42 protein-coding genes (2 of these 42 cut by a window edge) are annotated in these 57,671 nt (G+C 46.2%); 27 read left to right on the top strand and 15 right to left on the bottom strand.

The window, feature by feature from the left end; all coding sequences use genetic code 11:
• The 9 genes from glgC to SPL68_RS08755 all read left to right on the top strand — a co-directional run.
• Positions 1 to 985 carry the 3' portion of a glucose-1-phosphate adenylyltransferase gene (glgC, locus tag SPL68_RS08715; protein WP_323814702.1) on the top strand. Its footprint begins 281 nt before the window's first position, so only the last 985 of its 1,266 coding nucleotides appear in the window; the start codon falls outside the window, past its left edge; it ends in the stop codon at positions 983 to 985.
• Positions 978 to 2,708: a glycoside hydrolase family 57 protein gene (locus SPL68_RS08720; RefSeq protein WP_323814703.1), complete on the top strand. Its 1,731-nt coding sequence runs from the start codon at positions 978 to 980 to the stop codon at positions 2,706 to 2,708. The genes glgC and SPL68_RS08720 overlap by 8 nt, the downstream gene beginning before the upstream one ends.
• 66 nt (positions 2,709 to 2,774) lie before the next feature.
• A complete protein-coding gene (gene malQ / locus SPL68_RS08725) occupies positions 2,775 to 4,289 on the top strand; it encodes a 4-alpha-glucanotransferase (protein WP_323814704.1) in 1,515 nt (504 codons plus the stop codon).
• A 65-nt stretch (positions 4,290 to 4,354) separates the two neighbouring features.
• Entirely contained in the window at positions 4,355 to 4,717 is a 363-nt protein-coding gene (locus SPL68_RS08730) for a hypothetical protein (protein WP_323814705.1), read from the top strand.
• Between the two features lie 208 nt (positions 4,718 to 4,925).
• A complete protein-coding gene (locus SPL68_RS08735; protein ID WP_323814706.1) occupies positions 4,926 to 8,024 on the top strand; it encodes a glycoside hydrolase family 15 protein in 3,099 nt (1,032 codons plus the stop codon).
• Positions 8,025 to 8,167: 143 nt separating this feature from the next.
• Complete coding sequence (locus SPL68_RS08740; RefSeq protein WP_323814708.1) at positions 8,168 to 9,619, top strand: TrkH family potassium uptake protein; 1,452 nt, start codon at positions 8,168 to 8,170, stop codon at positions 9,617 to 9,619.
• A complete protein-coding gene (locus SPL68_RS08745; RefSeq protein ID WP_323814709.1) occupies positions 9,616 to 11,145 on the top strand; it encodes a sensor histidine kinase in 1,530 nt (509 codons plus the stop codon). The genes SPL68_RS08740 and SPL68_RS08745 overlap by 4 nt, the downstream gene beginning before the upstream one ends.
• A gap of 69 nt (positions 11,146 to 11,214) precedes the next feature.
• A complete protein-coding gene (locus SPL68_RS08750; protein ID WP_323814710.1) occupies positions 11,215 to 11,904 on the top strand; it encodes a response regulator in 690 nt (229 codons plus the stop codon).
• Positions 11,905 to 12,265: 361 nt separating this feature from the next.
• Entirely contained in the window at positions 12,266 to 13,852 is a 1,587-nt protein-coding gene (locus tag SPL68_RS08755; protein WP_323814711.1) for an arylsulfatase, read from the top strand.
• A 107-nt stretch (positions 13,853 to 13,959) separates the two neighbouring features.
• Here the strand turns inward: SPL68_RS08755 and SPL68_RS08760 are convergent, their stop codons facing one another.
• The 4 genes from SPL68_RS08760 to SPL68_RS08775 all read right to left on the bottom strand — a co-directional run bounded on the left by SPL68_RS08760 (position 13,960) and on the right by SPL68_RS08775 (position 17,499).
• Positions 13,960 to 14,964 (bottom strand): right-handed parallel beta-helix repeat-containing protein, encoded by a 1,005-nt coding sequence (locus SPL68_RS08760; protein ID WP_323814712.1) that lies wholly within the window; start codon positions 14,962 to 14,964, stop codon positions 13,960 to 13,962.
• A gap of 208 nt (positions 14,965 to 15,172) precedes the next feature.
• Positions 15,173 to 15,538 (bottom strand): hypothetical protein, encoded by a 366-nt coding sequence (locus SPL68_RS08765; protein ID WP_323814713.1) that lies wholly within the window; start codon positions 15,536 to 15,538, stop codon positions 15,173 to 15,175.
• A 24-nt stretch (positions 15,539 to 15,562) separates the two neighbouring features.
• The gene (locus tag SPL68_RS08770) at positions 15,563 to 16,372 is read right to left on the bottom strand and encodes a peptidylprolyl isomerase (protein ID WP_323814714.1); all 810 of its coding nucleotides are present in this window, start codon (positions 16,370 to 16,372) and stop codon (positions 15,563 to 15,565) included.
• 146 nt (positions 16,373 to 16,518) lie between these two features.
• A complete protein-coding gene (locus tag SPL68_RS08775) occupies positions 16,519 to 17,499 on the bottom strand; it encodes an HPP family protein (RefSeq protein WP_323814715.1) in 981 nt (326 codons plus the stop codon).
• Positions 17,500 to 17,641: 142 nt separating this feature from the next.
• Between SPL68_RS08775 and SPL68_RS08780 the strand changes: the two genes are divergently transcribed.
• The 4 genes from SPL68_RS08780 (at position 17,642) to SPL68_RS08795 (ending at position 23,171) form a co-directional block, all read left to right on the top strand.
• Positions 17,642 to 19,903 (top strand): heavy metal translocating P-type ATPase, encoded by a 2,262-nt coding sequence (locus tag SPL68_RS08780; RefSeq protein WP_323814716.1) that lies wholly within the window; start codon positions 17,642 to 17,644, stop codon positions 19,901 to 19,903.
• 18 nt (positions 19,904 to 19,921) lie between these two features.
• Positions 19,922 to 20,338: a hypothetical protein gene (locus SPL68_RS08785; protein ID WP_323814717.1), complete on the top strand. Its 417-nt coding sequence runs from the start codon at positions 19,922 to 19,924 to the stop codon at positions 20,336 to 20,338.
• 105 nt (positions 20,339 to 20,443) lie between these two features.
• On the top strand, positions 20,444 to 22,429 hold the full coding sequence (locus tag SPL68_RS08790) for a copper resistance system multicopper oxidase (RefSeq protein ID WP_323814718.1): 1,986 nt from the start codon (positions 20,444 to 20,446) through the stop codon (positions 22,427 to 22,429).
• 13 nt (positions 22,430 to 22,442) lie between these two features.
• The gene (locus tag SPL68_RS08795) at positions 22,443 to 23,171 is read left to right on the top strand and encodes a copper resistance protein B (RefSeq protein WP_323814719.1); all 729 of its coding nucleotides are present in this window, start codon (positions 22,443 to 22,445) and stop codon (positions 23,169 to 23,171) included.
• Between the two features lie 74 nt (positions 23,172 to 23,245).
• Here SPL68_RS08795 and SPL68_RS08800 read toward each other — a convergent pair whose 3' ends face one another.
• Positions 23,246 to 24,295 (bottom strand): hypothetical protein, encoded by a 1,050-nt coding sequence (locus tag SPL68_RS08800; RefSeq protein WP_323814720.1) that lies wholly within the window; start codon positions 24,293 to 24,295, stop codon positions 23,246 to 23,248.
• A gap of 2 nt (positions 24,296 to 24,297) precedes the next feature.
• Positions 24,298 to 24,600: a hypothetical protein gene (locus SPL68_RS08805; protein WP_323814722.1), complete on the bottom strand. Its 303-nt coding sequence runs from the start codon at positions 24,598 to 24,600 to the stop codon at positions 24,298 to 24,300.
• 395 nt (positions 24,601 to 24,995) lie between these two features.
• On the opposite strand from SPL68_RS08805, the gene SPL68_RS08810 reads away from it, so the two are divergent.
• The 9 genes from SPL68_RS08810 (at position 24,996) to SPL68_RS08850 (ending at position 41,144) form a co-directional block, all read left to right on the top strand.
• The gene (locus tag SPL68_RS08810; protein WP_323814723.1) at positions 24,996 to 25,478 is read left to right on the top strand and encodes a copper resistance protein B; all 483 of its coding nucleotides are present in this window, start codon (positions 24,996 to 24,998) and stop codon (positions 25,476 to 25,478) included.
• 624 nt (positions 25,479 to 26,102) lie between these two features.
• Positions 26,103 to 27,365, top strand: a complete 1,263-nt coding sequence (locus SPL68_RS08815) for an efflux RND transporter periplasmic adaptor subunit (RefSeq protein ID WP_323814724.1) — start codon at positions 26,103 to 26,105, stop codon at positions 27,363 to 27,365.
• Positions 27,358 to 30,471 (top strand): efflux RND transporter permease subunit, encoded by a 3,114-nt coding sequence (locus SPL68_RS08820; RefSeq protein WP_323814725.1) that lies wholly within the window; start codon positions 27,358 to 27,360, stop codon positions 30,469 to 30,471. The genes SPL68_RS08815 and SPL68_RS08820 overlap by 8 nt, the downstream gene beginning before the upstream one ends.
• Before the next feature lie 150 nt (positions 30,472 to 30,621).
• Complete coding sequence (locus SPL68_RS08825; RefSeq protein ID WP_323814726.1) at positions 30,622 to 34,143, top strand: HEAT repeat domain-containing protein; 3,522 nt, start codon at positions 30,622 to 30,624, stop codon at positions 34,141 to 34,143.
• Between the two features lie 133 nt (positions 34,144 to 34,276).
• Positions 34,277 to 35,440, top strand: coding sequence for a helix-turn-helix domain-containing protein (locus tag SPL68_RS08830; RefSeq protein WP_323814727.1), 1,164 nt, complete (start codon positions 34,277 to 34,279; stop codon positions 35,438 to 35,440).
• A 228-nt stretch (positions 35,441 to 35,668) separates the two neighbouring features.
• Positions 35,669 to 36,988 carry a glycoside hydrolase family 5 protein gene (locus SPL68_RS08835; protein WP_323814729.1) on the top strand — a complete coding sequence of 440 codons (1,320 nt, stop codon included), beginning with the start codon at positions 35,669 to 35,671 and terminating at the stop codon, positions 36,986 to 36,988.
• Positions 36,989 to 37,040: 52 nt separating this feature from the next.
• Positions 37,041 to 37,844, top strand: coding sequence for a pirin family protein (locus SPL68_RS08840; protein WP_323814730.1), 804 nt, complete (start codon positions 37,041 to 37,043; stop codon positions 37,842 to 37,844).
• Between the two features lie 41 nt (positions 37,845 to 37,885).
• Entirely contained in the window at positions 37,886 to 39,451 is a 1,566-nt protein-coding gene (locus SPL68_RS08845; RefSeq protein WP_323814731.1) for a GH39 family glycosyl hydrolase, read from the top strand.
• 22 nt (positions 39,452 to 39,473) lie between these two features.
• Entirely contained in the window at positions 39,474 to 41,144 is a 1,671-nt protein-coding gene (locus SPL68_RS08850) for a family 43 glycosylhydrolase (protein ID WP_323814732.1), read from the top strand.
• A 78-nt stretch (positions 41,145 to 41,222) separates the two neighbouring features.
• Here SPL68_RS08850 and SPL68_RS08855 read toward each other — a convergent pair whose 3' ends face one another.
• The 7 genes from SPL68_RS08855 to SPL68_RS08885 all read right to left on the bottom strand — a co-directional run bounded on the left by SPL68_RS08855 (position 41,223) and on the right by SPL68_RS08885 (position 49,194).
• Positions 41,223 to 41,519, bottom strand: a complete 297-nt coding sequence (locus tag SPL68_RS08855; protein WP_323814733.1) for a c-type cytochrome — start codon at positions 41,517 to 41,519, stop codon at positions 41,223 to 41,225.
• A gap of 95 nt (positions 41,520 to 41,614) precedes the next feature.
• Positions 41,615 to 42,439: a 3-keto-disaccharide hydrolase gene (locus SPL68_RS08860; protein ID WP_323814734.1), complete on the bottom strand. Its 825-nt coding sequence runs from the start codon at positions 42,437 to 42,439 to the stop codon at positions 41,615 to 41,617.
• 121 nt (positions 42,440 to 42,560) lie between these two features.
• On the bottom strand, positions 42,561 to 43,448 hold the full coding sequence (locus SPL68_RS08865) for a hypothetical protein (protein WP_323814735.1): 888 nt from the start codon (positions 43,446 to 43,448) through the stop codon (positions 42,561 to 42,563).
• An 18-nt stretch (positions 43,449 to 43,466) separates the two neighbouring features.
• On the bottom strand, positions 43,467 to 44,219 hold the full coding sequence (locus SPL68_RS08870) for a ribonuclease H family protein (protein WP_323814736.1): 753 nt from the start codon (positions 44,217 to 44,219) through the stop codon (positions 43,467 to 43,469).
• A gap of 29 nt (positions 44,220 to 44,248) precedes the next feature.
• A complete protein-coding gene (locus SPL68_RS08875) occupies positions 44,249 to 45,658 on the bottom strand; it encodes a DUF3999 family protein (RefSeq protein ID WP_323814737.1) in 1,410 nt (469 codons plus the stop codon).
• Entirely contained in the window at positions 45,655 to 48,531 is a 2,877-nt protein-coding gene (locus tag SPL68_RS08880; RefSeq protein ID WP_323814738.1) for a DUF2339 domain-containing protein, read from the bottom strand. Before SPL68_RS08880 ends, SPL68_RS08875 begins: the two co-directional genes overlap by 4 nt.
• A 30-nt stretch (positions 48,532 to 48,561) precedes the next feature.
• The gene (locus SPL68_RS08885) at positions 48,562 to 49,194 is read right to left on the bottom strand and encodes a DUF4230 domain-containing protein (RefSeq protein ID WP_323814740.1); all 633 of its coding nucleotides are present in this window, start codon (positions 49,192 to 49,194) and stop codon (positions 48,562 to 48,564) included.
• A 144-nt stretch (positions 49,195 to 49,338) separates the two neighbouring features.
• Between SPL68_RS08885 and pabB the strand changes: the two genes are divergently transcribed.
• The 3 genes from pabB to SPL68_RS08900 all read left to right on the top strand — a co-directional run bounded on the left by pabB (position 49,339) and on the right by SPL68_RS08900 (position 53,691).
• On the top strand, positions 49,339 to 50,775 hold the full coding sequence (pabB, locus tag SPL68_RS08890) for an aminodeoxychorismate synthase component I (RefSeq protein ID WP_323814741.1): 1,437 nt from the start codon (positions 49,339 to 49,341) through the stop codon (positions 50,773 to 50,775).
• 27 nt (positions 50,776 to 50,802) lie between these two features.
• Positions 50,803 to 51,555, top strand: a complete 753-nt coding sequence (locus SPL68_RS08895) for a dienelactone hydrolase family protein (protein ID WP_323814742.1) — start codon at positions 50,803 to 50,805, stop codon at positions 51,553 to 51,555.
• 72 nt (positions 51,556 to 51,627) lie between these two features.
• Positions 51,628 to 53,691: a M13 family metallopeptidase gene (locus SPL68_RS08900; protein ID WP_323814743.1), complete on the top strand. Its 2,064-nt coding sequence runs from the start codon at positions 51,628 to 51,630 to the stop codon at positions 53,689 to 53,691.
• 83 nt (positions 53,692 to 53,774) lie between these two features.
• Here the strand turns inward: SPL68_RS08900 and nagP are convergent, their stop codons facing one another.
• Both nagP and thrH read right to left on the bottom strand, forming a co-directional pair.
• Entirely contained in the window at positions 53,775 to 55,106 is a 1,332-nt protein-coding gene (gene nagP, locus SPL68_RS08905; protein ID WP_323814744.1) for an N-acetylglucosamine MFS transporter NagP, read from the bottom strand.
• Between the two features lie 244 nt (positions 55,107 to 55,350).
• Complete coding sequence (gene thrH, locus SPL68_RS08910; protein ID WP_323814745.1) at positions 55,351 to 55,968, bottom strand: bifunctional phosphoserine phosphatase/homoserine phosphotransferase ThrH; 618 nt, start codon at positions 55,966 to 55,968, stop codon at positions 55,351 to 55,353.
• A 170-nt stretch (positions 55,969 to 56,138) separates the two neighbouring features.
• Here thrH and SPL68_RS08915 point away from each other — a divergent pair, with 170 nt between their 5' ends.
• Together SPL68_RS08915 and SPL68_RS08920 are read left to right on the top strand one after the other, a co-directional pair.
• Positions 56,139 to 56,864: a phosphoadenylyl-sulfate reductase gene (locus tag SPL68_RS08915; RefSeq protein ID WP_323814746.1), complete on the top strand. Its 726-nt coding sequence runs from the start codon at positions 56,139 to 56,141 to the stop codon at positions 56,862 to 56,864.
• A 32-nt stretch (positions 56,865 to 56,896) separates the two neighbouring features.
• Positions 56,897 to 57,671, top strand: the 5' portion of a protein-coding gene (locus SPL68_RS08920; protein WP_323814747.1) for a LysR family transcriptional regulator. Its footprint extends 161 nt past the window's final position; the window shows 775 of its 936 coding nt (coding positions 1-775); the start codon lies at positions 56,897 to 56,899; the stop codon falls past the right edge of the window.

Consider the following 57,671-nt stretch of genomic DNA (forward strand, 5'->3'; position numbering starts at 1 on the left):
GTTCGTGGAGTTGTTGCCCGCACAACAGCGCTTGAGTGAATCCTGGTACGCAGGTACTGCCGATGCGGTGCTGCAAAACATCGACATTATTCGTCGACACAATCCTGAGTATGTATTAATTCTCGCAGGTGACCACGTTTATAAAATGGATTACGGCACCATGATTGCAGCGCACGTAGAACGTGGTGCAGACATCACTGTTGGCTGCATTGAAGTGCCGCTGGAAATTGCCAGTTCATTTGGCGTAATGGATATAGACACCGACTACAAAATCGTAAAATTCACTGAGAAGCCAGCAAATCCTGAGCCTACCCCCGGGAAGACGGATAAAGCACTCGCTTCTATGGGGATTTACGTTTTCAGCACTAAGGTATTGTTCCGCGAATTATTGAAAGATCGCGACAATCCGGATTCATCACACGACTTCGGAAAAGACATTATTCCATCAATGATTAAATCCCATCGTGTCACTGCATTTCCATTCCGCGATCCAGTGTCTGGTGGCGATGCTTACTGGCGCGATGTGGGCACTGTAGATTCGTTGTGGGAAGCCAATCTTGAATTAACCGGCATCACACCTGAATTGGATTTGTACGATGCAACCTGGCCAATCTGGACACACCAAGAGCAAGTTGCTCCCGCAAAGTTTGTTTTTAATGATGAAGGCCGCCGTGGTTATGCAGTCGATTCATTAATTGCTGGTGGTTGCATCATTTCCGGTTCAGCAATTAAACACTCGCTACTATTTCCCCGTGTGCGTGTGCACTCTTATTGTGAAATTGAAGATTCAGTTTTATTTCCAAGCGTAGAAGTAGGGCGTCGCTGCAAAATTCGCAAAGCATTAATTGATCGCCGCTGCAAAATCCCAGAGGGCACAGTCATTGGATATGATCTTGAAGCTGACAAAAAACGCTTCTTCGTTTCCCCCAAAGGCGTAGTGCTGGTTACTCCCGACATGCTAGGACAGGATGATATCAATGGCTAACAATGGCAAAACGAAGGTCGTATTTCTCTGGCATATGCATCAGCCCGATTATCGCGATATTGTAACGGGCGAATATTATTTTCCCTGGACCTACCTTCATGCCATTAAAGATTATGTTGATATGGCTGCGCATATTGAGGCGCAGCCAGCCGCCAAAGCGGTTGTAAATTTTGCACCAATTTTGTTAGAACAACTCGATGACTACGCCAAACAGATTTCAGCTCATTTAAAAGATCAGAGTAAAAAAATTAAAGATGTTGTACTTGCATCATTGGTTGATCCGGTCTTACCTGCGCCGGGCACAATGGCTTTTACTGATTTGGCAAAAAAATATTTACGCGCTAATCGCGAACGTATGATCGAGCGCTTTCCTGCTTACAACGAACTGGCAAATGTTGTTGGCACTTTCGATGAAAAACCGTTTATCAGCCGCTACTTGAATGAGCAGTTTTTGATTGATTTAGGTGTCTGGTATCACTTGAGCTGGTTAGCAGAAATTCCGCGCCGCGCAGATGAACGCATTCAACGCTTACAAAAAAAAGAGCGCCATTATTCGCTTGAGGATCGACGAGAGCTATTAGCCATTATCGGTGAGTTGATTGCTTCTATTGGCCCACGCTATCGCAAACTCGCCGAATCTGGGCAAATCGAATTGTGCATGAGTCCATATGCACACCCCATCATTCCGCTGATGATCGATTTAAACAGCGCCAAAGAAGCAATGCCTGATGTGAGTCTGCCCAATGCGGCGTTTTACCCCGACGGTCGTAATCGCGCGAAATGGCATTTGCATGAAGGCTTTAAAACTTTCGAGCAATATTTTGGCAAACGTCCACGCGGTTGTTGGGCGTCAGAAGGTTCCTTGAGTGATGAAACCTTGCGGCTTTTGGCTGAAGCAAAATTCGATTGGGCGGCCACCGGTGACTCAGTGTTGCACAATAGCCTTCGCGCGATAGAAAACCGAAGCGTTGCCGAGCAAATCCGCAATGATCATCAGTCACTGCATCGTGCTTACGAATTTGCCAATGTAAAACTCAACACGTTTTTCCGCGATGATGGGCTATCCGATTTGATCGGTTTTAAATATGCCACTTGGCATTCAGACGATGCCGTTGGCGACTTGTTGAATCATATGGTGAATATTGCCAATGCAAGTAACGATGAAAAAAATACCGTTATTTCCGTCATTATGGATGGTGAAAATGCGTGGGAATATTTCCCCGAAAATGCTTATCACTTCTTGCACACACTTTATGAAAGGTTGACTAATCATCCGCAGCTGGAGTTGGCAACCTACAGTGAAGTATTGGATCAGCAACAACCCACGCCAGTTGCTATGCCGCATTTGGTGGCAGGAAGTTGGGTCTATGGAACCTTCTCAACCTGGATTGGCGATAAAGACAAAAATCGCGGTTGGGATATGTTGTGCGATGCAAAACAGGCTGTCGATTTCGCACTCAGCAAGGGCGGTTTTTCTCCATCGCAAATAGCGCAAATCGAAAAACAATTGGCACTCTGTGAAGGCTCTGATTGGTTTTGGTGGTTTGGCGATTACAACCCGTCACAAAGTGTTAGCGACTTTGAGTATTTATACCGTCGTCACTTAATGAATTTATACGCACTCATCGAGCAGCCTGCACCTGCCTATATTAATCAGGTAATCAGTATTGGTGGAGGTGATCCAGCTACAGGCGGTGTGATGCGGCAAGGCCATGCAAATTAATTGCCCTGCAATATTATTGAAACATACTCATTAATATTTTTTCACGGATAAAAGGGAAGGGCATTAATGGCCGACCAATCGCCACTTTTTCAAAAGCGAACCGCAGGTGTTTTATTGCATCCTACATCGCTACCTTGTTCAGAAAGTTGTTGGGGTGAGCGTGCCGAAAAAGCCTATGGCACATTAGGAAAAGACGCCTATTATTTTATTGATCTCATTGCAAAAGCAGGCCTAAGTGTTTGGCAAATGCTGCCAACAGGCCCAACGCAGGCAGATATGTCTCCATATCAATCCATTTCTGCGCATGCGGGTAACCCTGATTTAATTAGTCTTGATTGGCTGGTTGAAAAAGGTTGGATAAGGGCAGGGGACTTAACTCTTGTAAAAGAATCTTCTTTAGCTGATGCCCGTAAAAAAGCGGCTGCCTCTTTTTATGAGTTTTTAGCGTCTCCCGCAGCAGAGGGTACACGTGAAAAATTTCAAATGTTTTGCTCGGACCAGCATTATTGGTTGGAAGATTTTGCGTTATTCAGTGTGTTACGCAATGAATTTAATAACGTCTCCTGGATTACTTGGCCGATGGAATTGCGCCAAAGAGATGAGCCTGAACTCGATAAATATCGAAACCAATTAAAAACTGAAATTGATGCAATTTTTTTTGAGCAATTTGCATTTTTCATGCAGTGGTTATCTTTAAAGGACTACGCCAACAAAAAGGGTATTAGTCTGTTTGGCGACATTCCAATTTTTGTCGGTCACGACAGCGCTGATGTATGGGCTCAGCAACATTATTTTCAGCTTGATGAATTGGGCAATCCATTAACTGTTGCCGGTGTTCCACCGGATTACTTTTCAGAAACCGGGCAGCATTGGGGCAATCCACATTATGCGTGGGATGTAATGGAGGCTGACGGTTTTCAATGGTGGTTATCGCGCTTACAAACACAATTGCAATTGTTTGATTTGATTCGTATTGATCACTTTCGTGGGTTGGAAGCCTATTGGGAAATTCCGGGAAAGAGTCATGATGCGCGCTTGGGTAAATGGGTTAAAGCACCCGGTGAGGCATTTCTGAAAGCATGCCGAGAAAAATATCCCGATCTACCTTTGGTAGCCGAAAATTTAGGAGTAATTACCGACGAAGTTGAAGCGTTACGCAACCAATTCAAATTGCCTGGCATGTTAGTGCTGCAGTTTGCCTTTGATGGCAATACGACCAATCCACATTTGCCGCACAATCACACACGCGATGATGTTATTTACACGGGGACGCATGACAACGACACGACAATTGGTTGGTATGAATCGCTAACTGAGGCGAATCGCAAACAATTAAAAGAATATTGTTTTAACTCGACTGATGAGATGCCGTGGCTGATGATTGAAGCAGCGCTGGCATCTGTAGGGCGCATGGCAATCATTCCCATGCAAGATTTTTTGGAGCTGGATGGAAGGCACAGGATGAATATGCCTGGTACAACGGATAAAAATTGGGTGTGGACATTTTCGTGGGATCAAGTTGACCCCGCACTTGCTGATCGTATTCGGCAACTACTAACAGCCTATCAACGCTTGAGCTAGCTGCGCTGTCAGCCAAGAGTTAATAGAGCCATAAAATCATCACTCAACCATCTATAGGTATCGCTATGGAACACAGATGCAGCGCACGCTATCCAGCCGACATTAAAATTTTAATCTATCAATACGATACTCCCGTAGCCATTGGTCGAATCAAAAACGGCACCCGTTATGGCTTGTATATCGAGTCAGACTTAGCCAACGTTAAGCCACTGCAGCAATTGGGGATTGAGATTCTGGTAAATCGCAGTCCACAAAAGTTGCAACGTTATCGATTTGATTCCATTGTTATGCATACCACGGAACACGGGTTTGGTGTTGAATTGGATAATTTGGGTGAAGAAGCGGCAAAACAGTTGACCGACATGTTGCATGCAGCCCCAAAAACGCCATTGGAAAGCGAGCTATTTGAAATGGTTGCCAGCGCCTGATAGCTATAATCATCAGATTGTTGGTGGTAAAAATGTTAAATCCCGAGGAATCTGCCATCTGACTCTTGCTGACTGGATAATACAGGATTGCGCATAATGTATATTATGTTAAATTGAGTGTTATCAATTAAATCAGCTAGTTGTATCTCACTCGTAGATTGACTGTTAAGTCAGATGGCACTCCTCGCCTTCGTTGACGATCCCCCTTATGAAGCATAAGCAACTGTTAGAGCGTATATACGCTGAAGTCGAAACAGTCATTCTCAGTAAACAGCACCCGGTTACCGGGCTGCTTCCTGCAAGTACAGCAATTAATAATCATGGTGATTACACCGACGCATGGGTGCGCGATAACGTTTACTCCATTGTCTGCGTATGGACGCTGAGTATGGCGCTTAAGCATCAAGGCGAAGATTACAAAAGCGATCGGTTGGAACAATCTACTATCAAACTTATGCGCGGCCTGCTGCAGTCCATGATGCGTCAGGCACAGAAAGTTGAGAGCTTTAAGCACTCACTGAAAAATGGCGATGCCCTGCATGCGAAATACGATACGGCAACAGGGTTGCCCGTAGTTGCCGATGATGCTTGGGGGCATTTGCAAATTGATGCCACATCGGTTTTCTTGCTGATGCTCGCTCAAATGAGCGGCTCAGGGCTGCGGATTGTTTGCACACACGATGAAGTCGATTTTGTGCAAAACCTGGTGTATTACATCGCCAGCGCCTACCGCACACCTGATTACGGAATCTGGGAGCGTGGCAATAAAGTCAATAACGGAAAAACTGAAATTAATGCCAGCTCAGTCGGCATGGCTAAAGCTGCGTTGCAAGCGCTGGATGGATTCAATTTATTCGGCAAAGACGGTGATAAGCGCGCCGTCATTCATGTTATTGCCGATGCTATCTCGCTTGCCAGAACCACCCTGGCCTCACTGCTGCCGCGCGAATCTCTCTCGAAAGAAACAGATAGTGCATTGCTTAGCATTATTGGTTTTCCTGCATTTGCCGTCGGTAAAGAAACATTGGCAACGCAAACACGCGATTCAGTATTAACCAAACTCGGCGGCAATTATGGGTGCAAACGCTTTTTATGGGATGGCCATCAAACTGTCCTTGAAGAAAGTTCGCGTATTTACTATGAGCACGATGAGTTAGGCAACTTTGCCAATGTTGAGTCCGAGTGGCCGCTCTTTTTTACCTATCTGTACATCAGCGCCTTATTTGATGGTAGCGAAGCAACTGCAAAATATTATCGTAAAAAACTTGAATCATTGATGGTTCACGTGGATGGCATAGGTTTGCTGCCAGAACTTTATTATTTGCCACTAGAAAATATCGAAGCAGAAAAGAAAAATCCTCGTTCACAAACACGCGTACCCAACGAAAACATTCCTTTGGTGTGGGCGCAAAGCTTGTATCTGACTGGGTTGATGTTAGATGAAGGCTTGGTAAGCACGGATGATCTTGATCCCTTAAAAATGCGTCGCCGCTCTACCCGCTTTATCAAATCGAATATCGCGCTCGTGGTTTTGGCCGAAAATGAAGCGATCAAACAGCACTTGGCAAAACACGGAGTGATCGCGGAAACCTTGCAAGATATTAAACCTATGGGCGTTTTATCAGCATCCAGTTTGATGGAAGCCTATGCACATGTAGGTGAAAATAAATCTTTGGGATTAACTGGCCGCCCACGTCGACGCGTGCAGAGTTTGGCAACATCGCAAACCTATGAAATTAATAATAAGGTGTATTTGAGTCTTTCATGGCTGCAGAGCGAACGCGAAGATTATCGCCGTTATGATGCGCAATGGGTTATCGAAACGTTAGTTCAGGAAATTCAGTTTATTTATAAAAATTGGCTCAGTTCCGAAGTGGCCGTATTTACTTTGCTGATGGATCATCGTTTTTACAAAGTGCCAAACGCAGAGTTGTTATATGCCACTTTGCGTGCGTATCAGTTGCGCACGGAACAGGAATACGTTGGTTATGCGTCGGCTAATCTTGCGTATCGCGCATCGCGAGTGAATCAATTAACTATCCCCTACTTTCATGTTCCATCCATGAGCAATCAAATGCGCGCGCGCAGCGAGGAAAATGATGGACTGCAACCTGCGCAGCTGGAACCAAAAGCAGCGGCATTGTTGGAACACTTTTATACGGAGAGTGACATCATCACCTACCGTAAATTTTCCCAGTACGTAAAAGAGCGAAAGCTTGCGGATAACATAGGTGCTAATGGTGAAACCATTACTTTGAAAGATTTAATCCGCGATATTTTCTTTCGCTCGCAAAAAGTAAATTACTGGCTGTTGGCTCGCTTTTGTTTTTCACAGCTGAATTATACGTTAACTGACTTGGCCGACAGTTTAACCCTACTTGCAGCACGCAACTTAACTATCACTGTGGGTGACAATAACCACACCGAAATTAAAGTAGATCAATCATTTTCAAATGCCACTTACTTTGAAAGTGTACGGCAGCTATTTCCTGATTTACTTGAGCGCACCTTGGTCCAGGAATTAATTTCAGCAATCGGTTCATTAATTCGCTCTGAACCTAGCTTGTTTGATGGTTTGCATTCCGTCCAGTTGCGCAACTTCATGCTGCTATGCGGAATGGATAAAGGTGATGCCGAAGATGTGAGCATGCTGGAATGGTTAGGCTTGCAGTCACCCGCGAAGTTGTATAAAAAAATTCGCTCTATTCTCACTTCGCGCAAGAAAGTATTTTCTCAAGGCATCAACCATATCACGCCTTATAAAATTCATCGCAATGACAGCACTGACGATGAAAATCCGGTGCTTTCTGATGCGATGGACACAGATTGGCTTGAGTGGCGTACCGCGCGCGGTTTAATTACTCATTTCGATGCTAATTTTTTGAAAGACATTTGGCATGGTTTGATGTTTGCTCAAACGCTGGTGTTCAGCAATGCAACCGGTGGAAGTTTCCATCTAGACTGCAAAACCATTCGCCAGTCTATGACTCCGGGCGAAGAAAGCTTTGCGCATCTGATCGACCAGCTAACGCATCAGCTCTACCCTGCGTATTACAAAAGCGCTGTAGTAGAAGCACTCTATGCCTATACCCAGTTTTGTATCAACAACCCGCAAATTCGCTTCCAAAAGCCGCTTGTGTTCCGCGATATACTCGAACGCGCTGCTGCGCGCTATATGGATGAGCGTCGAGCGGAACTGCATAGTTTGGGTATTGAAACTGACCTGACCATTTTTATGCAGCAATCGCCGCACATTGTGAACCTTTACGTCACATTAATTTATGCGGATATCACCCAGCCCTACTAGGCTGGGTATTCCGCAAAACCGAGCTTTTGCGAAATATATATGGTCGCCCCATAGGCTCTTGTCGGTATAGCGTTTAGAATGCATCCAAGCCCTGCTGCATTTTTAATCGACAATATTTAATCGACAATAAAAAGTTGAGCACTATGAAACTATTAGGACCTACGCTGCTGATTTTGGGCGCAATCCTGAACATTCTCGCGTTATTCATGCTGGTGCCGCTGGCTCTGTCAATTGCTTACAACAGCGACAATCAACTCGCCTTTTTCTCTTCAGCGACTATCACCAGCTTGGTTGGTATTGGTTTTTTATTGATCGGCAAAAAATCCCGTTTGGATTATATGCAGCCGAGACAGGTATTTTTGATTACCTCAATTGCCTGGACTGGTATATCCCTGTTTAGCGCCCTCCCCTTTATTCTTATCGATCACCCATTAACCCTCGCCGATGCGGTGTTTGAAGCCGTATCGGGTGTCACCTCGACAGGATCATCGGTCATGTCCGGGCTGGATGCCTTGCCAAAAGATATTTTGCTCTGGCGCTCCATGTTGAACTGGATTGGTGGTGTCGGGATTATCGGTATGGCCATCGCGGTACTGCCTTTTTTGCGCGTAGGCGGTATGCGTTTGTTTAAAACGGAATCCTCGGACTGGTCAGATAAAGCCATGCCGCGCGCGCAAAGCTTGATGGCGATGATTATCTACTGCTATATCGCGCTCTCGGTTATTTGCTGCTTGGCCTTTTGGTTGGCTGGAATGGATTTTTTCAATGCGGTTAATCATGCAATGACGACCGTATCAACCGGTGGCTTTTCTACTTCGGACAGCTCGTTCGCACAATTTGAGAGTTTGCTCATTCACTGGATCGCAATTGTTTTTATGCTCGCAGGTGCATTTCCGTTCGTATTATTTGTGCGGTTACTGATCAATAAAAAATTCATTGTCTTTAGAGACACCCAGGTACGCGGCCTACTCTGGGTGGTAGGCATCACTACAATTATTTTAACGGCGCAATTGATTATTAGCGGGCAAATGGATCCGTTCAGGGCACTTACGATGGCCTGTTTTAATCTTGTTTCGGTAGTGACCACAACGGGATTTGCATCTGGCGATTATCAGCTCTGGGGACCTTTGGCGCTGATTATTTTTTTCTTTGTCACCTTTGTAGGGGGCTGCTCAGGCTCTACCAGTGGCGGCATTAAAGTATTTCGTTTGCAGATATTTGGCGGCTTGGTAAAAGAACAAATTATGACCGCAATTCACCCGCGAGCAATTATCAGTCGCCGCTACAACAATCGCCTGATCAGCTCAGAAATTATCGCCTCCTCCATTTCTTATATGTTTTTGATGATGGCATGCTTGGTTGTGATTGCGATCATTCTGGCGCTCACCGGCCTGGATTTAGTTACCAGTGTTACTGGTGCAACTACGGCGGTCATGAATGTAGGGCCTGGATTAGGCCCGGTGATTGGCCCAGCAGGTAATTTCTCCAGCTTAAGTGAAACCGCAAAATGGGCGCTATCAGCCGGAATGCTGCTCGGTCGTTTGGAGTTTTTAACGATTCTTGTGCTCTTCTCTCCTGCATTCTGGCGCGCATGATGAACGCCGAAAAAGTACTCCGTAAATTTGCGTATCCAATCGGAATTCTGTTTCCCTGGTTGCTAACGCCCATCGCATTTTTAATTACTGATTACCTGCCAAAAGCCAACGTCCCCTTGTTGTATATCGTGATGGTTGTATTTATCGCCATTAACGTGACTGTTGAGCTGGCGATCATCAACGCACTTTCCAGCTTTTTCGCATTCTCTTTCTTTTTTGCCGAGCCTTATGGATCAATCATGATTCATCAGGACGAAGATCTATTAACTATTTTGCTCTTTTTGTTAACCTCCGTTTTGGTGGGCTATATGGCCACCAAGCATAAAAAGAATGTCCAAAAAATTCGCATGCGCGAGTTTATGACCGATATTGAGTTAGAATTATTGGAGCGCTTGCCCAAGGCCATTAATACCGAAGATGTTATCGCCGCTATGCGCGATGCACTCAAACCCTGGCATGAACACTGTGTGCTCATTACGCATACTGATAACTGGGCAACCCACCCGATGATTCGCCGTTTGACTAACTTGCGCAAAACCTATCTGGAAGAACTGCTGGTTTTGCGCTTAACGCCTGACGTCATTACTCAAATCCCGCAACTTGAAGAAGAGCACGATGTGTATTTTCTTCATAACTCCAAACAAGTGATCGGTTTGTTGCGCATCGCCACTGAAAATATTCAGGACTTACCTAAGGATATTTTTTTACTGTTGTTACATCAGGTAAATATTTCTCTGGAACGTACACGCTTGGCTGCGGACTTGGAGAAAGAAAAAATCGCGAAAGAAAATGAAGCCTTGCGCTCTGCCCTGCTCTCATCTGTTTCGCATGATTTTCGCACCCCGCTGACGACCATGATCGGTGCTACCTCAACGGTGATCGAATTGGGCGATCATTTGGATAAGCAGCAAACGAAAGAATTATTAAGTACCGTATTGGAAGAGGCTGAACGCCTTAACCGCTACACGCAAAATTTATTGGATATGACCAAATTGGGATTTGGTCAGTTACAACTTGAATGTGACTGGGTGAGCGTAGAAGAGATTATGAGCGTGGTTAAAAAACGCTTGAAGCCGCTGCTCATTCAAAACTACTTGAAAGAAGATATAGATCCACAATTGCCACCACTCTATGTGCATGCCGCATTGCTGGAGCAAGCGATTTTTAATGTTATCGATAACGCCATTAAATTTTCACCCAAGGGCGCTAGTATTGATATCGACTGCAAAAAAGAAGATGACAAAATCGTTATCGCTATCGCCGACCAAGGCACAGGAATTCCTGAAGAGGAGCGCGAAAAGGTATTTGAGCGATTCCATACCGCAGAAAAAGGCGATAGACGCCGTTCTGGCAGCGGCCTTGGTTTAACTATTTGCCAAGGGATGATCATGGCTCACGGTGGGCGTGTTAGCATTCATGCTAACCCCAAGCGTATCGGCGACAAGCATAATCCCGGCTGCTGCGTTCGCATTGAGCTTCCGCTGGCCATCCAGCAAGAACAAGAATTACCAAAATCAGAAGAATAAAGATTTAACAGCGATATAACACAGCCCTGAGTACACGCTGTTTATACTCCCCCGTAAAACGGAGTCATTATGAGCAAAATTTTAATCATTGACGATGAACCACAAATTCGTCGATTCCTGCAAATTGGTTTAACAGCCCAAGGCTATACCATTCTTGAGGCCGATGCCGGCCGCCAAGGCTTGGCCTTAGCGGCCGAAGAAACACCTGACCTTATAATTTTGGACATGGGTTTGCCGGATCTGGATGGGCAAGTCGTACTCAAAAAGCTGCGCGATTTTTTCCATCAACCCATTATTGTGTTGTCGGTGCGCAATCGCGAAACTGAAATTGTGCAGGCACTGGATGCAGGTGCTAATGATTACGTTGTAAAACCTTTTGGCATCCAGGAATTGTTGGCGCGAATTCGTGGACTGATAAAAGCATTCGGTCCAAGTGTTGAGAGCGTACATAAGTATCAGGATGAGCGCGTGCTTATCGACCTGCAAGAGCGAAAACTGACTGTCGATGGTGAAGTCGCAAAACTCTCACGCAAAGAATTTGAATTATTAAAACGTTTGATCAACAACTCCGGTCGCTTGGTAACCCAGCAACAATTGCTGCGCGAAATTTGGGGCGGAACTCACGTGGAAGATACTCACTATTTACGAATTTTTATTGCTCGCCTGAGAACCAAATTGGGTGATGATCCATCCAACCCTCGCTACATAGAAACAGAGCCGGGTGTTGGCTATCGTTTTTTACCGAATGTAGAAAATTAATATACTCTCATCCGCAAACGCAAGATGCGTTCATCGCATCTTCGCGTTAAAAGCACATTAAAAAATCCAACAATTCACAGAAACAAGCCGAAAATTTTCGATAGAAAAATGAATTAAGTGCCAAGTTTGATTCATTTGCCTTTTGAAAATTTTACATTGACGCTAAAAGTTTTGACTTCTATTCTTTTTAATACTTAAAGCTGGCGTTCAATCAAATGCTTTAGGTTCATCGCTCGTTTCTACGCCTTAATAATTACAGGTTTCGGTGTTAACACTGGAAATACCTGCCCTCCCGTTTAGCTTTACCTGTTCGACTGTGTCATCAAGTACTTTTTTATCATCAGCAAAGGAAGGAATATTTATGAAGTATTTAATGTTCTACAAACGGTTAAGCCGAAGTCTTTCCCAAGCCCTCATCTTAGCCATGGTATTGACTCCCCTCACAGTGTTCGCCCAGTCCAAGAAACCCAACATCCTCGTTATTTGGGGGGATGACATAGGTATCCCGCAAATCAGCGCATACACACAAGGTTTAATGGGCTACAAGACACCGAATATCGACCGAATTGCAAGCGAAGGTATGCTGTTTACCGACTCTTATGGCCAACAAAGCTGTACCGCTGGGCGAGCCAGTTTTGTAATGGGGCAAGAGCCCTTCCGTACCGGGCTGCTCACCATTGGTATGCCCGGTGACCCGCACGGTATTGCGGACTGGATGCCGACCATTGCCGATGCCTTGAAATCCCAAGGTTACGCCACTGGCCAGTTTGGTAAAAACCACTTGGGTGACCAAGATGAGCATTTACCAACCAAACACGGGTTCGATGAGTTTTTCGGCAACCTTTACCACTTAAATGCAGAAGAGGAGCCGGAAGGGTATTTCTACCCGAAGGATCCGGAATTCAAGAAAAAATACGGTCCTCGTGGCGTAATCAAAGCAACGGCCGATGGGAAGATTGAAGACACTGGCCCATTGAATACCAAACGCATGGAAACGGTAGATGAGGAGTTTTTGGCGGCAGCAAAAGACTTTATCACTCGCCAAACCAAAGCCGATAAACCATTTTTTACTTGGTTTAACTCTACGCGCATGCACGTATTCACCCATTTGAAAAAAGAGTCTATCGGTGTCACAGGAAAAGGGATTCATGCAGATGGCATGGTTGAGCACGATGGTCATGTTGGCCAATTGCTGGATTTGTTAGACGAGTTAAAAATCGCTGACAATACGATCGTCATTTACAGTACGGATAACGGCGCGGAAATCGCGTTATGGCCGGATGGTGCTATGACCCAATTCCGCAATGAAAAAGGTTCAACTTGGGAAGGCGGATTCCGTATTCCTATGATGATTCGCTGGCCAGGTAAGATCAAACCAGGACAAGTCTCTAACGAAATTATTTCGAATTTAGACTGGTTCCCTACTTTGGTCGCAGCCGCTGGCAATGCCGATGTTAAAGAGTCGCTTGCTAAAGGTGCCACCTTAAATAGCAAGAAGTTCAAGGTAAAACTGGATGGTTACAACTTCCTACCCTATTTGACTGGAAAAACCGATAAGGGGCCGCGTGAACAACTCTTCTACTTTGACCAAGGCGGTAACTTGAACGCCGTGCGCTGGAATGATTGGAAAGTAAGCTTTGCAGTTAATGATGGCAACATCGCTAATGGTACCCGCAAAGTGACTAACTGGGCGGGCATCACCAACTTGCGGATGGATCCTTATGAAAAAGCATCTGAAGAAGGTTCCGGTTATCTAGAGTGGTATGGCCAACAAATGTGGCTATTGGTACCTATTCAGCAACAGATCAAAAATTTCTTTGCTGATTTTACTGATTTCCCTTACCAAGCTGGCTCTACGCTTAACCCAAGTGGCATCAACTACGGCACTTTGCGTCAGAAAGATGCAATGGATCGTTTGAAATCGCTGGAAGCCATTAAACCTCGATAAGTAACAAGCTGTCCAAATCGGAAAAAGCGAGGGCATATGCTCTCGCTTTTTTATCGTCTTCAATAAATTTCATTCTCAATTGTTTCACTTCTAGATCACCGCTGCTATCAACGGCAAATTGCCCCTACATTCTCAACCAAGCCTGCCGTTGCTTCACCGATACAACCGTATTTATTGTCAATAAATTGCGCGCCGACCATCATGTTATTGATGCAAGACGCATCATTCGCCATAAAGCCCATGCCGCCTGAGCGGGAAATCACAACGCCAGTAAAGGTGTTGCCAGTTGCTGCTGTGCTGGGGTCGCTATTAACTTGCGCGAGAAAAATGCCGTGCTGAACGCTGTCGCGAACATGCAAATTAGTGAATGAGTTATCCAGCGAATCGCGCATAAAAATGCCCACACTTTTATTATCGGCAATGGTCACATTGTAGAATTTATTGTTGTTGAATTTTATGTCGGTAGAAATTCCCGCCGCTTTATTTCCGTACAAATGAATGCCGGAAAATGTGCTGTCTTCGGTTTCGTAACCTGCCAAACCATCAAATTCATTATCGTAAGAAGTGTAGTCGCGAATCGTAAGGCGACGACACCCCAGCTCAGTGACCAACCCGCCCGACTTAGCGCCGTACACAGTGACCGATTGCACAGTGCAATCAATACAACGGCGAATGCTGATGCCATTATTTCGCAGTGGAAATTCCATACTGCATGGCCCACCCATGCATTCAGATGTTTGATTTGCACGGTTACCATCAATTATTAAATCACTTACACGTACGTAATGTGTCGAGCGGCTTGGGATACCTTCTGCCAAACCCATAATAATTACTGGCGCATTAATATTGTCGGCAAGGCGCAACAGAGTCGCCGCACCAACACCACGCAGGTTGACGTTATTTTTATCGATGATTATGGGTTGAGTGCAGGTATAAGTTCCCGCGGTGAGATTTATCTCTCCGCCTTCTGGTGGCAATTTATTAAGCGCTTTTTGGATGGCATTGCAGTGTTTTTCTTTTACTACTTCTGCTGTAGCGAATATAGGTAAAACAAAGATCGTAATAATGGAAATGAAATAATAGATGCTGCAGCTGGTAACTCTTGTTTTCATTCTAGGCCTCACTTATACGCAGAAAAATGCTACTGCGTTAATGAAATCCTAGACGCCAACACGGCGAAACTGATGAAAAAAATGCTCTTTAGCAACAAACAATCTAATTCACTTAGGCAACCAAATTGGGAGCCATAACGTGTGTGTGCTCCAGAAACACAAAAGGGACCAGTGGTCCCTTTTGTAGCATTACATTGTGATTAATTCATTACTCCATTTTTGGTATGACTGGGTTACAGTTTTTGATTTTCACCCTGCCTTCTAACAAATTGCCTTTGGAGTACTCACTGAAAATACATGTATTGGTTGCGGGATCGTAATTTTCGATCCACAAGTGATCCTCCTTCCAGGTTGCTTGCATATGTACTTGACCTTCAGGAACGGTGATAGACATAACACCGCCGTAGTTCTTCACAAAATGCTGTTCATAGCGGAAGTGATACATCCCCCAACCGATGATCAGAATTATGAGCCCGCCTGCTAAACCAATTTTCCAGTTTAAAAAACGGCCTACTCCCCAAAACACAAACAAGGCAACCGCAAAAACCGCCGTCCAATACAAATAGGTAATCACAATACATCCCTCTAAATAGAAAAGTTACTTTCTATTCAACAGGCTTTTACGTCCCAGTGCAAGTAAACCTAACATCAGTAGGCTGATTAAACCCATGCTGCCACTACCGCCATCATCGTCTTTTTTATTGATGAGGGTATTTGGAGTGGGATTCAAACTTGCAGCAGTGTCAGGATCACCATTAAGCACAACAATATTTTGAATCAGCACGAAGTTCTCATCGGTTACTTCTACATCGTTGGTATTGTCTTCAGCGGTGTAATTACGCAGAGGAATACTGTCGAAAGGGCTGCCCATATTGAAACGGTTCAGTGCAGCAATCGCATCAACAATCGCCATACCATTACCAGTCACTTGACCGAATACTGTGAAACCACCGTTTTGTTTGTCCAAATTGGCACTGTTGTCAGTCAGATTAAAAAACCATTGGTTGGTTGCGCTGTTAGCATCGCTGCCCAATTTCGCCATAGCGATGGTGCCGCGCAGGTTGGAGTACACTGGTTCGTTAACGACTTTGGGATTTTGCGCGATAGTGACAATCGGAAAATCACCATTAAATGCATAACCACCGCCCTGCACGACAAAGCCCGGCACTGAGCGATGAATAAATGTATTGGTATAGGCATTGGCATTTACGTAAGCCAAAAAGTTTTTGACGGTTTCCGGCGTAGTTTTATCAAACAGGTTTACTTCAAAATCACCCATTACGGTTTGGAATTGCACGGTGGTAGCAGAAGCCACTTGCCCCATTAATAAACCAGCGCCCAAGCAGGCAACGGATACGCTATGTTTGAGCCATTTTGCAGATGAAGAAAACCGGGTGGATAAACGCATGAACAATAAACCTCTCGTTATATAGATAATCGAATTGCCGCTAACACAGCACTGAGCCAGTCAGGATGATTGCATAGTAGCTTGCCTGTCTGTCACCAAAAACCTTAATTTTGTTGGAATTTGTAATATCCACAAATATTTGTTGATTAGTTTTCGTCATCCATAACCTTGGTCCAGTGGCCATTTGCTTGTTGTTTCACTTCATAGCGCGACCATTGGCGAAATTCTGAGCGCAAACATATTCCCGTCGCGTAACCGCCATCACCGGCGACGATTTTGTAAATAACCTGATCTTTATTTGCATTTTGGTTATCGGCGGCATCTACTACCTGACGCACACTCCACAAGTTCCCTAGTTTGCCGTTACTGTAAAAATGCCCGGCGATAATCTGCTCCGGGTGAGTGATATTTTTTTCTGCGTGTTGCTTGGCCAACTCCAGCAATTGGGTGAGGTTTTCGCTGGTGATATCTACATAAGAGTTGAGTTGCTCCATCGCCGCCGAAAAGTCTTCTTGCGTCAGCTCAAATTGCCGTTCCGATGCAACTGCTGGCTTGGCGATTTTGCGTTTAACCAGATGTGCGGGATAACGCCGCCAAGGGAAAAAGGCGTTAAACACAATCGCCATCAACATGATGCTGGCGACGTTAATCAAAATTGGAAATACGAGATACCAATAATCCAGGCGATAAATTTCTGCACCGCCGATCACCGCTGCCAAGGCTGTTGCTCCGCCGGGCGGGTGAATGCAACGTGCGTAGTGCATCACCCCTACTGCCAAGCCTACTGCGAGCGCTGGCGTCCAAGTCTCATAAGGAAATAGTTGATGACAGGTCACTCCGACAAACGCTGAGAGCAAGTGCCCGCCGCATACCGCCCAGGGTTGGGATAAAGCCCCCTGCGGAACCGCAAACAGCAGCACAGCTGAGGCGCCCATTGATGTCACCATCAGCAAGGTTCCTGAGGTATGCATGAACCCATTAGGGAAGCACCAACGTGTCGCCCAATACACCGCCACAATGCCGCAAAACGCCCCTATGGCTGAGATGATTTTTTCACCGTGACGGGTGGTATTGCGCTCAATCCCCAGATACAACCGAGCTTCGTTTAATAGGTGTTTGATCGTCATATGAATTCCTGCGCACCAGAAAAGTGCGAAATCCTAGTGGCTTATCTTTACTGCCGCAAATTAAAAGTCCGTATTTTTTCTTGACCTTCCTGTGGCTGCAAGGTTTAACCTTCAAGCATCATAAGTTTCTGAGGATGATTCTATGGCTAGCCAAACAAGACAACAGGAGCTGGAACTGAGCATTGGCGGGATGAATTGCGCATCCTGTGTATCTCACGTGGAGCGCGCGCTGGCAAAGGTCGATGGCGTTGAATCAGTCAGCGTCAATTTGACGACTGAACGCGCGCATTTGAACCTATCAAAACCTGTCGCGACCGAAACGCTTATCCAAAAAGTACAACAAGCCGGTTACAGCGCGCAGCTGATCGATAGCCAACAAGCCACCGATCACGCTGAGTCAGCCGCAAAACATGAGCAAGAACGCGCCAAGCTCAAACAACAATTTCTGATCAGCTTGACCCTGACTCTGCCAGTGTTTGTACTGGAAATGGGCAGCCATATGATTCCCGCCTTTCACCACTGGCTTATGGCTAATCTCGGTTGGTGGAATTGGGTGATTCAAGCGGTGCTAGCAACGCTGGTTATGTTCGGCCCGGGGCGCATTTTCTACCAAAAAGGCTTGCCTGCCCTCACCCGATTCCAGCCGGATATGAACTCGCTGGTCGCGCTTGGCAGCTTGGCAGCTTGGCTTTATTCGCTGGTCGCGACATTTGCGCCAGAGCTGTTACCGGCGGGCACAGCCAATGTTTATTACGAAGCCGCCGCAGTGATTGTCACGCTCATCTTGTTAGGCCGCTTGATGGAGGCCAATGCTCGCGGTCGCACTAGCGACGCCATCTCCCAGCTAATCAAACTCCAGCCGCAGACTGCAACCCGTCTAGTCGATAGCAAAGCCGAAACCGTCGAACTAAGCCTGATCAACCCGAATGACTACCTACTCGTCCGCCCCGGAGAGCGCATCCCGCTGGACGGCGAAATAATAGAAGGAAGTTCGTTTGTCGATGAATCCATGATGACCGGCGAACCTATTCCGGTGAAAAAATCCCTCGGCGATGAAGTGATTGGCGGCACCCTCAATACCAATGGCTCGCTTACCTACAACGTGACACGCACCGGTAAAGACACCCTGCTCGCGCGCATTATCGAACTGGTCGAAAACGCGCAAAGCGGCAAATTACCGATTCAAGCCTTGGTCGATAAAATCACAGGCTGGTTTGTGCCTGTTGTAATTGGCATTGCGCTGCTCACTTTTGCGGCTTGGTTTGTGTTTGGGCCGGAACCATCGCTCGGCTTTGCCTTGGTGAATGCGGTTGCGGTGCTAATTATCGCCTGCCCCTGCGCTATGGGTTTGGCGACACCCACATCGATTATGGTCGGCACCGGCCGCGCCGCGACTATGGGTTTGCTGTTCCGCCGAGGCAGCGCACTGCAAGGTTTGGCGGAGATCAAAACCATCGCATTTGATAAAACCGGCACGCTTACCGTCGGTAAACCGCAACTCACCGATTTTGAAGTCGCCCCCGATTTTGATAAAAACCAGGTGCTATCACTCGCGCTTGCCGCCGAACAGCGCTCTGAACATCCTATCGCCCACGCACTAATTGAAGCGGCGCAAGCCCTGAATATCAATGCTGGCACAGTGGAAAGTTTTGAGGCGATTTCTGGCTCGGGTTTGCGCGCACAGGTTTCTGGCCGCGATGTATTAATCGGTGCGGATCGATTATTTATCCAACAAAACATCGACATAACACTATTCACTAGCATCGCCGCGCAGCTTGCAAGCGAAGGTAAAACGCCGATTTATATGGCCGTCGATAAGCAAATCGCTGCGGTTATGGCGCTCGCCGACACACTCAAACCCGATGCTATTGAAGCCTTGGCTGCGCTACACAAACTGGATTTCAAAATCGCCATGATCACCGGCGACAACCAGCGCACCGCCGAAGCCATCGCTAAAAATCTCGGAATCGACACAGTAATCGCCGAAGTCTTGCCCGAGCAAAAGGTGGATGCAGTCAAACAGCTGCGCGCGCAACACGGCAAGGTTGCGTTTGTGGGTGATGGCATTAATGATGCCCCGGCTCTCGCCGAGGCGGATTTGGGTTTGGCGATTGGCACAGGAACTGACATTGCCATCGAAAGTGCTGACTTGGTGTTAGTGAGCGGCGATATTCAGGGCGTGCCAAAAAGCATCGCTCTGGCGCGCGCGACCATGCGCAACATCAAACAAAACTTGTTTTGGGCATTTGCCTACAATGCCGCATTAATTCCCTTGGCGGCGGGTGTTGCCTATCCGTTTTGGGGTGTATTGTCGCCAATATTGGCCGCAGGCGCTATGGCGCTATCGAGTGTATTTGTCGTCACCAATGCGCTACGTTTGCGCCGCTGGCAACCGCCGGTTTAACTCACTTTATCGATGCTTATGAAACATCAACGTCCATTTTGGTTAATCGCGCTGCTGGTATTGGTCTTTATTGGCCAATCACTGGCGGCTGTGGCGATGCCATGCCAAATGATGGACGTTGCGCCAATCGGTATGAACCATGACATGAATCATTCGATGACTGAAATGGATCACTCGGCGATGGATCACTCGATCATGAATATGCATCACGATATGAGCCAAATGGACGACAGCCAATCTGGCGATATGAACACTGCTCACGATTGCTGCAAAACCATTGGCCATTGTTCGTCTGGCAGTTGTTCGACTCCGGCGATGACTTATCACCTTGAACTCAACCTTCCCGCAAGCAATCTGCTGCTCGCCAACGGATACCATCAACATATCCCTAACTCCCCTATTTCCTCCCTCTATCGCCCACCGATTTTCAGCTGATTCAGGATAGTTACGTCTGAAATTTGGCGTTTTAATTTCAATTAATAGGAGCAAATAGCTCCTCGATTTGAATTTACAGGAGCGAACAGTTCCTTGATTTGGAGAATGGGCATGAAACTTCCCATCACCCGCACGACGGGGATAACAACATCTACAACACCACAAGTAGAACAATCGCGCCGCCGTTTTGTGCTGGGCGCATCATCGCTGGTTGCCTTGGGCAGCTTGCCGCTTTCCAGCCAATTAATGGCGCACGGCACCGGGCATAGCGCATCGAAAGTATCAGCTACACCCAGCGATACACCAACGCTGCGCGGCAATGAATTTGACCTGTCGATTGGCTATCAAACGGTGAGCTTCACCGGCAAAAAACGCACGGCAACCACGGTAAACCAAAGCCTGCCCGCGCCGATTCTGGGCTGGAAAGAAGGCGAGCGCGTGAAGCTACGCGTAACCAATACGATGGATCACGAAAGCTCCATTCACTGGCACGGCATTATTTTGCCGTCAGAAATGGATGGTGTACCGGGCATGAGTTTTGACGGAATCAAACCCGGCGAAACCTTCGTGTACGAATTCGATATCAACCAAAGCGGCACCTACTGGTATCACAGCCACTCGGGGTTTCAGGAGCAAACGGGGTTGATGGGCGCGATTGTGATCGAGCCGAAAGACCCCGACCCAGTCGCCTATGACCGCGACATGGTTGTGCTGCTTTCAGATTGGTCAGACACAGCGCCCGAAAAAATCTACAGCACGCTCAAAAAGCAGAGCCACTATTTCAACTATCGCGAGCGCACGGTGGGCGATTTGATGCGCGACCTCAAAACCAAAGGCTTCTCAGCCACTTGGAAAGAGCGCGCCATGTGGAATGAAATGCGTATGAGCGAGACGGATATCGCCGACGTGACGGGATACACCTACACCTTTTTAATGAACGGTGTTACCCCTGATCAAGGTTGGTTAGGCCTATGTAAACCCGGCGAAAAAGTGCGCTTGCGCTTTATCAACGGCGCCGCCATGACCATTTTTGATGTGCGTATTCCCGGTTTGAAAATGACCGTAGTCGCGGCCGATGGTCAAAATATCCAGCCAGTCATTGTCGATGAATTTCGCATGGGTGTGGCTGAAACTTACGATGTCATTGTCGAACCGGAAGCCAACTCCGCCTACACCCTCTTTGCCCAAAGTATCGACCGAACCGGTTATGCGCGCGGCACGCTGACGACTGATATCAACCTGCGCGCCGAAATTCCCGCGATGGACCCAGCTCCAACTCTCGGTCATCGCGATATGGGAATGGATATGTCGGGAATGGATCATTCAGGGCATGATATGTCGTCTATGAAAGAGATAGATCACTCAGCTCACAACATGAGCGAAATGGATCATAGCGGTCACGATATGTCTGTGATGGACCATTCGGGCATGGATCACTCGGGTCACGACATGTCATCCATGAATCATACCGATCATATAAACATGGATCACAGGCAGCACGATATGGGCGGCAAATCGCAACTCGCCAAAGCCGGGTTCGGCAGCAACTTTGATCCGCTCGCCAAAATCAATCACGCGGATACTGAATTCGGCCCTCATGTAGATGGCCACTCCGAAGCGCCGCAAAGCGGCTTGAGCGATCCGGGTATTGGCCTGCGCGACCATATGAAACTCTACGGTCGCCGCGTACTGACTTATGCCGATATTCGCGGCCTGCATCCCACCTACGATAAGCGCCAGCCCTCGCGTGAAATCGAGCTGCACCTCACCGGCAATATGAGCCGCTATATGTGGTCGTTCAACGGCCAGAAGTTTGCCGATGCCAAACCGCTGGAGCTGAATTACGGCGAGCGCGTACGCATCATTCTGGTCAACGACACCATGATGACCCACCCCATTCACCTGCACGGCATGTGGAGCGATTTGGAAACCGGCGACCCGGATTACATTCCACGCAAACACACCATCATCGTTCAACCCGGCTCGCGCATCAGTTATTTGGTCACGGCCGATGCCAAAGGCCGCTGGGCGTATCACTGTCACCTGCTTTACCACATGCCCGGCATGATGCGTGAAGTGCGTGTGGTTTAAGGTGGAGGACACTATGAAATTCACACTGAAAAAACTCAGCCTCAGCATCCTCGCCATCAACCTCTTGAGCCTGCCGGTTTTAGCCCATGAAGGTGATGATCCATTACTGGCCAAAGTGATGATCGACCAACTCGAATGGCGCGATGGCAAAGATGCAAACAATCAATCTATCGACACCTACGTGCTGGAAGGCCAAGTCTGGATCGGCAAAGACTTGAATAAACTCTGGTTAAAAACCGATGTTGAATACGTCGATGGCGAAACCGAAGAAGCCGAAATTCAAGCGCTCTACAGCCGCGCCATTGCCCCTTATTGGGATTTGCAAATCGGCCTGCGCCAAGATTTAAAACCAGAACCAACCCGCGAATGGGGCGTGATCGGCATTGAAGGCTTAGCGCCCTACTTTTTTGAAGTCGATGCTGCATTATTTGTCGGGGAATCCGGCGCGACTGCCGCGCGAATATCCGCCGAATACGAATGGATGCTCACGCAAAAGTTAGTGCTATCGCCCGAAATATCGCTCAACTTTTATGGCCAAAATGACAGCGAATACCAAACCGGCTCCGGCTTATCCGACGTCAATCTCGGTCTGCGTTTACGCTACGAAATCCGCCGTGAATTCGCACCCTACATCGGCGTGAATTGGTCAAAGAGCTACGGCAATACCGCTGATTTTTTGAGTGAACATGGTGAGGAAGTTAGTGATGCACAAGCGGTAGCGGGAGTTAGGGTTTGGTATTGATTTTTTAGTGATAACTTGATTCTAAGTTCATAGAAAACGGAAGCCTCATCGGTTCCGTTTTTTATTGCTCAAATTTATTTCAACACATCCGGATCATTCAACAACGGGTCATGCATTTCTGGAATCAGCTGACCTTCATGACCGGGACATTCGCTTTTGGAGGGATAACCTTTTTGCCAAGTGAGATTTTTAGCCTCCAGCCAACCTTTGATAACACCTTGCTCGGTTTCTTGTTTTTTGTATTCGCCATCGATCAGTTTGTAATGGATGAAGGTATCGCGGATTTTTTCAAAGCCTTTAATGGGATCTTTTTTCAATCTTGATTGGTAAAACTTCCGCCACACAATTAAATCAGTAGAGGTTTCAGACTCAAATTTCCCGTTAAACACTTTTGCTTGGCCTCTGTAGCCAATATCAGTACCCTTATTTTCTTCTGCCAACTTTAGAGATCCAAACTGTGGACTATCTGGAGTATTTTCAAGCAATAATCCCTGCTCAATTAACCACTCCCAAGAAACCCAATCTTTGTTGTCGAACATAAACGCAAAAATAGTTTTTTTAAGCTCAGGAGAAAACACAATAAAGGAATCCTGAGTCATTAGTACTAGCTCCTGCTTACCATCACCCTCGATGTCGCCATAACGCAGCGGGTTGTTCGCAAAACACCCTGGCGTTGAGTTAGGCTCTAATTGATAAGGCAAGCCAAATTTTTGATTAAGTACATGGCTAGTTATCCGCTGTGTAACTTCCGACTCTAAAACTTCATCCTCCCCCCAGCGGCCAACCCACCAAGGAGAAACACAATCAGGATTGGCTGAATTTTCGCAAGGATCTGAAGCACCGAGAGGCCAGCTACCTAAAACGGATTTACTTGATAAATTTACACTGTATATTTGATTTTTATTTGTTAGAGAAAAATAAATCGAACCAGATCCCATATTTGTATATGCAATAGTTTTTGTATTAGCTTTATCAATTAGATAATCTAAATCCCACCCCACATACTTCTGCTGTGTAGTGACGACTGGACCTTTCAAGTTAACACCCTCTGTCAATGACTGAGCGTGTAAAGCACATGAGGTAAGCGACAAAAAAATAAATTTATAGAAGGTAAAATTTTTCATTGTTAATTGCACTCAGATCGGTAATTTTCTGTTTTATCTTTTGGTCGTCCCAAAACATAGCGTTCCGTGTAATCCTTGGCATCCTCCCAACTGACCCCACTCAGCCACTCACGTTCACCATATGCGAAACCCCAATCTTTACCAGCATCGGGATGGATCTTTGGTGTCACGCCATCAGCTTCAAACACCGGATTATTGTTTGCATCAAGCATCGGCATATCCACAGGATTTATTCCGCCTTTCCAAATATATTGCCGGTATGGCAATCCAAAGCGCTTGTTTCTTATGTCAATACTGTATTCCATGCCACATTTTTCACATGAACTTTTGGTGCGCAATAAGTCTGGCCAACTAATGCCAGTATTACCGGTAGCGCCTGCATTGTAGCGAAGTATTGAACGCGCCAATAACTCATAGTCATCATCTTTTTTATCGGCGTTTAGCGCAGAAATTGCTGCCGAGCCACAGGCAGCAGTGGTCGCACAGTGACGATAGCCGACTAATCCATAGGCTGTTGAATAGTTGTCAGCCAGACTTCGTTTTGCATATGCCTGATATAGCGCACCTCTTGTACACCCTCGCCGCGCTTGCTCACCTATAACTCATCCTGACTATAAACCCTGTCGGGCGACGAATAACCATAAATAACTGTGAGCCAACCATTATTGAAAATTCAGTAGCGTCATGATTCCAAAATTCAATGCAAAACACGTCCAATCAGCCTATCGACACCTATGTGCTGGAAGGCCAAGCCTGGATTGGTAAAGATCTGAATAAATTTTGGTTGAAAACCGATGTTAAATATGTGGATGGCAAAACCGAAGAAGCAGAAATTCAGGCACTTTACAGCCGCGTCATTGCCCCTTATTGGGATTTGCAAATCGGCCTGCGCCAAGATTTAAAACTAGAAGCAACCCGCGAATGGGGCGTGATCGGTATTGAAGGCTTGGCGCCCTACTTCTTTGAAATCAATGCCGCCTTATTTGTCGGCGAATCCGGCGCTACCGCCGCGCGAATTTCCGCCGAATACGAATGGATGTTCACGCAAAAATTAGTGCTATCGCCCGAAATATCACTCAACTTTTACGGCCAAAACGACAGCGAAACCGCTGATTTTGTGCGTGAACATGATGAGGAGATTAGTGATGCACAGGCAGTAGTCGGAGTGAGGATTTGGTTTTAAATCGCATAGCTCAGTACTAAATCGGAAAAACGGCGGACAAAAAAACAGAGCCGCCGTTTTTTTACTCGAAGCTACTTAAATTTGATTGCGTCACTTTTATCGTTGCGCTCGGCTGTACATAAAAATATAGCAGAGAACAGTATGCGTTTAACTTATTGATCGTTGCGGTTATGATTACACGATGCGCTCTTATCCATTGCTATTCATTTTATTACTCAGCATCTTGATGCCCATACAAGTGGCGGCAGAGATTCTGCTGTCCGCTACGCAGTGCCCTGAAGAAACTACAATGCAAATGGATGAATCTGGTATGGGTGAAGCTATGCCCTGCTGCCCTGAAGCGAATGACACGGATAAGATATATCAATGCAAAACCGCTCAATCCTGTCATCTCTGCAAAACACCGGTACAGGTATTTATCTATAACCACGCGTCTTTTTCGTCTTTATTGAACGCCTCCCTTTTCCTTAAAAGTCCCCCGATAACCCTCGCTGTTTTTAATCCAGCCAGCATCTGGCGTCCACCCAATATTTCCTGAAAAAACACGATTTAATTTCGCTTGATTTTTAGTCGCACCTGAATTCGAGCGGGACGATTTTTTGTCGCTTTTCAGGAGTTTTTTACATGAATAATGTATCTGTACGCGCGCTCGTCGTTGCGTCCATGTGTGCCTTGGCTCTGGGTGTTGTTATAGGTATTAGCTGGCCACAGCTGCCTAAATCTTTCTCGACTCCCCCTTCACTTGAAGATGTGGCTGATGATGTAACTCATGAGCCCAAGGTGCTCTATTGGTACGACCCAATGGTGCCAGACCAACATTTTGACAAACCGGGTCCATCGCCGTTTATGGATATGGATCTAGTTCCCAAGTACGCCACACAATCATCGCAAGAGCCAGGTCTGGCCATTGATGCCAACCTAGTACAAAACCTCGGCATGCGAACTGCGAAAGTCGAACCTAAGGATTTAACAACGCACGTGGAAGTGACGGGAGTGCTGCTATTTAACGAGCGCAGTCAAGCGGTTGTGCAATTGCGCGCAAGTGGTTTTGCCGAAAAAGTGTGGCCTTTGGCCGTGGGGGATAGTGTTATTGCGGGTCAGCCTATAGCTGAATTCCAAATTCCGGAATGGCTTGATGTACAGAACGACATGCTCTCGCAGCCAGTGACAGAGAATCCTCGTCTGCTACAAACGCTGCGGACCCGATTGCAGTTACTCGGCATGCCAGATGAACTGATCGCGAAAGTGGAGAAAACCCGGCAGCCGGAAACTCGTGTAACCATCACCGCACCAATTAGTGGGGTGGTTACCCTGCTGGGAATTAAAACTGGCATGGCCATGGCGAGTGGCGACACGCTAGTGCAGATTAATGGTATCGATAGCGTGTGGCTTGACGCTGCCATCCCGGAGGCACAAGCCTCGTTATTAACCTCTGGGGCTAAGGCAACTTTCTACCCCGCCAACCCTGATGATGTCGCGCTATACGGAACGCTCGAATATCTCTTGCCCATCGTTGATGAAAAATCCCGCACTCTGACTGCACGCGTTTTATTCGATAACCCAAACAGACAACTCAAGCCAGGTACCAGTGGGCGGGTAACTCTGCAAACTACTTCAGATAAAACAGGATTATTTGTCCCTACCGAAGCCATCATCCGCACGGGAAAACGCGTGTTGGTAATGGTGGCAGAATCTAGTGGTACCTTTCGACCTGTCGAAGTAATCGCAGGCCAAGAAATCGGAAACCAAACACACATCAAAAAAGGTTTGGAAGTTGATCAGGAGGTCGTCACAAGCGGCCAATTTTTGTTGGACTCTGAAGCATCCCTTTTGGGCATCCCATCGGTGAAATTACATTCTCACACCCTGGAGATGAATCATGATTAAGCGTCTTATTCGTTGGTCGATTGCCCATCGCTTATTGGTATTGATAGCGTCGTTGCTACTCACGGGATGGGGCGCCTGGGCAATTAAGATGACACCGATCGATGCCCTCCCCGATTTATCCGACGTTCAAGTGATTATCCGCACCAGCTTCCCCGGACAGATCCCGCAAACGGTAGAAGATCAGGTGACCTATCCAATCACCAGCAAAATGATGTCCGTACCCGGCGCCAAAACCGTGCGCGGCTACTCGATGTTTGGCGATAGCTTCGTCTATATCTTGTTTGACGATGATACCGATATCTACTGGGCGCGTTCTCGTGTACTGGAATACTTGAGCCAGATTCAAACACAATTGCCCGCAACAGCGAAACCCGCACTAGGGCCAGACGCGACCGGTGTTGGTTGGATTTTTCAATACGCTCTGATCGACAAAACCGGTAAGCACGATCTCGCCCAATTGCGCGCACTGCAAGATTGGTTTTTGCGGTTTGAGTTGGCACCCCTACCCAATGTTGCTGAGGTGGCCGCCATCGGTGGAATGGTCAAGCAGTATCAAGTGATCCTCGACCCGATCCGTCTGGCATCCTTCAATTTATCTCACGAGGAAGTGATCAAAGCACTCCAGCAAGCGAATCAGGAAACCGGTGGTGGCGTGCTGGTAGTAGGTGAAGCGGAGCTGATGATTCGTGCGCGCGGCTATTTGAGCACGCTGGATGATTTTAAAAACATTCCGCTGAGATTAGTGGATGGCGTACCTATCTTGCTTGAGGATGTAGCAACTATCCAATTGGGGCCGGAAATGCGCCGGGGGATCGCGGAGCTAAATGGTGAAGGCGAAGTCACCGGCGGGATTGTCATCATGCGTTCAGGTGGCAACGCGCGCACTACCATCAAGGCTGTTAAAGAAAAACTCGCACAATTAAAAGATAGCTTGCCGGCAGGCGTCGAGATAGTCACCACCTACGACCGAAGCCAGTTGATCGACCGTGCAGCGGCTAACTTAACGCGCAAGCTTATCGAAGAGTTTTTAGTGGTTGCACTGGTATGCGCTGTGTTTCTCTGGCACTGGCGTTCGTCTCTGGTCGCAATCGTTTCCTTGCCGCTTGGTGTACTCATCGCTTTTGCATTGATGGGCCATCAGGGAATTAATGCCAACATCATGTCACTGGGTGGAATCGCTATTGCGATAGGTGCGATGGTAGATGCAGCGATTGTCATGATTGAAAACGCGCACAAACATCTGGAGCGCTGGCAACAGCAAAATCCCCAGCAAACACTTAGTGGAGAACCGCGCTGGCAGATTATTACTCAGGCCGCTACTGAAGTTGGACCTGCGCTATTTTTCTCGTTACTGATTATCACACTCTCTTTTATCCCCGTGTTTACCTTGGAAGCGCAAGAAGGACGATTATTCGGCCCGCTCGCATTTACCAAGACCTACGCGATGGCGGCAGCCGCCGGACTTTCGGTGACGCTTATTCCCGTACTGATGGGCTATTGGATTCGCGGCAGGATACCCAATGAGCACAAGAACCCCCTCAATCGCTGGCTGATTGCCATTTATCGTCCGGCGTTAACACACGTATTAAGGCACCCAAAAACGACGCTTGGTTTTGCCCTGGCAATATTGCTGACCACTGCCTGGCCACTCAGCCAATTGGGCGGCGAATTTCTACCTCCCCTTGATGAAGGCGATGTCTTATACATGCCCAGCGCCCTACCAGGATTAACGGTTCAGCAAGCAAGTCAATTACTTCAACAAACTGATCGCCTGATCAAAACTGTGCCGGAAGTCGCGCAGGTTTTCGGCAAAGCTGGCCGCAGCGATAGCGCGACTGATCCTGCACCGTTGGAAATGTTTGAAACTACGATTCAATTCAAACCGCGTGACCAATGGCGCGACGGAATGACGCCGGAAAAACTTATCGCCGAACTGGATGTGCGGGTAAAAATACCGGGGCTATCCAATATCTGGATACCGCCCATTCGCAATCGGTTGGACATGCTGGCCACAGGAATTAAAAGCCCTATTGGTGTAAAAATCGCGGGAAACTCGCTCGCCGATATCGACCAAGTTGCGCAGCAAATTGAGCAAGTCGCAAAAACCGTAGATGGCGTTTCATCAGCAGTCGCCGAACGCATTGCGGGTGGGCGTTTTCTGGAAATTGATTTCAATCGGGAAGAGCTGGCACGTTACGGATTAAGTATGACCCAAGCACAATCGGTGGTTAGCCGTTTGATCGGCGGTGAAAATCTGGGTGAAGTAATAGAAGGTCGGGCGCGATTCCCAATCAACCTGCGCTATCCGCGCGATTGGCGTGACAGCATCGGAAAGCTTCGCAATTTGCCTATCATCACGCCGCTGGGTAACCACATCACGCTAGGAACCATTGCCAATATTGCAGTGAGCGATGGCCCGAGTATGCTCAAAAGCGAAAATGCCCGACCAGTGAGTACTGTCTACATTGATGTACGTGAGCGCGATCTTGCGGCCACTGTCAAAGATTTGCAAAACACAATTGATAGCCAAGTGAAATTAGTGCCAGGCACCAGTATTAGCTACGCCGGACAATTTGAATTTATGGAACGCGCAAATGCACGTATGCAATGGATAGTACCTGCAACCCTGGGGATTGTTCTGGTGTTGCTATTTTTAACTTTTTCGCGCTGGGATGAAGCGCTGCTAATTATGGGCACACTACCATTTGCACTGACTGGCGGCGTCTGGTTGTTATATTTAATGGGATATCACTTATCTGTCGCAACTGCGGTAGGTTTTATCGCGTTGGCCGGCGTATCCGCCGAATTCGGGGTGATTATGCTGCTCTATCTAAAACAGGCATGGCAAGAACGAATTGATGCGGGAACAACAACACAACAGGATTTATTCGAGGCTATTCAGCAAGGTGCAGCATCGCGCATTCGCCCAAAAATGATGACCGTAACAGTCATTGTTGCAGGACTAATGCCGATATTTTTTGGCAGTGGAACCGGCTCTGAAATCATGAGCCGGATCGCTGCACCTATGGTGGGAGGCATGATATCCGCACCGCTCTTATCACTGTTTGTTGTACCCGTTTTGTTTAGGGTGTTGCGGGCGAGATGAAAAACCAATTAAGGAATCTATCTGATAAATGTTAATTAATGTTCACAAGCGTCAATTAATACGCTTTTGACGCTTGTGCTCACCTATAATTCATCCCGACTATAAGCCCGGTTCGGGCGACGAATAACCATAAATAGCTGTGAGCCAACCATGAATCAACCTTTGTTGAAAAAACGTCCACTTGGAACTCCTTTATCCCAGTATTTACTTGCTCCGCTTGTCGGGTCGCTGTTGTTGATTGGCGGTTGCTCTAAAGATGCGCCGCCAGCGGCTGAAGCTCCGCAAGCGCAAGCCAGTTCTGCGGCGAGCAGTGCCGCGCTCGATATTACCCGCATCACGCCAGATGAGGCTAAGCAGGCTGCGCAGGCAATTGAGCAGCAGGTTCCGCTTACTTTGGCGGATGGTATTAAAGGCGAGCTTTGGGCTTCGGAGAAATTATTGGGCGATACGGTCGCCATCCATGTGGATGACAAAGGGCGTATTTGGGCGGGTATTACCCAGCGCAGCAACAACTCGGAATTTGATATTCGCGGCTATCCAGAGTGGGAGCATCCATCGGTTGCTTTCTCAACCGTAGAAGATCGCCGCGCGTTTTTACACGCAGAACTCGCGCCAGAAAAAAGTGCGCAGAATGAACGTATTCCCGACCGCAACAAAGATGGCAGCAATGACTGGCGTGACTTGGCGGTGATGACTGAGAAAGTGATTCGCCTTGAAGATACTCAAGGCAGCGGCAAAGCCGATTTTGCGCAAACCGCAGTGAATGATTTCCACACCGAAGTGACCGATGTGATCGGCGGTATGTTTTATAACGATCAAAGCGAAGAATTATTTGTAAACGTCGCGCCCGATTTTTGGAGATTAAAAGACACCGATGGCGACGGTGCTATGGACACCAAAGAATCGCTCGCTCACGGTTTTGGTGTGCATATTGGTTTTAGTGGCCACGGACTTTCCGGCGCTATGCAAGGCCCGGACGGCATGATGTATTACAGCATGGGAGATGTGGGCACCAATATTACCGACAGCACCGGAAAAAACTGGAATTACTCCAACCAAGGCGTGATTGTTCGCAGTGAACCGGACGGCAGTAACTTTGAAGTATTTGCCGCTGGCCTGCGCAATATTTATGAATTTTCATTTGATAAATACGGCAACTTTATCAGCGTCGATAACGATGGTGATCACATCGGCGAATACGAACGTGTTGTGCATTTGATTGATGGTTCAGACACCGGCTGGCGAATCAATTGGCAACTCGGAAAATACAAAGATCCTAAAAATAATTCCTACAAAGTCTGGATGGATGAGGACTATTACAAGCCGCATTTTAAAGGCCAAGCCGCGCACATTTTGCCACCGGTTGCGCCCTATCACGCCGGCCCTGCAGGCATGACTTACAACCCGGGCACGGCATTGAGTGATAAATGGCAAGACCATTTTTTTGTCGTGGAGTTTGTTGGCTCGGCAACACGCGCCGGTGTTAATGCATTTACGCTTAAACCAAAAGGTGCCAGCTTTGAATTAGCGAGCGATGAAAATGTTTTCCGCGGTGTATTGCCGACCGGTTTGGATTTTGGCCCCGACGGCGCACTTTATTTAAGTGACTGGATTGAAGGCTGGGGCTTAAAACAAAAAGGCCGAGTATGGAAATTGGATACACCGGAAACTGCAAACAACGCCATCCGTACTGAAACCAAAAATTTGCTCGCCAGTGATTTGCGTAAAGAGCCGACTGAAAAATTGGTCGAGCTGTTAAATCACGTCGATATGCGCGTGCGCCAAAAAGCGCAATTCGCATTGGTTGAAAATCAACAACTAGAACCTTTACAGCAAGTCGCGGTTTCATCCAGCAATCAATTAGCGCGTATCCACGCTATTTGGGGCTTGGGGCAAATACTGCGCAAAAATCCTGAGCATCATGCAATTCTGGTTAATTTACTAAAAGATGCCGACCCTGAAATTCGTGCGCAAGCGGCAAAAGTATTAGGTGATGTACCTAAACCAGATGAAGCTTTTGTCAAAGCAGCAACAGAAAATTTATTGCCCTTGGTTGCCGATAAAAATCCGCGCGTACAACTCTACGCAACTCAAGCCTTGGGTCGTATGGGCGTGGAATCTGCAATTGCGCCTTTGGTGGATATGCTGGAAACCAACAATGAACAGGATGTGTACTTGCGCCACGCCGGTGCTATCGCATTAGCGCGCATTGGTAATGAAGATGCATTGGGCAAATTAGCAACGCATCCTTCGGAGGCAGTGCGTATCGCCGCAGTGGTTGCATTAAAGCGTTTGCAAAGCCCTGCACTTGCAAACTTTTTGAATGATAAAAGTGAGTTTGTTGTTACCAACGCTGCGCGCGCTATTAGCGATGATGCACTGGTAACCGATGCCCTGCCCGCACTGGCTGCACTGGTTGAAAATCCTCGCTTTACCAACGAGCCTTTATTGCGCCGCGCAATTAATGCCAATGTCTATTCAATTAATGACACAGCAGCAAATGCCAATCGCTTGATTCAATTTGCACAGCAAAAAGCTATCGGTGGAAAATTGCGCGCTGAAGCTATCCAAGCGGTTTCCGTGTGGGCTGAGTCATCTAATTATGATCGCGTAACCGGCATGTATCGCGGCGAATTAAAGCACCCACAACAAGAAGCTATTGCTGCAATTACCAGTGGCTATCCTGCACTGTTAAAAGATCAGGATAAACACGTGCGTGAAGCCAGCGTATTGGCACTTGGTGAATTGAATATTAAAGATGCGAACGACACGCTAATTGAATTATTAAAATCCGATTCATCTGCCGTGGTTCGTATAGCTGCATTGCACACGCTGAAAAAGTTTAATCCTGCCAATATTGGCGATCTCGTTTTCATAGCATTGAAAGATAACAATCAAGCCGTGCGTATGGCGGCACTAGCACTGGTTCCCGAGCTGAATCTGCCTGTGGCACAAGTGGTCGAAATGCACAGTGTATTGCTAAAAAATGGCACTACTGGCGAACAGCAAGCTGCCCTGCTCTCGCTCGCCAATGTAAAAGCCACTGAAGCCGAAGCGGTTTTCAAAGAGCAAATGCAGTTGTTAATCGATGGCAAAATCGCACCGCAGGTACAGCTTGAATTGATTACGGCGGCAGAAAAAATCGGCACACCGGAGTTCACGCAATTGCTGGCCGACTACGAAGCGAAAAAAGATAAAGCCAATCCTTTGGATGTTTATCGCGAAGCGATTTACGGCGGCGATGCTGAAAAAGGCGTTGCGCTCTTCCGCTACAGCAACTCCACCCAATGCGTGCGCTGCCATATGGTTGGCACACGTGGCAATAAAGTGGGGCCAGATTTAACCACCATCGCCACGCGCATTACGCCAGAGCAAATGCTGGAAGCCTTGGTTGCCCCCGCTGCACGTATCGCCCCTGGTTTTGGCCGCGTGACAGTAGTGAAGAAAAATGGCGAGCGCATCGAAGGTTCGTTTGATGCAGAAACCAAAAATGATGTAACCATTACCGCTACTGCGGGAACGCAAACCATCGCACGCAGTGAAATCGACAAACTCGAATTTGGTGGAATCTCACCAATGCCACCAATGGGATTGGGTCTAACCAAGGCAGAGTTGCGTGATTTGGTCGCTTATCTTTCAACTTTGAAAGAAGAGGTTCATGAAGGGCATTAAGGATTACATGAATTGATTGCCCCTTATTGATTGCCCCATTGCAAAAAGACCTCTCGCCGAGGTCTTTTTGCTTTAGTAACCAGGACGATTGTTTTACCATTTTGATTAATTGCCCCTTCGCTGTGATTGCCCTATGCAAGAATTTTATAACAAAGCACTGGTGAGCTTTTTAGGCTTGATATTAGCTAGCGCGCTGATTAGTTATCTGTACGTGGATAAAACGTTTTTGCGCGTATCGCTATTACCCAATACCGATAAACAATTGCAGTGGCATTCGGAACCTCACACCGATGTGTATGAACAAGGCAGTTCCAGCCTGAATTTGACGGATGATATTTTTAGCTTGAGTTTTAATTTTACCGTCCGGCCACAAGCGCAATATCCCTTTGCCGCAGTGAACATGGTGTTTGGTAATCCAGACGCTTCGACGTTTATTGACTTATCTGCCTTCGATAAAATCGCCTTCAGCGCCAAATGCTCGCGTGCAAATACCCTCACCTTCACCATGATTACCTTCGACGAGCAAGTATCCAAGCTGGATGACTTTTTAAGTTACCGATCGCCCGCCACTTTTTTTGCCTGCGCTCCTGAGTGGCAAGCTGTTGAATTGGATTTAACCCGACTGGAAACACCGCAATGGTGGTTCGATATGTTCAAGGTCGATTTGTCGAAAAAGGAATACAAGCTCGATAAAGTGGCCAAACTCAACTTTGGCAGTAGCTCCCGCAGCCCTCGGGATGTTGATACGCACGTTCAAATTAGCGAAATAACCCTGATCGGCCACAACTGGTTTTATCTTTACTTGCTTGGTGTTGCGCTGTTTATTCTGTGGAGCGCTTATGGCCTTTGGCTATTCCGGCTGCATACCCGTGCGCTTATTAGTGAATTGCAAAATAAAATCCAACGCGACCGTCCTCTGGTTGCCTATCAACAACTGTCGGTTGAATCGCTAAAAGATAAAGACCGCAGTGCGATCCTGCATTTTATGGCAACACAATACGCCAATGCCGATTTAAATCTTGAAGCTATGGCGAGCGAAATTGGCGTGAGCCGCACCAAGATCAACGACATTCTCAAATCTGAACTCGGCTTTACTTTTACTGGCTACCTGAACAAGCTGCGCCTGACCGAAGCAGCGCGTTTACTGGCGCAGGTAGATGAAGCGAACATCGCTGAGATCGCCTATTCAGTAGGCTACAAAAATGTTTCCTACTTCAACAAACTCTTCAAAGAGGAATACCACTGCACACCCAAAACCTACAAAAGCCTGTGCGATAAAACTGTCGACGACCACTAGCCATGAACAACTAGTAAAAATCGCCAGTTACACTTCAACTAAATCGAAAAAAACTACCACTATTTGCAAACTGATAATGTTTTTAGCACAAGCATTACCAGTACTGCGTACTTTTTGGACAAACTCATCTGGCCAATTTCCTTTTCCGCGCATAACACGCGAGCATATGCGAACAACATGCGCGAATAAAAAGGGAAATGGATTTTTTATCCAGCCAGAGAAATTGTCATGAAAATAATAAACACTTTATTGATATCGGTTTGTTTAACATCTTTAGTCGCTTGTGGTGGCGGTGGTTCCAGCGGCGGCACCTCGGCAACACCAGTTCCCGGTTCCGCCACCCAAGCATCATCCAGCATTCAGTCATCATCCGCTTCATCTGTATCTTCTGCTGTGGCCTCAAGTTCTGTTAGCTCTTCTGTGACTAGTGAAGTGTCAGAAAATCTCTATCCCAGTTATAACCTCAGCCCTCAACCAGCAGATCAAACAGGGATGGAAAGCACAGCGACTCAAATCGCCAATCAGATAAAAATTGGCTTCAATATTGGCAATACCCTTGAAGCTATGGGAGGGAAATCGGAAACCTATTGGGGTAATCCAAAGATCACCAAAGAATTTGTGAGCTATGTAAAACAGGCAGGCTTTAATGCGATTCGCCTACCCGTTTCATGGAATCAGTACGCTAACCAAACTACCGCAGAAATCGATATCAACTGGCTCAACCGCGTCAAAGAGGTAGTGCAGTATTGTGTGGATAATAATCTCTACGTGGTGGTCAATGTTCATTGGGATGGCGGCTGGCTGGAAGACAATGTCACTCCCGCCAAACAAACCGAAATTAACGCCAAGCAAAAAGCCTTTTGGGAACAGATTGCCACCCATCTGCGCGACTTTGATGAGCATGTGTTATTCGCCAGTGCCAACGAACCAGCGGTAGAAGATGCGCAGGAAATGGCGGTGTTGCACAGCTATCATCAAACATTTGTTGATACTGTTCGTGCCACCGGTGGTAAAAATGCTAACCGCGTGCTTGTCGTTCAGGGGCCAGTAACTGACATCGACAAAACCCATGAACTTTGGATCACTATGCCTGAAGATACTGTGGCCAATAAATTAATGATGGAAGTTCATTACTACAGCCCCTGGAATTTCACCGGCATGACAAAAGATGAAGGCTGGGGAAACCAATTTTATTATTGGGGCAAAGATTTTCATTCCACCACTGACACTGCGCACAACCCCACATGGGGCGAAGAAGACTACGTTAACCAACAATTCCAGCGCATGAAAACCCAATTTATCGATAAGGGCATTCCGGTAATTATTGGCGAATACGGCACTGGCAAGCGCGACAATTTAACTGGCGCTGATTTGCAATTGCATCTTGATAGCCGCGCCTATTACTTCAAGTACATCACTCAACAAGCTATCGCTTACGGTATTCAACCCTTTGTATGGGACACAGGTGGATTGCTGGATCGCACCAACAATAAGGTGTTGGATCAACAAGTTTTTGATGCGCTTATGCAGGGTGCAGGAAAACAATAACGCTTTAACTTAATTCCAGGATGACATGTTCAATACATTGCAGGAACAAACTATGAGTTATGGTTTCAGTGAAATCAATAATAGCCAAACATCAGTAGTACTACAGAAGCAAGCGGGTTTGTTGACGGCACTAGTCGATAGAGAAAACATCAAACCATTTGTTGCGCTGAATCTTTGCAGCGCAACAAATGGTATAGGTTCAGAACTTGAATCAGTGTCAGGTCAAGCGATCATCACTTATGTTATTTCTGGCGAAGGCCAATATCGCGACTCAACGGGAAAATCCGGTTGTTTAAAAAAAGATGACTGGGCTTGGATTATTTCCGGCTCGGGAATCTTGCATGCGATAAAACCAACAACTGATGATTATCTGGCGATTCAGGTAAGCATTGCTTTATCGCCAGCCTTGGAAAACTCTCTTCCACAAAGCAGTTATATTGAGGCATCAGCAAGAAACAAAAATGATCCTGCACAAGTGTTAATTGGTCGGAACGGCATAAATCGCGGCACCTTCGCTGCGCCTTCATTAGTGAACCTATTGATCGTTCATTTGGATGTGCAGCAGCAGTGGACTTATGAGTTGCCACTTAATCATCAATTTGCATGGGCAAGTGTCATTAGTGGATCAGTAAAAATAAATGGCGAGAAAAAATCCCAGAATAAAATTGATACTTATCATACTCCTGCTGAAAAAATTCAATGCCGCGCGCTATCGGAATCGATATTGGTTATAGGTTCTGCACATGAGTTTGATTACGATCTAGTCGCGCAGAATACATCTGTACACACGTCCATTGAATCCTTACAGCAAGGGCTAAGAGGAGTTGCGCAAATTAAAATGCTCCAACACCTCTAAAGAAAAAGTAAAAACACGATTTAATAGCAAGAGACTTACCCATGACGATAAAAACTATTTTTCACAGTATTGCCGCGATTTTTTTTGCATCGGCACTCATAGCAAATGCACAAGAGCGCAACATTGTTATTGATGCGAATAAAGTAAAAGGCGAATTCAATACCTTTTTCAAAACCAGTATTGGTGCCGGGCGCGCCAACGAAGGTCTGCGCGCTGATTGGCAACAACAACTCGCTGAAATAAAAAAGGATGCGGGCTTTCGCTATATTCGGATGCACGGCCTGCTAACGGATGACATGGGTGTTTATAAAATTGATGCTCAAGGCAAAGAGCATTACAACTTTCAATATATAGATGCGCTTTACGATTACATCCTCAGTATTGGAATGAAGCCCTTTGTGGAATTGGGTTTTATGCCAAGCGCGCTGGCGAGCGGTGATAAAACCATTTTTTGGTGGCGCGGCAACGTTACACCGCCGCACAGTTATGAGAAGTGGGAAGCTTTGGTCAAAAAACTGACCGAGCATTGGACGAATCGCTACGGTGCCGATGAAGTTGCCAGCTGGTATTTTGAAGTATGGAACGAACCTAATTTAGATGGGTTTTGGGCAGGAACCCAAGCGGAATATTTCAAACTTTATGCTCATAGTGCGCGTGCAGTTAAAAGCGTAAACCCAAAATACAAAGTGGGTGGCCCTGCCACTGCTGGTGCAGCATGGATCCCAGAAATGATTGCTTACTGCGTAGAAAATAAAGTGCCGCTCGATTTCGTAAGCACCCATGCCTACGGTGTCAACCAAGGTTTTCTGGATGAGTTTGGCAGCACTGGCACGGTATTATCGAAAGATGAAATGGCAGTTGCGCGCGACGTATTAAAAAATCGTGCAGAAATTGCTGCATCGCCCTTACCTAATCTTGAGCTACATTACACCGAATGGAGTTCGTCCTACACTCCAGCAGATCCAACTCATGACTCTTATCATCAAGCCGCATATATTTTGCAAAAGTTAAAGCAAGTTGGTGATGCTGCTCAGTCTATGTCCTACTGGGTATTTACCGATATTTTTGAAGAGCCGGGTCCACGCTTTGAGGCTTTTTATGGCGGGTTTGGCTTAATGAATACGCAGGGTATAAAAAAGCCTGCCTATTTTGCCTATCAATTCTTGAATCAACTATCGACAACCGAATTAAGCAATAACGATGCACAGTCCTTTGCAACTCGCGATGACAAAGGCAATGTGCAAGTTTTATTTTGGGACTCAACCCTAACCTTGCCTGATGGCATTAATAACCAGCAGTACTACATCAAAGACTTGCCTCCAGCTGAAAAAGGCAAAGTAAAAATTGAGTTAACTAATTTGAAAAAAGGTAAATATTCACTCGCCATTTCACAAGTAGGCTATAAAGAGAACGATGCCTTCACAGCCTTTATTGGCATGGGTTCGCCAACACAATTAACTAGAGCGCAAGTAGCAGAATTAAAATCTCAGGCTACTGGAAAACCCTCACAGGAAAAAACGATCAAAATCGCCAAAGATGGGAGTTTCACACTGGAATTGCCACTGCGCGAAAACGATGTTTATTTACTTGAGCTAACTCGCCATTAAGTCCGAGCCTAAGGAATTTGAAATGTTTGATCAAACACGCAGAACCTTATTTAAAGCCTGTGTCACAGCCGCAGCTGTATCCCCGTTGGGATTAATTAGTCTCACTCAGGCCACAGAAACAAAATCGGCTTCCGGTACCAACAACTGCGTCCCTGCCAACAAGCTGCAATGGGCACGCGGAATTGAAGGCCAACGCAAAGCCGACCTTGGTAACGGCACTTTTTTAAATCCGATTATCGCTGGCGATCATCCTGATCCGACCGTATTAAAAGATGGTGATGACTATTACATGACATTTTCGTCATTTAATTCTTATCCCGGCATTGTGATTTGGCATTCGAAAGATTTGGTTAATTGGGTTCCCATCGGCCCTGCCCTGCATAAAAACATCGGCACTGTGTGGGCATTGGATTTATGCAAGCATGAAAATCGCTATTACATTTATATCCCCGCTGCTCCTGAAGGAAAACCTTGGGGAACTTACGTGATTTGGGCGGATGATATTAAAGGCCCTTGGAGTGACCCGATTGATTTAAAAATCGATGGCTGTATCGACCCTGGTCATGCCGTAGGAGAAGATGGAAAACGTTATTTATTTGTAAACGGCATTCGCAAAATTCGCCTGCGCAATGATGGTTTAGCAACCGATGGAGAAATCGAACAAGCCTACAATCCTTGGCGTTATCCCGATGATTGGATCGTCGAAAATTTTGCGCCCGAAGGCCCCAAGTTATTACGCCGTGGCGAGTGGTTTTATTTAGTTACCGCAGTCGGCGGCACCGCAGGTCCAGTTACCGGTCACATGGTAATCGCTGCTCGCTCGCGCTCTATTCATGGCCCTTGGGAACACTGCCCATACAATCCATTAGTGCGCACACAATCTGAAGCAGAACCTTGGTGGTCGCGTGGTCACGCTACCTTAATTGAAGGGCCATCAGTAAAAGGAAAAGATACAGATGGCAAAAGCAGCGATTGGTGGATGATTTATCACGCCTACGAAAATGGATTCCGCACTCTCGGTCGTCAAACCATTTTGGAACCTATTGAATGGACTGATGATGGATGGTTTCGCGCAAAAGGTGGTGACCTTTCCACACCACTAGCTAAACCGCTACCAGCATCAACCGGTGAATCTGGCATGGCACTCTCCGATGATTTCTCGCAGAATAAAATCGGTATTCAATGGAATTTCCATAACCCAGGCAAGCAAGAAGCAACGCGAATTCATTACAAAAATAAAATGTTGGAGCTAACGGCAGCAGGAACATCACCCGCTAATTCATCACCGTTAACTTGCAATGTAGGTGACCGCGCATACCAAGCGGAAGCGAGCTTTGAATTGCAAGGTGATGCAGAGGCAGGCTTGCTATTGTTCTACAACCACAAAGCTTATGTAGGTTTGAGTTTTGATAGTAACTCGATTAAATCCCATCAATATGCAGAAGAACATAGCTGGGCGCGCATTCCGAATAAGTCGAAAAAACTACGTTTGCGTTTAATCAATGACAACCAAGTCATTACCTATCAATATTCTCATGATGATGGCAAAACCTGGATAACCCACGGCACACGCATGGAAGTTTCCGGTATCAACCATAATGTTTTTGGCGGATTCCTGAGTTTAAAAGTTGCGATTTATTGCAGCGGTACGGGTAAAGTTAAGGTCAGGGATTTCCGTTACAGCGCACTCTGAGCGCACCAATGAAAAACCAGTGATAAAAAAAGCAGCGATAGTTAGTCGCTGCTTTTTTAGTTAGAGCCAATCTAAAAACTATTTCGTCATTTTTTCGATCAGCTTTTGCAGGTCTTCATCTGTGCAATCCATGCAAGTACCTTTGGGGGGCATTGCATTAAAACCTTCGATTGCGTGTTTAAGCAGTACATCATTTCCTTTTTCCAAGCGCGGCGCCCAAGCGGCAGCATCACCGGTTTTGGGGGCACCCATTAAGCCTGTATCGTGACACATCTTGCAGGATTTATCGTATTTAGCATCGATTGCTGCATCATCTGCAATAGCAGAAAAGGATGCAAAAACAGCTACAAGCAGTGCTATAGATTTGAAGTTCATGTGGTCGTTCCTCTTGAATACACCATTACACGGTTACTTTCCCGCTGAGGGATATTTTTGTTTTTAACTTAACTATATTGAACAACAGCCTAAGTTTAGTACGCGCAGGCTTTTGGGTTATCTTTTACAAAATAACTTTTAAAATTTTTGGCCTTTTTATCCATACAGCCTTCCAAGTTTAGCAGGCGAACCTTACGGAAATCGGTTGGGCTACTTTCAGCTTGCAGTGCGATATAGCCGCTACCATTTGGCGTGCGGTCATCCCATTGCAAATCGGTATATTCCAACACTTTCTTGCCGTTAATAAAGTGCTCTGCCTTTTCACTGCCGTGAACGACTAATTCCGCCGTTACCCATTGATCGCCCGCGAAGGTATCGCTGGTTGAATTAATAATATGGTCTTCGGTGAATTTTCCGTTAAATACAACGTGCGTTCCGGGAGTGCAAAGATTGCCAGTAGTGCGCGCGTCTTTACCATTTCCGCCCAGCAACTGATATTCCATACTGCCGGGAAAATCCTGTTCGACCGCCATAGTTTTGGGGTCTTGCGTGTGGTACATAATGCCGTTGTTGCGCCATGCCCACTCAGGCCCACCTTTTACTTGCTCGCCAACAAAACGATATTCGACTTGAATTTTGTAATGTGAATATGGCCCGCCGTTATAAAAAATATGACCGAAGCGTTTATCAAATTCTGTGTATTCATCATAACGAGCTTGCATGATGCCATCTTCAACACGGAAGGTATTAAACGCATTTTCGCCTAATGGAAAACCACGAATTTTTACTGACCAATTACTTAAATCTTTACCGTTAAATAAATCGATCCATTCTTCTTGGTCAGGATTGTTTTTGGCTGAAACCATTTGGCCACATAACAACAATGCGGCCATAGCGGTGCAAGCAAACGGCTTAATCATTTTCAGTCCTCTAGTTATTCGAAATTATTGGTGTCTACTGAGTTGTGCGTCAATCTACCTCAATTATCGGATAAATAAAAAGACATTTACAAAACCAAACCCATAGCCGAAATGCGGTTAATTAGGTATGCCAAATGCCGCTGTAAAGTGCGTCATAACTGGTTTCTTGAAGAATGTCGCAACCTACGCTTTTTAGGAATATCTTCTGCCCTTGCGAGATTTCGCGCCCAGCGTATACATACCAGGCTTTTCTAGCGCGATCAGGAAAGGTTTTAAAATACTTGGCGCGCTCGATTAGCAACCAGCGCAGAAAGATTTCTGATGTATCCAAACCCAAACCAATAAAAACCAAATCATTATTGAAAATACAGTGCAACCAGGTATCACTTGCATTCCAATGTGCGCCTGCAGGCTCAGCATAAAGCCGCCCATCTTTACCCTTATTAATGAGCGCCCTCGCCCGCTCAACCGACCCCATATAATGGCTTAAACCCAAGCGAATACTCCGCGAGTAACGCTGCAGCCCATTGATATGCCAAATACCAAATTCAGTTGCAGGGTTTTGAATTTCACTCGCAGAAAAGCAGCTTCCCCAAGGATAAAAATCAGTGAATTTTTTACTGTCAGAGTGATGCAGTTTTAACCCCAAACAATCCGATAAGGTTTCATCAAAGTTGGTAGTTAAAATTGGCGAGTTGCGATCTCTCGCCCAATTGACAATTGCATGATGGTGAGCTTTTGGTTGCCATCCGGTTAAAAAATCACAAAATTCTTTTTGCAGATTTTTTTCTTTTAACTGACTACTTAAATCAAGCGCATCATAAAACTCGGTAAGGGATATCCCCAAGGGGATTGCTTGGGCATCCTCTTGGGTGTGCCGCTCCCACAACTCCAGCAACATTGCATCCCAAGAATTTATGCTCGCATTATTGTTATAGCGATTGATACCGTTGCCTAAAATCAGCGCAAATTGATAGGCGGGGTTTTTAAGAATATTGGCGAGTGTCATTTTATTTTAGGTAAGCGACTAGCCGGCTCTAGTCGCTAAAATGGCAGGAATATCCAGCGGCTCGCGATACAGTGCAAAGTCGGCCTCTCGGGATTCAATCGCAAGAATAGACATGCGGTCAGCCAGTTCGTTACCTTGCAAACCAACATGACCATTTACATGTAGCACTTGAACCTTATCTTTCAATTGTTGGTAGAGCGCATAAATTGATTGGATAAGCTCAAGGTTTTTAATCTCGCCCCCCTTCTTTTTCCAGCCCGCCTTTTCCCAGCCGATTGCCCAAATGGTCACACACTGAATAGCGTATTGTGAATCCGAAAAAACCACAGCGGTTTTTCCGCGCGCAACTTCACCTTGAGCGATCAATAAACCTTGGTGCAGCGCATTTAATTCGGCAGTATTATTGGTTCCATTGGGATTGTACAAACCAAACCAAAGCTCAGTGAGTTTGTTATCGCAATAAACCGCCACCCCTGAACCTGCTTCACCGGGATTCGGCTCACAACCGCCATCGGTAAATATTTTTACTTGTTGCGGCAGTGCATTTACTTCAGCCGCGTTATAGGTTTTTATCTTATTTCCACTAGGAGCCGCGCGCCCGGTTCCTGCTGTCGGCTTCGCACTACCAAATGCCGCCTCAGCTTCTTCCCGCGTTAAAAACGACTTATAACGCGCCCCCACAAATCCATCGACTTGTTTTTTGCAAGTAGGCCAATCGGTAAAAATCCCCGTCTCACGCCCCGCCCATACCACATAAAATTTTGAAGCCATTTGAATCTCTTTCTATTTGTAAAACCTATTTAAATTGCATCTTTAACTTTCATCTGCTTCATCAACCGCACGGCAACACCGATCAACACCAATACCGCGCCAATTAAAACGCCCCAAAACAGAATAGTTTTCCAGCTGATATTCAGGGAGTGGCGGGCGAATTTGTGTAGCTCGGGTTTTAGTTCGTTGTAGTTAGTTTGTTGCCATGCTATTTCTTTGCCGCTGGTTAGCTGCGAGAAAATTTGGGCGCTGGTTTGTAGGTTGCCTGCGGCAGCTTCGGTGTCTATGGCGACATTAAAAGGTGCGGTGTTGTTGGCGATAAATTGCAACACTTCCGGTTGACGGGTGAATACCAGTTGAGGATTCGCGCTGGTGCGGACATGCTCATTTAGCTCTACACGCCATTGGGTATCGCTATTGCTGTAGATGTTCATTGCGTTGCTGCGTTGCCATTCATCGCCTACTTGTGCATTAAACCAAATGCCTTGATGGATTAAATTCCACGGCTGTTTTTTGGTGCTGCGTGAAAACACTTTGATGTTATCGCCATAGCTGACAATACCTAAATCAATACTGATGTTTGTGATTGGCGCTATGTCGTCGCGCTCAAATTCCCATGCAGCTACTGATTGCTTCTTGCCGCTATTAATTGCGTGTAATGCAGATTCTTGTTTTTCTGCCAAAGTACCAGAAACTTTCCATGAATCTTTTACAACGGGCTCAGCTTGATTTTCAGTGTTCTCGATTTGTACTTGTGTCAGGCGCAGCTCTTCTCCGCCGCGAGTGAATTTTAATTGCAGATAAGCGTATTGCTGTGCTTCGAGGTTGAGCGGGATTTTATTGCGGGTAAGTTGTTCGCCGTCTTTTTGCAGTTGTACCAAAGTGGTTTTAACGATTGGAGTCCAAATGGTCATATCGTTAGTACCATTAACCTGTACTTCGAGGTATTGGTGCTGCTCACTTACTGGCCAAAGCAGTTTTAATTTATCGGCTCGGGTTCTGAGATCACTCAAGTCCACCACGTAAAAATCCGTTGGCGCGCTCTCGCCTTGGGTTTCATTGTGATCTTTGATTGCGCTGACTGAAATTTCATTATCATCCAAACGAATCGATGCACTACTTAATACCAATAAGGTTTCAGGTGCGGCACCGACAGGTACGGGAAAATAACGTACATCCGCAAGCTGGGTTTGTTCGGTATTTTTAATGCTGGGAGCAATTACCCGATAAGGTAATTTATTGCCCTGCTGATCTGTCACCAATAGATCATTTAATTGCGCATCGGCCGAGTAACGGTAAATGTCATGCGTCAGTGGAACCTGCACATAGGTTCCATCTGCTTCGCTGACTTGATAAACCGGAATCACTTCAGCGCATATTGATGCACTGAGCGCAAACAAGATCGCGCCTAGTGAAATAGATTTTTTAAGGTTGATCATTGGCTGATTTCCTCTCCATTTTCTTTTTCTGGTTTTTCATCATCGAATGATTTTGCTTTCGCAGGGATTGGCGATAAATAGCCAATTAAAATCATCAACCCACTCACGACGATAAATGACACTATGCGCGCGAGCGTACCTGTGCCCGCTGCATCTTTTGTGAAGAGTTTGAGCACGACAATCGCCAACAGCCCTGCCCCAATCATCCACAATTTGCGCTCTTGCAAGCGGCGCGACAGGTTCATTATGACCAGCGCACAGATAGCCCACAAAATAGAAAGCGCCATTTGCACAATGCTGGAATCCCACATCACATGAGCGTGATACTGAATATCGGCATATTGATGAATTGCTCGCAGCAAAACCACATTGATCCAGATGAATCCTAATAGACCCAAAGCACCATAGCGTAATTCCGCGGGTGCATTGGCCAAGCCCATAGATCCGCGTTTGATTGCATAGGCAAACATTAACAGAACCGTAGCTTGAGCCAGATCCAATGGATTTAATACCGGCAAATAAAATTGGTCGGTAATACCTGAATAATGACAGGCAATAACAAACCAGATTAATAAACCAAGAATTAAGGGTGCAGGAATCAGGTTTTTATAATCACTTGAATGCAAAGAAAATGGCCATAGGGATTTAGTCGCGAAATACAGTAGCGCCACCAATGGAATCACCATACACGCAAACCACAAAACTGCAGCGCTGGTGCCATGCCATTGCATTTCGGTTTGCCAATAGCTCGCCTCCCATGCGATCAAACTAAACACAAACCACGCAGTTAACACATGAAACACACTCAGAATCCCACAGGCTGTGCGTTCGCGCTGCAACCATAAATATCCGTATTGCACAGCAAAGAATATCGCCAGTGCGAGCAGCCCCCAATGTTGCGATGGATAAACTGCATATCCAATAAATATCCCCTCGCCAAAATTATGCAGCGACACCAACATTCCTAAAGGCAACAACCAAAAGCCAGTGCGGGCAAGTTCTGGCCAATGTGTTTTTCTGCTTAATCCAAATAAGGCGGCTACAGATACAGCAAAAAACACCATGAGCGCCGGGAATTGATACTCACCAGACACATGCATTTGTATTTCATTGCTACCTGCCAGCAGCCACCAAAGCCAGCCGATAATCATGCTCAGATTGATTAATGGGCGCTCAACTTTTCTGAGATTGTCGGAAAAACGTGTTAGCAGATAGGAAATACACAATGCCGAAGCTGCCAGTAATAATAAGCTAATAAAATCGCCATCGATTAATGGGCGAGTACCGCTATTACCACCATGAATAATTAAAGAAACTGCTGCGCCTATGTGCAACAAATAACCCGCACAACGCGATAGCAAACGCGCCTGGCGCAAACCAATCCAAATTAAACCGGTAGCTTCCAACGCCCAGCTTGCAGAAGTCCATTGCGCATCCAGTGCCAGTGGAATCGCGAGAGTTGCAAAACAAACACCAAGCGCGATAAAAGATTCGATCAAAATACGATGTGTTTGTTGGTATTTCCCCCACAACCAACGCGCCAGCAGAATATAAACAATCGCCAATACCAATGCGCTAATTGCCAAACCATACTGGGTATGATGAAGCAGCGCAGTTTGTAAACCGAAAGCGACTATAGGTAATCCGAACGTCAGACTGCCATCAACAATACCTTTCAGATTTGGCGGCTGCTTGAGTGAAAATAGAATTGAAACGACGAGGTAAAGCACAAAAAATGCAATTAAAAATGGCTGAGTACTCGCATATAAATGCGGCTGGTAATCCAATACACCCCACACCGAACTAATCACAAAGGTGAAAATAAAACCCACCCAATTCAGTAAACGCCAGGCTTTATACCAAGCGATGGTGAGAATCCCGATATTGAGTATGAGATAGAAGCTGAATAAACCTATGTGATTGCCTGAACCATCGGAGGTGAGTATTGGAGCGAGAAAACCACCGGCGGTTGCCATTAGCGCCAATACTTGTGCGTTTTGTACTACCGCCAGCAATGCACCAAACATCACAATGATAAACATCAAACCAAAGGCGACACCGGCCGGCATAAGTTCATACATTTTTGCCGCTGCAAATACAGTGAGATAAAGCGCAGCAATACCTCCACCTTGCAAGACCAAGCCGTAGCCACCTTCCCTTGCACGGGTTTTCCAGCCCAATAAAATCAACGCGATTGCAACAGCAGCAACGGCAGCCATGCGCAATTCAATCGGCAATAAGCCTTCATTGGATGCGTACTTCACTAAAAAACTTAAACCAAAAAACATCACCACCATTCCAATGCGGACGATAGGATTGCCTTCGGTAAAAAAGCGATTGATATAGGCAATGCCTTTTTCAATTGCACCCGGTGCCGCAGGAGTTGTAGGTCCTGTTTTTGTAGTTGCGTTTACAGTTGCATTTACAGGTGTGTTTACAGCTGCGTTTATAGTTGTTTCTACAGATGAAGTTACATCCGCCTTAACCGGTTCAAGACTAGGTTGAGCGATGGCAGTTTTAAACGGTTTTTGAGCGGTAGTTTCAATCGGATTTTGTGGATTGCTAGCCGATGATTCAGGTGGCAACTCAATTCCATGTTCTTTTAGGCGCTCAGCCAAAGGTTTCTGTGTTTTTTCTGGTTCATTACTAGCTGTTTTCGCTGGAACAGTAGATACAGAATCGGCACGCTTTTCAGTCTGAATTTGTGATCCTAGCGATTTTATATCGCTCTGCAAACGCTTAACGCTGCCAGTCAGCTGCATGACTTGGGTGATTAAAAACCCAAAGGCGCCACCAATTAGCCAGCCGTTGTTATAAAAAATAGCTTCTCCCAAGCCCATACCCACAAGCGTGAAAATAATCAGAAGTATCATCCGCAATCCTTATTGATTTGTTATCGTCATTTATTGTTTGGTTTGATCGTCACTGATCAGCTCTACCGTTTTTAACGGTTCCAATACTTTTTCATGCTCTAATTGCCAGCCTACCGATGCGCATAGCTGCTGCATCATCAGCTGAGCTTGTTTATGAGCGATTTGGGGCAGCTCGCTTTCCATCGCTTTTTCTTGCATAAGTTTTTTAGCTTCAACCAAAATTTCCGTGAAGTCTTCGTTATCAAATTTATTGAGCACACCTTGATTGATATCGTAAAACTTATAGTCGGTATCAATTGAGATAATTTCCGGGTCGGCAAAGTGCTCTATCACTAGTGTGCGGTTGATATGGTCACGGCGAAATTTCATTTTGGCGAAATCGTAACCAATCGATACCTTTGCCTTGGCCACGACTAACGCTTTGCTGTTAGTTTTGAATAATCCAAGAAAATCGCGCTTGGTATTGTGATCATAAATTTCAGTAAAAAAACCTTCTGCCAAAATCACCTTGAATACCTTCTCAATGCGTTCCAACAGAATATGGGATTCAACACTGAGATCCTGTTTTTGGCTTTTGATTTTTTTTGCGTAGTACCAGCTAAACACTTGCCAAGCAGCAAGACCGCCGATCAGCATTGCCGCTATAAATAGAAGAACGTCCATCGGTGATTCCTTGATCGGGAAATTAGGAAAACAGTATAAAGGCGACGAAGCTTAAACGGGCTTAACCCCAAAGTCTATTTGCCGCAGGCTGTAGGTGATGGGGTAGAATAAACGCCCCGCAACGGCGCTGACCAATGAGATTCCATGCCCGAATTCACTGCTGCCAACCTTCATATTATTCCGCTTGATTATCAACCAGAGTCCGCATACTGGTTCGCCGCTGTACGCCATTTACCCAATGCCATCTGGCTGGATTCAGGCAGACCAGCAAGCACCTATGGCCGCTTCGACATCATCAGCGCCGCACCACAAACCCTGCTTACTACCCGCGGTTCAATAACAGAGATTAGCCATCCAGATGGCCAGAGTGAGACCTCAACTCAGGATCCATTTGAACTAGTGCGTGCCTTCTTGCCTATCACTCATTCCTTTAATGCAGAATCTGAGTTGCCATTTATCGGTGGCGCATTGGGCTATTTTGGCTACGACCTTGGACGCCGCTTGGAGAAACTACCGGTTATCGCAGAGGCGGATATAGCGCTGCCGGATATGTGCACCGGCATCTACCCTTGGGCGATTGTTCAGGATCATGACAAAAAAACAGCGTGTCTGATCATCAACGAAGCCTTGAATGAGTCGCTTGGTAGTGCTTATAACTTTTTGGAAATCGAACAATTGTGCGTAAACGCAGCGCATAACAAGATGTTTCACGAACTTAAAAATGCCATCAAGAGTGGCGAAAAACTGTTCAATATCAATGGGTTTTCGAGCAATCTTAAAGTGGATGAATATCAAGCTGCGCTGGATAAAATCCACAATTACATCCTCGCTGGCGACTGTTATCAGGTTAATTTTGCCCAGCGATTCAGTGCTGAATACAGCGGCGATCCATTCATCGCCTACCTTGCATTGCGAACTGCGCTTCCCTCACCTTTTAGTGGATTCATGCAACTACGAGATGGGGCAGTGCTGAGTTTGTCGCCCGAACGTTTCATCCAGGTACGTGGTCAGCAGGTAGAAACCAAGCCGATCAAAGGCACAATGAAAAGAGGCGCAACTAAAGAAGAGGACGAAGCCAATGCGCTCTGGCTTGAAAACAGCCTGAAGAACCGCGCGGAAAATGTGATGATCGTAGACTTGCTGCGCAATGATCTGAGCAAACATTGTGTGAATGTACGCGTCCCCAAGCTCTGTGAACTGCAAACTTTCGCTAATGTTCACCACTTGGTAAGCACCGTGACTGGCGACCTCACCAATAGCGCCACTGCGATTGATGTATTGCGCGATGCCTTCCCCGGCGGCAGCATTACCGGCGCACCTAAAATTCGCGCGATGGAAATTATTGAAGAACTTGAACCCAGCCGCCGCTCACTTTACTGCGGCAGCCTCGGTTATGTGAGTGTCGATGGTCAAATGGACACCAGTATCGCAATACGTACACTGGTGTGTGATGGCAACAAGATTCATTGCTGGGGCGGAGGTGGAATAGTCGCCGACTCAGAAACCGATCAGGAATACCGCGAATCCATCGCGAAAGTAAGCGTATTGATGGAAACGCTCGAACAACAATTTAACAATTAATCAATTACATTTTTTGAGGAGAATTTAATGCTGATTCAGAACCATCAAGTCGATTTGAATACGCCAACTGGGGAAATGCGCTGTTATGTGTATCATCCCAAAGATACCGCCGAAACCGCCGGTAAAAAATTCCCCGCCATTCTCCTCTACTCCGAAATTTTTCAACAAACCTCACCCATTCGCCGCAGCGCACAAATTATGGCAGGCCACGGCTTTATTGTGGTGGTCCCTGAAGTATTCCATGAGCTGAATCCCATTGGCACCGTTTTAGGTTACGACGATGCAGGCCGCGATAAAGGCAATGCCGATAAGGTTGCGAAATATTTGGAAGCGCACGACAGCGATACTCAGGCGATGATCGATTACGTGCAAACCCTCCCCTACTACTCTGGCAAAATCGGCGCTATGGGCTTCTGTTTGGGTGGTGGTTTGGCCTATCGCGCTGCAATCAATCCAGCAATCAGTGCGACCAGCTGCTTCTACGCAACTGATATTCATTCTGGCCTCACGCCATCGCAACCCGGCAATGAAAGTTTGACTCGCACCAACGAAATTAAAGGCGAGCTGCAAATGATTTGGGGCAAACAAGACCCTCACATTCCGCCTGAAGGGCGCGCAAAAGTTTATGCTAATTTGGTGGCCAACAATGTGAACTTCACATGGCATGAAGTGAATGGTGTACATGCGTTTATGCGTGACGAAGGCGACAGATACGATGCTGAATTGCAGCTCTGGGGCTATCAAACTGCGCTAGGCATGTTTAAGCGCGCACTTTATTGATTTTTAATTTTTATCATTCAACGGCGACATAACAGAATTAATTGTCCACATAAAAAATCCAAGGAAACCGCAATGAAAAAAATGACCGCGATCGCATTGGGTATTTCGCTCGCACTGGGGCTTAGCTCATGCAGTAATAACAGCACACCGAAACAAGAGTCATCGGCAAATGAAACTGGAACCGCCTTAGGTTCTGGTATTGATCCTGCCAACATGGATACGAGTATTGCACCGCAGCAGGATTTTTTTAGTTATGTAAATGGGAAATGGGTGGATAACACCCAGATCCCCGCTGATAAAGCGCGCTGGGGCAGTTTTGATGCACTCAGTGAAAATTCGCGCAATCAGGTTTTGGATTTAATTAAAGAGTTGGCAGCAACCCAACATCACCCGGATTCAGATGAATTCAAAATTGCGAGCCTTTATAAATCCTATCTGGATGAAAAACAGATTGAGAATTTAGGTTTAACACCGCTTTATCCTCAACTTGACCGTATCGACAAGTTAAATAGTTACTTTCAGTTGTCGCGCCTGTGGGGCGAGTGGCAAGCACAAGGTACTGGTGTTCCCATCGAGTTTTATATTGATCAGGATGATAAAAATTCCAATCAATATATTACGGGAATTTGGCAATCTGGCCTCGGCTTGCCTGATCGCGAATATTATTTAAAAGATGATGCTCGCTCGCAAGAGCTGCTGAAAAAATATGAATCCTATGTGGCGCAACTTCTGGAACTAGGAGGCTTTACTGACACACAGCAATCAGCCAAAAATATTCTCGCAATTGAGAAAAAAATTGCCGCCATTCATTGGACTCGCATAAAAAACCGCGACCGCAATGCCATCTATAACAAAATGACCGTTAAAGAATTAAAGGAGTTGGCGCCCGGTGTGGATTGGCAAGCACTGATAAATGCCGCAGGGCTTGGCAACATTCTTGATCTGGTCGTAAATCAGCCCACCTATATTGCTGAACTTGCCAAGCTGCAAACAAAAATTCCGCTTGATCATTGGAAACAATATTTAAACTTTCATCTCTTAAACAGTAATGCCGGTAATTTGAGCCGTGCATTCGATGAAGCCAATTTTGGTTTTTACGGTAAAACACTAAATGGCTTACAAGAGCAGCGCTCACGTGAAAAACGCGCTGCAACCATTACCGAAACAAATCTGGGCTTTTTAGTAGGGAAAATGTATGTAGAAAAGTATTTCAAACCAGAAGCAAAAGCACGCATGGATGAAATGATTGAAAACCTGCGTGTAGCCTACAGCGAAGCAATCAACGAATTGGAATGGATGAGCCCTGCCACTAAATTGCAAGCGCAGGAAAAATTAGCCAAATTCAACACTAAAATCGGATACCCTGAAAAATGGCGCGACTACGACTGTGTAAAAATCAGTGCCAATGATTTGATTGGCAACTTGCAGCGCAGCGCTAAATGCGAATACCAGCGCGATATTAATCGTTTGGGTTGGCCAGTAGATCGCACCGAATGGAGCATGACGCCGCAAACCGTGAATGCGTATTACAGCTCCAGCATGAATGAAATTGTGTTTCCCGCTGCAATCTTACAACCACCATTTTTTAATGTGGACGCCGATGATGCCGTAAATTACGGTGCAATTGGCGCGGTAATTGGACATGAGTTCACTCACGGTTTTGATGACCAAGGGCGCCATTCGGATGGCGATGGGAACTTGCGTGATTGGTGGACAGAACAGGATGCAGTTCAATTTAACAAGCGCGCAAAATTGATGATCGATCAATACGATGCGTTCAACCCCATCGATGATTTGCATTTACAAGGCGCCTTGGGCTTAGGTGAAAACATTGCCGATCTAGGCGGCGTCACCCTTGCCTATCGCGCTTATCAAAATTCACTGGCCGGAAAAAAAGGCAAAGTGATTGACGGCTTTACTGCAGAGCAACGTTTCTTTATGGGCTGGGCACAAGTTTGGCGAATTAAATACCGCGATGAAGCACTGCGCGTACAAGTCATCAATGGCCCACACTCACCGGGCAAATATCGTGTGCTTGGCCCACTCTCCAACATGCCTGAATTTTACGAGGCATACGATGTAAAACCCGGCGACGGCATGTATCGCAATGAAGAGGTTCGCGTGAAAATTTGGTAAGCAATCTGTGTAAAAATGAACCCTCGCATCAATTCAGTATTGATGCGAGGGTTTTATTAAAGTGAATATGTAGACGCTCGCAACTATTTTTTCCAGCGTTTTATTTTATGGCCTTTTGCAGCGTAAAAAAGAATAAATAAGTATGCAGGCAAAGTAATGATATAAGCAGTTTGACGCCCAACTTCTTCATGCGCCCCCAAGCTATTTAGCAACACCGGCAAAACACCGCCACCTGCGATTGCCATAACTAATAACGCAGAACCTGTTCCTGTCAAACGACCCAATCCACTCAATGCCATAGGCCATACTGCTGGCCATACTATTGCATTAGCCAATCCCATCATTGCGATAAAAACCAATGTATCCGGTAGCGCAGGCAAACCAAATGGAACAAGAATTACATTTGCAATTGCAGTGGATTGGTTGTCACCCAGAACAATAGCAACACTCAGTAAACAACCTAATACAGCTGATACAAGAAGAGCGCTAGCCTGACTAATTAGACGAGGAATGAATGAAATTCCCAACCCGTAACCAATCAACATAAATGTCATAGTGAATGAAGTGAGTGAAGTGTAGTTTTCATAACCAATACTGCGACCATAGGAACCAATCGTATCTGCAGCAATCACTTCAACACCTACATATAAAATCAGCGCGAATACACCCAGCACCAGATTAGGGTGCGCCAGAGATTCTTTAAAGTGGAAGCCCGAGTCGCGAACTTCGCCGGCATCTTCTGCATCCAAATTTAGCTCAGGCAATGATGATAATTTCACGATTAAAGCAACAGCCAAAATACAAAGAGCCATACCCATATACGGAAAAATCAGACTGTCAGCCATTGCCCTTTTTTCTTCTTCAGTTGGCGTTGTGCCTGTATGACTCATACCGGACAAAATAAGTGCAGTAAACATCATTGGTGCTACTATCCCCGCACTTTTGTTCAGCATTCCCATTACGCTAATACGCACGGCTGCTGATTCTTCTGGCCCAATTTTTACCACATAAGGATTCACCGCTGTTTGCAGCAAAGTGAGGCTCGCGCCCATTAAAAATTGCGCAAATAAAAACAAGGCAAACGTGTGAGCCATTGCGGCAGGAATAAATGTGAGAGCGGCCACAGCCATACCGACCAAGCCTAATGCCATACTATTTTTATAACCAACTTTCGCAATTAACGAGACTGAGGGAATCGCTACCAGCGTGGAAGATACATAAAACGCAAATAAAATAAGCGAGGCATCAAGTGGTGTTAAAGTCAAAACCTCTTCCAAATAAGGCATTAATGACCCATTAAGCCAAGTGACAAAACCCAGAATAAAAAACAAACCTGCAACCAATGCCAGCGGAAGAAAATTTCCACCTGGCGATGCAGAAACAACAGTGGGTGTAGCCTGTGATGGTGTATCCATTGGTGATTACCTCTATTCACTCCGTAAACATGGGAGTTATCGTCATTAGGAAACGTTGAGAGGTTCTCAGAGCTTTATTATTTGCCTGAATGGCATTTGTTTTATGGGTAGTGGCGAAGCAAGCGAAGTAAAGCAGAAAGCAGATCAAGTTGTAAACTTATCCTCTGCATGCTTTTGCGTAACAAAGGATAAGTTTTCTTAAATTTACATATTAACAAAACGCACATTGAGTCGACGAAGTAAATTACAAACTCAACTCACGATTACTCGCCTTGATGAATTCTTTTTTCAGATCTTCATACGTGTGAACAGCCGGGAATTGCGGGAATTGTTCGATCACATTTTGTGGAGCGTGGAACAGAATGCCTTGATCAGCCTCACCCAACATAGTGGTGTCGTTGTAAGAATCACCAGCTGCAATAATGCGGTAGTACAGAGTTTTCAGTGCTAATACTGATTGGCGTTTTGGATCTTTCTGGCGTAGGGTGTAGCCCGAAACCATGCCACGCTCATCAATATTCAAACGATGACACATCAAGGTTGGGAAGCCTAATTGACGCATCAACGGTTGAGAGAATTCGTAAAAAGTGTCGGAGAGGATGATTACCTGAAAACGCTCGCGCAACCAATCTACAAATTCAACTGCGCCATCAAGTGGCTTGAGTGTCGCGATTACATCTTGAATTTCTTTCAGGCCAAGCTTGTGCTCTTCCAAAATACGAAGGCGTTGCTTCATTAATACATCGTAATCCGGGATGTCACGAGTGGTAGCTTTCAGCTCTTCAATACCGGTAACTTTTGCGAATTCAATCCAAATTTCAGGAACCAATACACCTTCCAGATCAAGACATGCAATTTCCACAGCGGCCTCCAAAGCGGTTAATAATTAAGCGGAATAGCGAAAAAGAGTGGCGGCAATCTACCCGTTTTACCCCGCTAAAGCAAACCCATAGCAGACGTATTGCTTGGGCTGGATACCCGCCTCTGGTATCCTTTGCACATATTTATTACAGATTCCCGTGAGTAGCCGTTATGACCGACAAGCTGATAGACCTCATCGACCTGGATGCCAAATTCCAACAGGAAAGCCCACAGAAAATCATCAAATACGCCCTGAATCAATTCGACAATATCGCCATCTCATTCAGTGGTGCTGAAGATGTTGTTCTGATTGAAATGGCTCGCAATTATCGCCCAGATGTTCCGGTGTTTTGCCTCGATACCGGACGTTTGCATGCGGAGACTTATCGTTTCATCGAAAAAGTGCGCAAACACTACGGCATCAAGATTGATGTGATTTCCCCGGATGGCGACGCAGTGCGCAAGCTGGTGCAAGAAAAAGGCCTCTTCAGCTTTTATGAGGACGACCATAAAGAGTGCTGCGGGATACGCAAAATTGAGCCGCTGCGTAAAAAATTACTTACGGTAGATGCATGGATTACCGGGCAACGTAAAGATCAAAGCCCTACCCGTTCTGATATTCCAGTCATTCAAGACGATAAATTATTTGCTCGCCCTGGTGAAAAACTTACCAAGTTTAATCCGCTCTCCAACTGGTCATCAAAAGAAGTATGGGATTACATTCGCATGTGCGAAGTCCCTTATAACGAGTTACATGAACGCGGATTTGTTTCTATCGGCTGTGAGCCATGTACTCGCCCTATCGCACCCGGACAACACGAGCGTGAAGGCCGCTGGTGGTGGGAAGAAGCCACCAAAAAAGAATGCGGTTTGCATGCAGGCAATGTTGAAAAGTAATTGTCAAAAGCTGTTCTAACCGGTAGAACGATATGAGATACACACTTCGCCAACTGGAAATTTTTGTTGCCATCGCGCGCACGGGAAATGTATCCCGTGCGGCAGAAGTAGTTGCTTTATCTCAATCAGCTGCAAGCACTGCACTTGCCGAGTTGGAACGCCAATTTGATTGCCAGTTATTTGATCGACACGGAAAATTACTCAAACTAAACGCTTTAGGTAAAACCCTTTTGCCAGTTGCAAGCAGCCTGCTCACTCAAGCAACAGAAATACAACATTTATTGGAAGGGAAATCTGCGTTAGGTAATTTGAATGTCGGTGCAACTCTGACAATCGGTAATTATCTGGCGATTATGATCATCAGCGAATTTATGCAAGCGTATCCCGATTGCCATGTCGATCTACAAGTAAAAAACACTCAGGCAATTTTGCAACAAATCGCAGGTTACGAATTGGATTTGGGATTGATTGAAGGCAGTTGTCATCATCCTGAATTGCAAACAGAAGCATGGATTGAAGACGAACTTGCGATTTTTTGTGCACCCACTCATCCACTTGCACAACTAGCATCAGTTAGTATTGAGCAACTATTAACGGCCAATTGGATTTTGCGTGAGCAAGGTTCAGGTACGCGCGAAACATTCGATCAAGCATTGCGCCATCATTTACCTGAATTAAAAATTCGCATGGAGTTAGAACATACAGAAGCGATCAAACGCGCGGTGGAATCAGGATTGGGAATTGGCTGTATTTCACGGCTCGCAGTGCGCGATGGCTTTAAGCGTGGAAGTTTGGTTGAAATAAAGA

It is taken from the genome of Cellvibrio chitinivorans, assembly GCF_035117775.1.
Lineage (GTDB): Bacteria > Pseudomonadota > Gammaproteobacteria > Pseudomonadales > Cellvibrionaceae > Cellvibrio > Cellvibrio chitinivorans.

Excerpts from the sequence above, each read along its gene's own strand:
- SPL68_RS08780 (WP_323814716.1), top strand. The coding sequence starts at position 17,642 with ATGGCTAGCCAAACAAGACAACAGGAGCTGGAACTGAGCATTGGCGGG.
- SPL68_RS08815 (WP_323814724.1), top strand. The coding sequence starts at position 26,103 with ATGAATAATGTATCTGTACGCGCGCTCGTCGTTGCGTCCATGTGTGCC.
- SPL68_RS08805 (WP_323814722.1), bottom strand. The coding sequence starts at position 24,600 with ATGGAATACAGTATTGACATAAGAAACAAGCGCTTTGGATTGCCATAC.
- SPL68_RS08870 (WP_323814736.1), bottom strand. The coding sequence starts at position 44,219 with ATGGCTTCAAAATTTTATGTGGTATGGGCGGGGCGTGAGACGGGGATT.
- SPL68_RS08775 (WP_323814715.1), bottom strand. The coding sequence starts at position 17,499 with ATGACGATCAAACACCTATTAAACGAAGCTCGGTTGTATCTGGGGATT.
- SPL68_RS08860 (WP_323814734.1), bottom strand. The coding sequence starts at position 42,439 with ATGATTAAGCCGTTTGCTTGCACCGCTATGGCCGCATTGTTGTTATGT.
- SPL68_RS08900 (WP_323814743.1), top strand. The coding sequence starts at position 51,628 with ATGAAAAAAATGACCGCGATCGCATTGGGTATTTCGCTCGCACTGGGG.
- SPL68_RS08735 (WP_323814706.1), top strand. The coding sequence starts at position 4,926 with ATGAAGCATAAGCAACTGTTAGAGCGTATATACGCTGAAGTCGAAACA.
- pabB (WP_323814741.1), top strand. The coding sequence starts at position 49,339 with ATGCCCGAATTCACTGCTGCCAACCTTCATATTATTCCGCTTGATTAT.
- SPL68_RS08885 (WP_323814740.1), bottom strand. The coding sequence starts at position 49,194 with ATGGACGTTCTTCTATTTATAGCGGCAATGCTGATCGGCGGTCTTGCT.
- SPL68_RS08750 (WP_323814710.1), top strand. The coding sequence starts at position 11,215 with ATGAGCAAAATTTTAATCATTGACGATGAACCACAAATTCGTCGATTC.
- SPL68_RS08790 (WP_323814718.1), top strand. The coding sequence starts at position 20,444 with ATGGGCATGAAACTTCCCATCACCCGCACGACGGGGATAACAACATCT.
- SPL68_RS08795 (WP_323814719.1), top strand. The coding sequence starts at position 22,443 with ATGAAATTCACACTGAAAAAACTCAGCCTCAGCATCCTCGCCATCAAC.
- SPL68_RS08820 (WP_323814725.1), top strand. The coding sequence starts at position 27,358 with ATGATTAAGCGTCTTATTCGTTGGTCGATTGCCCATCGCTTATTGGTA.
- nagP (WP_323814744.1), bottom strand. The coding sequence starts at position 55,106 with ATGGATACACCATCACAGGCTACACCCACTGTTGTTTCTGCATCGCCA.
- SPL68_RS08740 (WP_323814708.1), top strand. The coding sequence starts at position 8,168 with ATGAAACTATTAGGACCTACGCTGCTGATTTTGGGCGCAATCCTGAAC.
- SPL68_RS08810 (WP_323814723.1), top strand. The coding sequence starts at position 24,996 with ATGCAAAACACGTCCAATCAGCCTATCGACACCTATGTGCTGGAAGGC.
- SPL68_RS08915 (WP_323814746.1), top strand. The coding sequence starts at position 56,139 with ATGACCGACAAGCTGATAGACCTCATCGACCTGGATGCCAAATTCCAA.
- SPL68_RS08730 (WP_323814705.1), top strand. The coding sequence starts at position 4,355 with ATGGAACACAGATGCAGCGCACGCTATCCAGCCGACATTAAAATTTTA.
- SPL68_RS08865 (WP_323814735.1), bottom strand. The coding sequence starts at position 43,448 with ATGACACTCGCCAATATTCTTAAAAACCCCGCCTATCAATTTGCGCTG.
- SPL68_RS08835 (WP_323814729.1), top strand. The coding sequence starts at position 35,669 with ATGAAAATAATAAACACTTTATTGATATCGGTTTGTTTAACATCTTTA.
- SPL68_RS08830 (WP_323814727.1), top strand. The coding sequence starts at position 34,277 with ATGCAAGAATTTTATAACAAAGCACTGGTGAGCTTTTTAGGCTTGATA.
- SPL68_RS08800 (WP_323814720.1), bottom strand. The coding sequence starts at position 24,295 with ATGAAAAATTTTACCTTCTATAAATTTATTTTTTTGTCGCTTACCTCA.
- SPL68_RS08755 (WP_323814711.1), top strand. The coding sequence starts at position 12,266 with ATGAAGTATTTAATGTTCTACAAACGGTTAAGCCGAAGTCTTTCCCAA.
- SPL68_RS08850 (WP_323814732.1), top strand. The coding sequence starts at position 39,474 with ATGTTTGATCAAACACGCAGAACCTTATTTAAAGCCTGTGTCACAGCC.
- SPL68_RS08855 (WP_323814733.1), bottom strand. The coding sequence starts at position 41,519 with ATGAACTTCAAATCTATAGCACTGCTTGTAGCTGTTTTTGCATCCTTT.
- SPL68_RS08745 (WP_323814709.1), top strand. The coding sequence starts at position 9,616 with ATGATGAACGCCGAAAAAGTACTCCGTAAATTTGCGTATCCAATCGGA.
- malQ (WP_323814704.1), top strand. The coding sequence starts at position 2,775 with ATGGCCGACCAATCGCCACTTTTTCAAAAGCGAACCGCAGGTGTTTTA.
- SPL68_RS08875 (WP_323814737.1), bottom strand. The coding sequence starts at position 45,658 with ATGATCAACCTTAAAAAATCTATTTCACTAGGCGCGATCTTGTTTGCG.
- SPL68_RS08880 (WP_323814738.1), bottom strand. The coding sequence starts at position 48,531 with ATGATACTTCTGATTATTTTCACGCTTGTGGGTATGGGCTTGGGAGAA.
- SPL68_RS08770 (WP_323814714.1), bottom strand. The coding sequence starts at position 16,372 with ATGCGTTTATCCACCCGGTTTTCTTCATCTGCAAAATGGCTCAAACAT.
- SPL68_RS08840 (WP_323814730.1), top strand. The coding sequence starts at position 37,041 with ATGAGTTATGGTTTCAGTGAAATCAATAATAGCCAAACATCAGTAGTA.
- SPL68_RS08720 (WP_323814703.1), top strand. The coding sequence starts at position 978 with ATGGCTAACAATGGCAAAACGAAGGTCGTATTTCTCTGGCATATGCAT.
- SPL68_RS08895 (WP_323814742.1), top strand. The coding sequence starts at position 50,803 with ATGCTGATTCAGAACCATCAAGTCGATTTGAATACGCCAACTGGGGAA.
- SPL68_RS08845 (WP_323814731.1), top strand. The coding sequence starts at position 37,886 with ATGACGATAAAAACTATTTTTCACAGTATTGCCGCGATTTTTTTTGCA.
- SPL68_RS08785 (WP_323814717.1), top strand. The coding sequence starts at position 19,922 with ATGAAACATCAACGTCCATTTTGGTTAATCGCGCTGCTGGTATTGGTC.
- SPL68_RS08825 (WP_323814726.1), top strand. The coding sequence starts at position 30,622 with ATGAATCAACCTTTGTTGAAAAAACGTCCACTTGGAACTCCTTTATCC.
- SPL68_RS08760 (WP_323814712.1), bottom strand. The coding sequence starts at position 14,964 with ATGAAAACAAGAGTTACCAGCTGCAGCATCTATTATTTCATTTCCATT.